Source organism: Archangium violaceum, from assembly GCF_016887565.1.
GTDB classification, from domain to species: Bacteria; Myxococcota; Myxococcia; order Myxococcales; family Myxococcaceae; genus Archangium; species Archangium violaceum_B.
The window spans coordinates 12119441-12176701 of sequence record NZ_CP069396.1; the positions used below are offsets into that span (position 1 = coordinate 12119441).

Consider the following 57261-nt stretch of genomic DNA (forward strand, 5'->3'; position numbering starts at 1 on the left):
CAATGTCACCGGGGCCGCCGGGGCCGCGGGCACCTTCGCGGGCGCCTATGCCGCCTGCCAGGTCATCAAGATTCCGCGCTTCGCCGCCACGTTCGCCCTCACGCCGCTCATCGACCGGCTCATCCGCCGGCTGCGCAACAAGGGCCCGGCCGAGCCGCCCCGCTCCTGAAGTCATGAAGCAGGTGACGGTCCGGTTCTACGGCTCGCTCAACGACTTCCTGGCCCCCGAGCGCCGTGGCGTCGGGTTCCTCCACACCCTGGCCGGGCCGTGTTCGGTGAAGGACCTCATCGAGTCGCTCGGCCCGCCCCACCCCGAGGTGGACGTGGTGCTCGTGGATGGCGAGGCCGTGGACTTCTCCCACCGCGTCGAGCCCGGCCAGCGCCTGGCCGTGTACCCCGTGTTCTCCGCCATCGACGTGGCGCCGCTCGTGCGCGTGGGGCCCCCTGCCCTCCCCGAGCCGCGCTTCCTGCTCGACGTGGGTCTCGGCCGGCTCGCGGGCCTGCTGCGCATGCTCGGGTTCGACACCCTGTGGCGCAACGACTACGCCGATGACGTGCTCGCCCGTGTGTCCCGGGACGAGCAGCGCATCCTGCTCACGCGGGACATCGGTGTGCTCAAGCGCTCCGAGGTGGTTCACGGGTACTTCCCCCGCGAGACGGACCCCTCCCAGCAGCTCGTGGAGGTGGTGCGGCGCTTCCGGCTCACCGCGAGCATGCGTCCGTTCACGCGGTGCCTCGCCTGCAATGGCGCGCTCTCCGAGGCCTCTCACGCGGAGGTCCAGGGCCGAGTACCGGAGCGCGTGCACGCCTCGTTCACCCGCTTCCAGCAGTGCCCCGAGTGCAAGCGCGTGTTCTGGGCCGGCTCGCACCACGCTCGCATGCAGGTCATCATCGACAAGCTGCGCGAGCTGGAAGGACAGTAGGCGTCCTCGGGAGGCGGGCTTCTCGGAGGCTGGCGCCCGCGCGATCCGGCACAATCCTATACGGAGTCCTCCTGGGAGAATTGTGACACTCCCAGGACGGAGAGCCAGGGCACCTCCGGCTGGAACGACAAGCAGAGAATGCCCGAGCGCTCGTGGGGATGAATCGTGCCCGGCTCCAGGTGGATGACCACTCCTCTCGAATGAGAAGCCATCGCTCGCCTCGGAGTTTCCTATGTCACTCCCTCACCTATTGTCCCCCTTCGTCCTCGTCCTATTCGTCCTGACCTCGGCCTGCGCGACCACCAGCGCCGTCCAGCTCGGCGCACTCGCGGATCAACCGCGTCCGGCCGTCGAGCCGGAGAAGGTCGCCGTCTACCGCACGGCAGATCAGGTGCCCGGCAAGTACGAGGAGATCGCCCTGCTCGACTCGAGGAGCGCTCCGTTGGTCACGGGCATGGGGACCATGTTCAATTCGATGCGCAAGAAGGCCGGGAAGCTGGGCGCCAATGCCATCATCCTCGATGCCATGAGCGAGCCAGACACCACCGGCCTGTTGCTCGGAAACCTCTCCGGCGGCATGGAGCGCAAGGGAAAGGCCGTCGCCATCTACGTCTTCCCCAAGAAGTCCTCTTCCAAGAAATCCGCTTCGGCACAGAAGTGACCACGGGGTGAAGACCCTCACCCCGTCCCTCTCCCAGAGGGAGAGGGGTTGTTGGTCGTGGTTGTTGTTGGGACCTCAGCTCAGCGCTTCCTGGCACTTGGCGCAGACTTCCGCGCCAGACTCGACCTTCTCCGAGTACGTCCAGCAGCGCGGGCACTTCGCTCCCTTCGCCGGCAACACCTCCGCCTTCACTTCCTCGCCCAGCACCTGCGCCACATTCAACGCCTGCGCCTTCTCCCCCGCCCCGTCCGCCAGCTCCACCTGGCTCACGATCAGCAGCCCCGGCAGCTCCGCCTCGTTCGCCTTCAGGAACTCCCGCGCCTTGCCGCTCGCGCTCAGCACCACCCGCGCTTCCAGCGACGCGCCGATCATCTTGTCCCGCCGCGCCGCCTCCAGCAGCCCCTGCACCGCACTCCGCACCGCGAAGAGCTTCTCGTAACGCTCCGCCAGCGCCGCGTCCGTCTTCACCGCCGGCTCCGGGAAGTCCGTCAGGTACACGCTCTCCGCCTTCTTCCCCGGCAGGTACTGCCACGCCTCCTCCGCCGTGAAGCTCATCACCGGCGCCAGCAGTTGCAGCAGCACCGTCGCTACCTCGTGCAGCACCGTCTGCGCGCTCCGCCTCGCGTGACCCGTCGCCTTCGTCGTGTACAGCCGGTCCTTCAGGATGTCGAAGTACACCGCCGACAGGTCTCCCGCGCAGAAGTCCACCACCGTCGCGTACACCAGGTGGAACTCGTACGCCTCGTACGCCTTCTTCACCCGCGCCACCACCTCCGCCAACCGGCCCCTCGCCCACGTGTCCAGCGTCAGCAGCTCACCCGCCGGCACCGCGTCCTTCGCCGGATCGAAGTCGTACAGGTTGCTCAGTGCATACCGGATGGTGTTGCGGATCTTCCGGTAGCCCTCGCTCAGGCCCTTGAGGATCTGGTCCGACAGCCGCACGTCGTTGCGGTAGTCGCTCGAGGCCACCCACAGCCGCAGCACCTCGGCTCCGTACTGCTGGATGATCTTCTCCGGCGCCACCACGTTGCCCCGGCTCTTCGACATCTTCTCGCCCGCGCCGTCCACCACGAAGCCGTGCGTCAGGCAGGCCTTGTACGGCGATACGTCCCGCGTCCCCACCGACACCAGGATGGATGAGTGGAACCAGCCCCGGTGCTGATCACTCCCCTCCAGGAACAGGTCCGCCGGAATCCGCTGCCGCCGCTCCGACACCGCGCTGAACGCGCACGCCGAGTCGAACCACACGTCCAGGATGTCCGTCTCGCGGCGGAACTCCGTCTTGCCGCACTTCTGGCACGTGTAGCCCGCGGGGAGGAACTCCTTCACCGGCGTGCGGTACCACACGCCCGCGCCCTCCTTCTCCACCGCCGCCGCCACCTTCTCCATCAGCTCCGCGGAGATGACCGACTCCTCGCACCCCTCGCAGTACGCGATGGGGATGGGCACGCCCCACGTCCTCTGCCGGCTGATGCACCAGTCCGGCCGCGTCTCCAGCATGCCCCGGATCCGGCTGTGCCCCCACGACGGCACCCACTGCACCCGGTCCACCTCGTCCAGCACCTGCTGCCGGAACGTCTTCTCGCCCTTGAGCGGCTTGTCCAGCGGGATGAACCACTGGTACGTCGCGCTGAGGATGACAGGGTTGTGGCACCGCCAGCAGTGCGGATAGCTGTGCTCGACCTTGTCCGACTTGTCGTTGAGCAGCGCGCCCTTCTCGACCAGCGCGTCGATGACGACCGGGTTGGCCTCGAAGACCTTCTTGCCCGCCAGCCACCCGCCCACGCTCTCGTCGTAGCGGCCGTCCTGGCGCACCGGGTTGTAGATGTCGAGCCCGTACTTCAGGCCCACCTCGTAGTCCTCCTGGCCGTGCCCCGGCGCCGTGTGCACCAGGCCCGTACCGGCCTCCAGCGTCACGTGCTCGCCCAGCAGAATCCTTCCCTGACGCTCGTAGAAGACGTGCCGGTAGGTGCAGCCCTCCAGCTCGTCACCGCGCGCGTAGGCGAGGATGCGCTCCGGCTCCACCAGCGCGGCCGCCGACACCTCTTCGCCGGCCACCTTCACGTTCTTCACCGCCAGCTCGTCCGCCTTCACCTCGGCCAGCACCTTGGACAGCAGGTCCTTCGCCACGCAGATGACGCGCTCGCCGAGCGCGTAGAACACGTACTCGTACTCCGCGTTCACCGCGATGGCCAGGTTGGCCGGCAGCGTCCACGGCGTCGTGGTCCAGATGACGAACGAGACGTTCTTCCCCTTCAGCGCCGGCACCCGCTCGGCCACCTCGGGGCCCGCCGGGAAGGCCACGTACACCGACGGGCTCGCGTGGTCCTCGTACTCCACCTCGGCCTCGGCCAGCGCCGTCTGGTCCGTCAGGCAGAAGTACACCGGCTTCTTGCGCCGGTAGAGCATGCCCCGCTTCGCGAACGTGGCCAGCTCGCGGATCTCCTGCGCCTCGTAGGGGAAGTCGAGCGTGCGGTACGGGTGCTCCCAGTCCCCGAGGATGCCCAGGCGCTTGAACTCGGTGCGCTGGATGTCGATGAACTCCAGCGCGTACGCGCGGCACTGCTCCAGGAAGGCCTCCCGGTCCAGCGTCCGCTTGTCGATCTTCTTGTCCTTGAGCCGCTTCTCCACCGCCTGTTCGATCGGCAGACCGTGGGTATCCCAGCCCGGGATGTAGTCGCACCGGCGGCCCGCCAGGTTGCGGTACTTCACGACGATGTCCTTGAGGACCTTGTTGAGCGCGTGGCCCGCGTGGATGTGCCCGTTGGCGTAGGGCGGCCCATCCGTCAGGACGAAGGGCTCGGCCTGCGTGCGCCGCTCGAGAATCTTCCCCCAGATGCCCCGCTCCGCCCACCAGCCGAGCATCCTCGGCTCCAGCTGGGCCAGGTTCCCCTTCATGGGGAAGTCCGTCTTGGGGAGATTGACCGAGTCCTTGTAATCCTTCGGGGGTGCACCGGCGTCGCTCATGACCTCCGGCCGTAACACGAGGCCCGGAGTGCTTCAACCGCATCCCCCTCCGGCCGAGCCCTCCCCTCCCCCGAAGCAGGGGGAGCGGCCCCTAATACTTCGACCGGTTGTTCTGCCCCTGCTGCTTCCGGTGCTTGTTCCGCTGCGGCTTCTCCTTGGGGCAGTCCTTGCTGCACGCGTTGAACTTCTCCTCGAAGTGCTCGGAGCAGCGCCGCGAGCAGTTCTCGAAGCCGCCCTTGTTGCTCTCGGGGTTCGGGCACTTCGCCACGCACTGCTGCATCGTCCCGGAGGCCTTCTCGGTGCAGGCCGCCTCGCACGTGTTGGCCTTCTTCGGGGTGCCCGCCGCGCTCGCCGGCAGCGCCAGCAGCGCTCCGCCCAGCACCAACACGCCCCAGGCCCTTCCCAGTCGCGTCATCGTCCGCATGTGTCGCCCCTCAATCGCAGTCCTTCGGTACGGGGGCCGACTCTGGCAGGCCGAACGAGGCCGGTTCGAGCACGCCCGCCACGTCATGGCAGGAGAGCGTCGCATCGCGGGAGACGGTCCGGTACAGCACGCACGAGGCGCGCTCGATGAAGGGCGCCTGGCGCCGCCAGTAGTCCCCGCCACGGCGGGCCAGCAGCGCCACGGCGTAGCGGTCTCCACCGGGCACCTGCACCACCCCCACCTCGGTGAGCGTGTTGTACACGGCGTCGTCCGAGCAGCAGCCGGGTGGCAGCCACCCCGCCTTGTGCATCAGCGTGACGCGCGCGGGCTCCGGCAGCAGCGCCCCCATCCACCCGCCGCATCCGGTGCGCGGGGTGAGCGTCATCCACTGCCGCAGCGCCTCCGTCTCCGCCCCACCCAGCAGCTCGCCCCGGTCCCACCGCGAGAGCACCTCCACCACGTCCCGGGCGGTGAAGTAGTTGTCCCCGCCCATCTCCCGCGGCGAGTTGGTCGCCTGGCGCGGCTTGCCGTACCGCCACCGGGTGAGCGCGGTGTGCCTCAGCCCCAGCTCGCGGTACCAGTCGTTGACGGCGTCCGGACCGATCAGGTCGATGACCTCGCCCGAGGCCTCGTTGTCCGATGTGCGGAAGATGGGCCCGGCATGGGGAGCCACCTTGTCGGTGCCCACGCGCGCGAGCGCCGCCGCCACCCAGAGCACCTTCGCCGCGCTGGCCGAGACGTGGGGTACCTCGTCCGCCACGCCCGCGTACTCGCCCGTGCGGAGGTTGCGCACGGCGATGGCCACGTCCGTTCCGGGAGACAGCAGGGGAGCCTCGGCGGCCAGCCGCGCCACCGCCTCCTGGAGCGTCGCGGGCAGCGCGGGAGCCACCTTCACGGGCTCGGGACGGGCCTCGCGCGCCACGCATCCCGGCACGGCGAGCAATCCCAGGGCCACGCACGCACCGAGCACCGGACCGCGTGTCATTCGGTGAGGTCCTCGTCATCGCGGGCGAGGTGCCCACCCAGCACGACCACCGACAGCTGGCCCTTCTCCAGGGGACGGGCCAGCACCACCACCCGCTCGCTGCCCTTGCGGTAGGTGCCCGGGCGCTTCTCCTCCCAACCGGCGGCCTTCATGGCATCGCGGTAGAAGGCGGCGAGCTGCTCGGCCGTGGCGGTGATGACGTACGAGAGCGAGCGTCCGGCCTCGACGTCGCTGGTGACGAGCTGCGAGGCTCCCGGATACACGGGCGCGAAGGTGTTGTCGGCCGAGGGATTGCGGATCTGCCCCACGTTGGCGGTGCCCAGCAGCACGCGCGTCGTCTTCCCATCCGGGTTGACCCGCAGGAACACGGTGTACGTGAGGTCCCGGTTCACATCCAGCGCCGTCAGGGACATGGCCCCGTGGACGACCACCTGGTGTGAGGGCGGGGGGATGTAGAACCCCTGCTCCTTGAACTGCGCGGCGAAGTGGCGGAACAGGTCCGTCGGCTTCCACGAGGACGTCACCGCGTGCAGCTTCATGGGGATGCCGAGCGCCACCTGCACGCCCTCCACCTCCACCTGCGACACCATCCCCGGCACGTCCCACTCGAAGCGCTTCTTCTTCTCCGGCTCCGCCGCGCTGGCCGGCAGGAGCGCTCCGAGCACGAGCGCCACCACCAGCCCCGCCCTCACAACCCCAACCATCTGTTACCCCGGTCCTTGTACTTGGAGTTGCGGCTCCCGGTGCGCACGTTGGTCATCCAGTCATTGGGACCGCTGTCGCCATCCCGGAACTCGGGGTCCGGCTTGCCGCTCTGGTAGCTCATCCAGAAGGTGCCATCGAGGCTGCCGGGCGCCGCGTTCACGATGGCCATCGCCATGGCCTGGCCGGCGCCCATGCCCGAGGCACCCGTCTGGCCGTACACGTTGCGCACCAGGCCCGAGAAGGCATCGTTGCCCCCGCTGTGGAGCAGGTGGTCCGTGCTCTCCGCGCCCCCGGACAGCCCCCAGTCATCCAGCATGATGGCGACCCGGCCCTGGCTGCAGTCGCCACCCGAGGCCATTCCCATGGCGCAGAAGGTGAACCACCCCAGGTTCGGGTAGTTCTTCACCTTGAAGAAGCCCTCGCCGCCCTGGTCCAGGAAGGACTTGGGGAAGTTGACGACCCGCAGCTGCGCGCTCCCGTGGCAGGCCATGCCCCCGCTGCCGCCCGGGTAGGCCTGGTAGTTGTTCTGGGACATGTTCGCCACCTGGTCCGACTCACAGGTGACGTTCAGGCCCCTGGCCTCGGTGAACACCAGCTTCACCGTGCTGTCGCCGCTCTTCTTGGACTCGCGCCCATCGAAGCTTGCGAAGCGGCCCGTCGCATCGGAGCCCGCGCTGTTGATGGCCTGCTCGCGGGGCGAGTAGTCATTGGGATGCTGGTGCATCCGCTTCGCCGTGGTGTCCCACAGCGCGTTGGCGGCCGCCTCGTGCACCTTGGGCGCCAGGTAGCCCAGCTCCGCCAGGTGGATGCCCCACACCAGGATGGAGACGAAGACGATCAACCCGAGCGCCGTCTCGACGAGCGACTGTCCGCGCGGCGCGCGGCGGGGGAGCTTGCTCATTGCCAGCCTCCGAACTTCGCGTCGTGGAGCGCCTGATAGGTCTGCTTCGCCACGTCCAGCCCGGCGTTCTCGAGCGTCTTGGCGATGTCGCCCTCGCGGCCCTTGCCCTGCGCGTCGATGTCCGGCGCCACCAGCGTGGCGCGCCAGAAGGGATTCATGAAGTTGGGCGGCTCGGCCCAGTCCCCGCTGCGGTGGTAGTAGGCCAGCCCCGTGGCCAGGGTGGCCTGCTTGCGGATGTCGTACTTGCCTCCGTCCGTGCTCAGCCCCCGGTTGTCGAAGCGGCTCGTGCGGTTGGGGGAGAAGCTGAAGTTGAAGTGACGGATCCACGGCGCCGCCGTCTTCAGGTCCTTGGTCGGCTTGCTGTAGTCGCGCGTGATGAGCGAGTACAGCTTGGGCTGGCCCTGGAGGTCGTCCTTGTTGGACAGCTTGTTCTCGTTGTAGTCGTAGACGATGGGCCAGTTGCCGCCGGCGATGTCGCCGATGAGCGAGTGGGTGGTGTCGTTCTGGTTCTGGCACGTGCCACCACTCCACGTGTGCCTGTCGGCGTTGCTGCTGAGGTTGGCCAACACGTTGGCCTGCACCGACCCCGTCCCGAAGACGGGGCAGCTCGCCATCAGACCCGCCCAGCTCACGTCGCCATGGTCGTCCGACTGGGCCGCGCCCGGGTTGCCCTCCGCGCCGTGCAGGGGTCCATCGAACTGGTCGGACCGGTACGCGGCACCGTCGCCACCGTAGACCGCGGCGCCGGTGAATCCCGCGAAGACGACATTGAGCCGGGCGGTGATCATCCCCGCACCGCCCGCGCGGCCCGTGGTGAAGGCATCGCCGCGGCTGCCCATGTAGATTTCGTACTGGTGGTCGATGCTGTTGCCGCCCTGGGGATTGCTGCTCGGCATCGGATCGCACACGGCCCCGGAGCTGCAGTTCTTGGAGATCTCCCGCAGGTTGATATTGCTGCCCTCCTCGGGCGCTTCCAGGGTCCAGATGCTCGAGCCCTGGGCCTTCTCCACGATGGTCCTCGCCAGGTTCTGGCTGCGGATGAGCCCGTCGAGGGTGTCGTAGTTGGCGGCGAAATCATTCTGGTACATCGCCGCCTGGAGACCATTGAGGCCCCGCACCTGTGCCGAAGCGGCCCGGTCGACCCCGTCCCACACATTCTGGACGCGCTGGATCTCCTGGTTGAGCTTCTGCATCCACTGGGTCATCTTGATTTGCGCGGGAGGGATGCGGTACGGCGGCTGACACAGGGCCAGCTCCGCCTGCATCAGCGGGTACACGGTGCTCCTGAGCACATTGAGCGAACCGCGGTAGGCCGAGGCCCAGCTGATGTAGGCCTGCGTGGCGGTCTGCGCCACCAGCAGACTCCACTCGGTGCGGTTCATCACGGCGATCACATTGAAGGTGCGGGCAGTGGCCACGGCGTCCGAGTAGGCGGCCGCATCCGCGAGCGTCTGCAGCTCCATCTTCTCGCGCACGCGCAGGCCCATGGAGACGGTGAGCAGCACCATCAACGCGAGCAGCATCAAGGTGAGCGAGAAGAGCACCAGCGACTGGCCACGGGAGCGACGGGTCTTCATGGCGTCCTCAGTTGGGTGCGCAGTTCTGCTGCGAGAAGTTCTCCGGCTTGGCCGGAGTCATCATCCGCATGGTGTAGCTGGCCGTGATGGGGAAGACGTAGCTGCCCTTGCCCGGCGCGGTCCTGCTCGAATAGGCGTTGCGGATGAGCGACTCCATCTTCCCCGGCCCGTTCTCCCAGTTGGCGTCCTTGTCCGCCAGGATGAGCGGGTTGGCGCTGTGCAGCTCCGCGATGGCGAAGTGGGCGCGGAACATCCGCGTCAGCACCCAGTCCGCGAACGGGATGCGCAGCGGGTACCAGAAGACCATGCGCACCTCGAGCCGCCTCGGCTCCCCGCCCTGATCGAAGGTGTCCTCCTCCGACGCGGTGACGTTGGTGGGGCTCTCGCGCAGCAGCCACACCACCTCGCCCGAGAAGGGCATGCTCTTGGAGCCGCCCGACAGCTGGCCGTCGTAGCGGTTGTCCTTGAAGCGCTCGTAGGCCTCCGCGAGCCGCTCCGGGCTGTCCGTGCGCGCGAAGGTGGGCAGCAGCGCTCCGATGGCCGCGTCCATCATCCGCTTGCACTCGCCGTGGCTCACGCTGCCGGCGCGCGTGGCGCGGAACACCGCGTACTCCGTCATGATGCGCGCCTGCAACAGCAGGAAGAGCTGCAGCGTGCCCAGGATGAGGAAGATCACCAGCGGAAGCGTCAACGCCGCTTCCACGGATGCCTGGCCGGACTGACGCCCCCGAATCGGGGTCTCCTGGGAACTCATACCTTGTGGTTGTTCCACTCCACCCGGTGCTTTCCCATCCGTCAACTGGACGGTCCCCGCCTGCCTGGACGCTCTCCTGTGCGAAAGATGACGCGGCGCATCAGCGCGGCTTCATGCCCTTGGCATCCAGCTGGTACTTCTTCACCAGACGTTCAATCGACTTGCGGTGCAGGCCGCTCTCCCGGGCGGCGCGGGACAGGTTGCCCTCGCAGCGGGTGAGGACGCTGGTGATGTACTCGCGCTCGAAGTTCTCCAGCAGCTGCTCCTTGGCGTCCTTGAAGGTGAGGTGCTCGTTGAAGGGCAGCGGCCCCTCGCGCGCCTGGCCCCGCACGCGGGGCGGCAGGTGCTCGGGCAGCACCTCCTCTCCGTCACTGAAGGCCAGCACGTGGGAGAGCACGTTCACCAGCTCGCGCACGTTGCCCGGCCACGCATAGGCCATCAGCAGCGACAGGGCCTCGGGGGAGATGTGCTTGCGGCCATGGCGCGCCACCACCTCCGGCTCGGCCAGCGCCCGCTTGAGGATGAGCGGAATGTCCTCGCGGCGCTGGCACAGCGGCGGCAGCTGGATGTTGATGACGGACAGGCGGAAGAAGAGGTCCTCGCGGAAGTTGCCCGCGGCAATCTCCTTCACCAGGTCCCGGTTGGTGGCGGCGATCACGCGGCAGTCCACCTCCATGACGTCGTTGCCGCCCACGCGCCGCACCTCGCGGTTCTCCAGCACGCGCAGCAGCTTGGGCTGCAGGTCCAGCCGCAGCTCACCCAGCTCGTCCAGGAAGATGGTGCCCCCGTGCGCCCGCTCGAAGGCGCCCGGCCGCGCCGTCATCGCCCCCGTGAACGCCCCCTTCTCGTGGCCGAACAGCTCGCTCTCGATGAGGTTGGGCGGAATGGCGCCGCAGTCCAGCACCACCATCGGCCCCTTCTTCCGGCCGCTCAGCTCGTGGATGGCCTGCGCCACCAGCTCCTTCCCCGTCCCCGTCTCTCCATTGATGATGACGGACACGTCCATGGGGGCGATCTTCTTGATGAGGGCGAAGATCTGCCGCATCTGCACGCTCTGTCCCACCATCCCACACAGCTCGCCCTCGCGGTCCGGTTCGACCGTCACCTCCTCGTCGATGGGGGAGAAGGCCAGGGTGGAGGTGCCGGCGCGAATCTGCGAGTTGGCGGAGAGGTAGGCGCGCTCGATGCGCCGGCCATCCAGGAAGGTGCCGTTGGTGGAGTTGAGGTCCACCAGCAGCCAGCCCCGCTCGGTGTTGATGATCTCGAAGTGGTGGCGGCTGGCCGTCCGGTCCTCGGCGAGCACCAGGTCATTGGTGGGGTGGGCCCCGCAGCGCAGACGTTCCTTGTCGGACACCAGGGACTTGCCCTCGTCGGGGCCCGCCGACACCTGCAGCCGGCACTTGCGCAGCTTGAGCGTGGTGCGCGGCGACTCCAGGACCAGCACCTCGGTCCCGGAGCCGGCTCCGCTGTCCGCCGGAGCGACGACGGAGTCGAGACCGTTCTCTCCCGGGTTGGTGAGGATGTCGTCCGGGTGCGGTTCGTTAGCGCTCATCATTATGGTGATTGTAGCAAACACTGGTGACGCCACCCGCGTCCGCCCGTGGTAGGCTCACGCCCCTCCACATGCCCACCAAGAAGGTCTCGACCAAGAAGGCGGCCGGCAAGGTGCGCCCGAAGGCCCCGGCGCACGCGGTCGAACCGCCTCCCCCCGCCCTCCCGACCTCGCCGGCCCCGCGCCGCGCACGAGCGAAGAAGACGGTGGTCATCCTCTCGCGCAAGCGCTCCCTGTACTCCACGAGCCGGCTGGTGGAGGCCGTCAAGCAGCGCGGGCACCGGCCCCTGGTACTGGACACGCTGCGCTGCACCATGGTGCTCGCCCCGGGCAGCCCGCGGATGCTCTACCGCGGGGTGGAAGTCAAAGGCGTGGACGTGGTGATTCCGCGCATCGGCGCCTCCATCACCGGATACGGCCTGGCCGTGGTGAACCACTTCGAGATGATGGGCGTGCCGGTGCTCAACGGCGCCACGGCCATCTCCCACAGCCGGGACAAGCTGCGCGCCCTCCAGTTGCTGTGCCGCGGCGGGCTGGACGTGCCCCGGACGGTGATGGCGCACGACCGCAGCAACGTCCGCAAGCTCGTGGAGGAGGTAGGTGGGCTGCCCCTCATCATCAAGCTGCTGCGCGGCACCCAGGGCGTGGGGGTGATGATCGCCCACACGCTCCAGGAGGTGCAGACCATCCTCAACACCTTCTGGGACCTGGGGCAGGAGGTGGTGCTCCAGGAGTTCGTGGCGGAGAGCAAGGGGCGCGACGTGCGCGCCCTGGTGGTGGGCGACAAGGTGGTGGGGGCCATGCAGCGGCGGGCCAAGAAGGGCGAGTTCCGCTCCAACATCCACCGCGGCGGCGAGGGCCACCCGGTGGAGCTGCCCGCCTCCTATATCGATGTGGCGGTGCGCGCCGCGCGCCTGCTCGGTCTGCAGATAGCGGGCGTGGACATGCTCGAGGGCCGGGCCGGTCCCCGGCTGATGGAGCTCAACTCCAGTCCGGGCTTCGAGGGCCTGGAGCGGGCGACGAAGCAGGACATCGCCGGGGCCATCCTCGACCATGCGCTCGCCCTGGCCGAGGCGCGCGCGGCCGCGGCGAACCCCTTGCTGGTGGTGTGACGCGCGGCTCGTGGAGCAGGCGGGCGGACGAGCCACTTGCTCGGCCCTCGTGGGAATGGGCTCGATTCCAAAATGTCGGAGGGGATTGGCAGTGGGAGTGCGGCCTTCGTAATCTGTGCGCGCTCGCACTCATGAAGCCCCTGCCCAAGCCACTGCAGATCACCGTCTACCAGGATGTGTTGTGCGCCTGGTGCTATCTGGCCGACCTGCGGCTGGAATCCCTCAAACAGGAGTTTGGAGACATCCTCCGCTGGCGCGTGCGTCCGTACCCGCTGCGCCTCCACGACAAGCGTCCCACGGAGAAGGAGTTGAGAGGGCTGACGGAGGAGGTGCGCCGGGCCCAGCAGGAGCCGGAGCCGGTGGCCAGGCTGCTGACGACGGAGCTGTGGCAGGGCGGAGACGCCCCGCGCACCAGCGTCCCGGCCCTGGCGGCGCTGGAGGCGGCGCGGCTGCAGGGCCCGACGGCGAGGGCGTACCTCGCGCGCGCCATGCAGCGCGCGGCGCTGGAGCAGGGCGTGAACGTGACGCGCACGGACGTCATCTTCGAGCTGGCCAGCCGCGTGGGCCTGAACATGGGCCCCTTCTCGGCGGCGTACCACTCGGAGGACACGCGCAAGCTCATCCTCGACGAGCACCAGCTCGCGGCCAGCCGTGGCGTGCGCGGGGTGCCCACCATCGTCATCGGCGGCCGGTGGATGGTGTGCGGCCTGCGCGACGCGGCCGAGTACCGCGAGCACATCCTCACCTGCATCGGCAAGCTGAACGCGCCGCGCTCGGGCTCGTCCGAGCGCATGGTGCACTGAGGGCCGCCGCGCCGCGGCCCCCTGCTCCGGGTACGGCCCTCAGCGGGGCCGTGCCTCGAGCTCCGAGCCCCTGCGCAGCGCGAGGTAGAGGCCTCCCACGAGGAGCTGGCCCAGCGCGAGGCCCGGGATGAGGCCCACGCAGCAGGCCAGCAGGCCCGCCATGGCCAGCAGGCCCCCGACGAAGGCCACGCCGAGCACCGACAGCCGCTCGCCGCGCGCCAGCGCGTAGCAGTCGCGCAGGGCCTGCACCGGGGAGACGTCCTCGTCGAAGGTGAGCACCCCCTGGAGCAGGTAGAGCGGCAGGCCGAAGTAGAGGCCGGGGATGAGCGTGAGGACCCCCGCTCCGAAGAAGACGCCCAGGGCGGCCGGCACGTCCACGTCCGTCGAGCGGAACACCTCGCCCCCGACGATGCTCTCCACGGAGTAGCCCATCGCCACCAGTCCCACGAACGACAGGACGGCGAAGAGGAGCAGCAGGGGGAGGAGCACCGTCACGATCCCGAGGAGCGTCGCCACCACGTAGCGCCCCGCCTTGTGGAACTGGGAGAAGAGCCGGGCGATGTCGGCGCTCCCTCCCTCGAGGACATCGAACACCACCCGCAGCATCCCCATCCCGATCACCCCCTGCGCCACCTGCAAGAAGACGCCGGAGAAAGCGGATGAGAGGAGGAGCAAGAAGGCGTCCTCCGGGCCCACGAGCACCTCCGCGAGCTTGCCGAGGAGGTTGGCCACCACGCTCAGGACCGTGGCCACCAGCATCGCCACCGACAGCATCACCCACTCGCGCTTGAAGGCCGCGAAGCAGTAGTCCCAGAGGGCACTGAAGTTCCAGGTGTCCCGCCACAGGGGAAAGGCCGAGTGCCCGGCGCGCTCGCGGCAACTGGGGCAGAACCGCTGGGCCCCGCGCTCGCCGCACACGTCGCACATGAAGTTGCCGCACCGCTCGCAGGTGCCCGAGGCACTCAGCGCCGGGTGGAGCGCGCAGTGCGCCCCCACCTCCCCGCTCCCGGAATCCATCACGGCCATCGTTTCCGACCTCCCGCGGAGCCCCGGGGCCGGAAGGGCCACCTGGGAGCGCCGCGCCCCACCTCCCTCCTTACCAGGGGGGAGCGGACCCGGAGGAGCCCTCCGAAAGAGACGCACACCCCGTGAGGAGGGGGGCCCTGGAAACAGGGGGGTGAATTTTCCGACAGCCCGCCCGTCTGCTTGGAAGTCATCGCCGTGATGAAATGGGCAGACCGGCCCTCCGCCGGCCCCGGAGAACCTCCATGCGTCGCCTTCTCGTCCTCACCGTACCTGCCGCCCTGATGATGGGAACGGGCTGTGTCGCCCACTACCACCAGCCGGGCTACTACTCGTCGTCGTCCTCCACGACCTACGAGTACCGCTACTCCGGCGCCCACCCCGACCCGTACGGCGAGTGGTGCACCGAGAACTACTCCCACGTCCACGGCTACGCGCCCTCGGACGTGAATACCTACACCTACTCGGACAACGTGTACGTGTACCGGGGCCCCCGAGTGGTCTGGTACATGGACTACCACCCGGTCTCGGGCGGCAGCGTCTGCTACATGCACGGGCGCCACAGCCACGACTACTTCCCGCACTCGTACTCGGGCTCCACGTACCGCTGGGACAACGGGCGCTCGGGGTACGTCTACAACAACTACCGGCCGCCTCCTCCGCCCCCGTCGTGGAACGGCAACTCGCACGACGCCTCGCCCGTGTACGGCGGCCGTCCGGGAGGGGGCTACTCGAATCCTCCGCCTCCTCCGCCCTCCTCGGGCGGTTGGGGCAACTCCAACCAGAACCCGCCTCCTCCGCCGGGAACGAGCTACGGCTCGCGGCCCCCGACGAGCAGCGGCAACTCCGGTGGCTGGGGCAGCCCGCCGCCTCCGCCTCCCACGGGTAACTCCGGCGGCGGCTGGGGCAACCGGCCTCCCCCCTCGAACGGCGGGGGCACCACGCCTCCGCCGCCTCCCCCGGGTAACTCCGGCGGTGGCTGGGGCAACCGGCCTCCTCCCTCCAACGGTGGTGGAAACAACGGCGGTGGCCATCCTCCGCCCAACAACGGCGGCAACCACGGGGGTGGCGGGGGTAACGGCAATGGTGGTGGCAATGGCGGTGGCCACGGCAACGGGGGTGGCAACGGCGGTGGCCACGGCAACGGCGGTGGCCACGGCGGTGGCTGGGGCAACGGCAACGGCGGTGGCCATGGCGGTGGCAACGGGGGTGGCAACAGCCATGGCGGCGGCAATGGCAACGGCGGTGGCTGGGGTAACAATGGCGGCGGAAACAGCGGTGGCGGCAATCCTCCGCCCAACCCCGGTGGTGGCGGTGGCGGTGGCGGTGGCTGGGGTAACGGCAACGGGGGTGGCAACGGCAATGGCGGCGGCAACGGGGGTGGCAACGGCAATGGCGGCGGCAACGGGGGTGGCTGGGGCCGCGGGGGTCGCCGCTAGGACCTGAAGTCCAGCAGTCCGTGATTCGAGGGCCGCTCCCTTCCTCTCCGCGAGGTGGGGGGCGGCCCTCGGTACTTTCCACCTGTGAGCACTCGGGACGTGGGGATTGCGTCACCCAGGGGACGTCTACGGCCCGAGGGTGGATTGCCACCACGCGGGAGCGTGAAGACCTTGGCGCGCAGTCATGATGCGTCCGAGTCACTTCCTCTGCTGCGCTCTCCTTGGCCTCGCCCCGGTGGCCTGTGGCCCTGGCACTTCCGCGGATCAGGATCCCGCCGTCGACCGCAGTGACAGCAAGACGGTGGATCTCGACCACCTGACCATCACCGTCGCCGGTCGCGCCGAGGTCTTCCCCGAGGCCGCTCGCCTGCTCGAGGCCCGGGGTCAACCCGTCCCCACGCTCGACGGCGTCGCCCTCACCATCGAGGAGCCGCTGCGCATCGGGGTGAACGACGCGGACTCCGTCTTCGGCCGGGGCTCCGTTGGCACCGAGGGCGGTTTCGCCGTGCCCGACGTGCCCGTGCGCGACATCAACCTGAGCCTCGCCACCAGCCTCGAGCCCGAGGGCTTCGTGCGCAGCTCCACCGTCGTCTTCGACACCGTCTTCACGCGCACTCGGCCGCGCACCGACATCATCGGGGCACGCGCCTGGGCCCTGCCCAACACCTTCCACGACACCCTCACCCAGGCCGTGGGCGAGTCGTGGATCCGCGCGCACACCGAGGACCGCGCTCGAGCGCTGCGCGAGGCCGGCTTCATCCTCGGCCGCGTCGTGGATGCCTCGGGAGCGCCCGTCGCTGGAGCTCGCGTCGTGCTCGACCGGGGAGAGCTCGCCAACCGCGTCTACTACCCCGCACCGGACTTCCAGAGCGCCACCCAGGACGCCACCAGCGCCACCGGCCTCTTCCTCTACGTGCACTCCGGCGCGGCGGCGGAGAGCTTCACCCTCTCCATCCAGGGCGCTCGGGACTACCTGCCCCGCCACGCGGGAGCCGCTCCCGGCAGGGCACTCGTTCTCACGCTGTACCCGGGCAACACGACGCCGTAAGCGCTGACGGAGGCCCGGCTGGCCGCCAGGCCCCGACGAGAGAATCCCGAGCCGCCACATTCCCCTCTCCCTCCGGGAGAGGGACGGGGTGAGGGTACCGCGTGAACACGGCTTGCCTCTGAGTCACCCCGGAAGCTCAGGGGAGCGCGGACCCCTGCTCCGCCGCTGAGAGCACCCGTGTCTCCAGCGCGGCCAGAAGGCCCCGGACAAAGGCGTCGAAGCTCGCGTCCTTCGCGCGGATCCGCTCGGGGTCGAGAAACCGTGCCATCCGCTTCTGCTCCTTGGGGCCCCAGCCTCCGAGCAGCTCTCCCAGGAGTTCCTCCAGCTGCTCCCGCCCGCGCGGCAACTCTTCCGGCAGGTGGGTCCCACCCGCTTGCCCGATGGCCTCCTCGTCCGCGAGCACCCAGCTCTCGATGGAGGGAACCAGGGGAATCACGCTCACCCTGTCCATCAGCCGCAATCGGACCAGAGGCTCCTGGATCTCGCTGACCATGGACGAGATACGCTGCTTCCTGTTGGAGCCCGTGCCGAAGAGGATGAAGAACCGCTGGTAGTTCTTGGTGAGCATCAACTCCACCACGGAGAAAAGGCCCTCCCGAGGGGTCCCCCCGCATCGAATGGTCGCGAAGCGCGGCTCCGAGGCGGGGCGATGCCGAGCAACCACTGTGCGCGCCAGTGCTTCCACGAGCAGCTTCTCTTTGTCTCCATCGACAAGGAAGGCAATCTTCCGCTGCGCTGACCGCTTCGCCGATTGTCTCCTCATGCGTTCCTCCAATAATCCTTGATGATTCTGTAGGTCACATGGCACTGCCCATAACTCGCCGCGTGCCGGAGTTTCAGGTCGAGCACCTCACGAAACGAGTGCGCGGGCGCCAATGCGTCGTCGAGGTCGTGCTCGTTGAACAGCAGGGTGTTGATGCCCTTGCCCCAGGTCAGCGCCTCAATGGCTCCCTTGCTGAATTCCGCGCCGATATAAAGGAAGACCCCCAGCGTCCCTGCCAGCTTGCCTTCGAGCTTGCCCCGGAAGGCGAATACATCCGCCACCGACACCCGCTCCCTCCACCGGGCTTCCAGCAGGAAGTGTCGCTGCCCGTCGGTGAAGGAGATGTCGATTTCCTCCCCTGGCGGCCGGGTGTTGCGCCAGGGGCGCAGCGACTCGGATTCGAGCAACTCGGATTCGAGCAACTCGTAGGCGATCCCCTCGAGACGGCGGCCCCGTTCCTGCGCCCCCATCCGCCCCTTCTTCAGCTCCTTGTATTCCCTCCGCAGTACGACCTTCCGGCGTCCCATGCCTCCGCCCCTCCGTCCCGGACAGGCCCCACGCCTCTCCATCACTGAACCCGTTCAGTATAGCGGAGGCGTCTGACGTTTCAGGTCAGGTAGTCTGGAGGCTATCGCCAGCCATGGCAAGACCTTCCCGGGGAACTCTGGTGAGCTCCAGACCCGGGTGTCTTTACTGGTAGGGGAACTCGAGAGGATGGATACCCTCACCCCGTCCCTCTCCCAGAGGGAGAGGGGATGTGGGGGAATCAGGGGCTCCCGGTCCCGCCCGCCGCGCGCGGCTCCTTCGGCACGAACCAACGCGGCAACCAGTCCGCTCCCTTCGCGCTCGTCAACTGCGTCTGCCCGCTCCCGTCCGCCCTCATCAGGAACAGCTCCACGTCTCCCGTGCGGTCCGACGCGTACACCAGGTACTTCCCATCCGGACTCCACTCCGGTTGGTCGTTCACGCTCTTCCCGTCCGTCAGCGCCACCGGCTCCCCTCCCGCCACCCCCGCCACCCAGATGCGCGCCTTCCCGTCCTTCTCCGTCTTCTCCCGCGCCACGAACGCCAGCTTCTGCCCGTCCGGACTCCACACCGGCTCCCGCTCCTCGCCCGTCACCGCGCTCCCCGACACCGCCCTCAGCCCCGTCCCGTCCGGCTTCACCACGAACACCCGCGTGCGCCCCTCCCGGTCACTCAAGAAGGAGATCCACTTCCCGTCCGGACTCCACTTCGGCGCCATGTCCTCCTTGTAGAACGCCGTCAGCCGGCGCACCTCCGAGCCGTCCGCCTTCATCACGTAGATTTCCGGATCGCCCTCGCGGCTGGACACGAACGCCACCTGCGTCCCGTCCGGAGACACGCTCGGCTCGAAGTTCCCCTCGCGCGCCGTCGCCAGCCGCGTCACCTCCGCGCCCGCGCGCGGCTCCTGCCGCACCACGTCGCTGAAGCCCTCCGCGTCCGACTCCGCCACGAACCAGCGCCCATCCGGCGACCAGCTCGGGTTGCGCGCCCGACCCCGGGGCTCCGTCACCAGCACCGGCTCGCCTCCCCCCAACGGCACCAGCCGCAGCTGCTCCACGTGCAGCCCCCTCACCTCCGCCGCCGCCACCACCATCACCGCCGCTCCATCCGGAGACGGCGCGATGGGGTACTCGTCCTCGGGACCTCGCGTCAGCTGGCGCTCCTCACCCGTGGGGCGCACCAACCAGACATCCTTCTGCGGGGCCCGCTCGGAGACGAAGGCGATGACTCCCGGCATCGCCTTGCGCTCCTCCGCGGAGAGGGGCCCGGAGCCGGATGCGCTCCCACCACACGTGCCCGCCTTGCATCCAACCCCGAGCAGGGCGAGCACGGCCAGTCGCCGCGCTCCACCCCGCCACGCCTGCTGCTTCGCGAAGTCCCGAGTCATCACGTCACGTCATTACCGCACGCGGATGGCGTCCGCGATGACCTGGTAGCCAGAACCGGTCCAGCGGCTCAGCTGAACCTTGTTCCAGCCGGCCGGGAAGCTCCAGGTACCCAGCGTGTTCCACGCGCCGCCACCGGCCTGCTGGTTCACGTTCACCGTGGCCAGCTTGGTGCCGTTCGCGTCCCAGATGATGAAGGGCGCCGTCGTCGAGCGATCCGTGGCCGAGGTCCACCAGGCGTCGATCGTCTTCGTGCCCGCCGCCGACATGTAGAAGTAGAACGTCGCCGGGTCCGACACCGCCGCCGTGGGGGCCGCGAAGTAGCCCGAGCCGTAGTAGCCCGCCACGTTCGTCGAGGACACCCAGTTGGCCGACACCTCGATGTAGCCCTTGGAGGAGTCGTTGTTGGCGTTGTTGCTGTCGATGATCAGCGCAGTGGTGGTGCCGCAGTAGCTCTGCACCTTGCTGATGTACGAGGACCACGGCCAGTTGGGACCCGGATCCGTGCGGCTGGCCGGCTGCAGACGCCCGTGCGCCACGATGTGGTAGCTGTCACGCACGATGGCCTGACCCTTGGTGATGTCGCACGTCAGCTTCGCCGACGCGTCGATCTGCCCGGCCGGGAAGGACGTCTGGCTGGCATAGCCGCCGTGCTCGATGCCCACCGAGAAGTGGTTCACCGACACGCCCTGCAGGCCGCACATCACGCCACCGTTGAGGTTGCAGTCGTAGGTGGCGCCCACGTGCCAGCCACGGTCCGCCTCACGCACCAGCTGCGAAATCTCCGAGCCGCTCTCGTTCACCACGTAGTGCGCGCTCACGCCCGAGGCGGTGTTGGTCAGCCAGCTCCAACAGCTCGAATACGTGCCCTCACAGGTGTGGATGACCACGATCTGCACGTCGCCCGTGGCGTCCGTGGGACGCGCGTTGTAGTTGGGCGAGGGGCGCCAGATGGAGGCGGCGTAGTCCGGGCCAGCGGCCATCGCGTGCACGCTGGGCGAGGCGAACTGCGCGCGCGCCTGCGTGGGCATGAGCGAGACGGCCACGTCACCCGCGGGCGTCTGGGCCACCGCGCCCTGGCGCAGCACCCCGTACACCTCGTTGTGGATGAACTCGGCCTGCGCGTCGGTGCTGGTGATGCCGCTGAGCTTCGCCACGGCCGGAGCCCAGGCGCCCAGGTCCGAGCGGTCCACCTTCAGCTCGTCCGCGGTGGCCGACAACAGCGCCGCGTAGGCCCGGATGTTGGCCTCGGGCTGGGTGCGCACGGCCTCCTCGGACACGCCGGCCAGGCGCGCGCCCTCGGCGACCTTCGCGCCGCGCAGGGCCATGAGGCCGTAGGCCGCGGGCATGCCCTCGAACTCCACCTCGCCCTTCACCATGTCCCACCGGGTCTCGGTGTAGGACACAGCCTTGAGCAGGTCGGCGGGAACGCGGAAGTCCGTGGCCGCCTGGGCGAAGAAGCCATCCAGCTGGTACGGGGTGCGCTCGGCCTCGCGCTGCGCGGGCGTGCGCGAGTCCTCGACAGAGGCAGGTGCGGGGGGGGTGGGCTCCTGAGGACCACAGGCAGCCAGGGAGAGCGCGGCGGCGGCTGCCACCAGCGGCTTACGGAACGGGTGCATGGATGCACTCCTTGGGGGGAAGAAACGAAGCGACGGCACCATCCCCTCCTACTACTAAAGGGGGTGGCTGGCTGGATAAGATGCCCTTTCCTGTTCCCCAAGGGAAGCCCGGTTTTCTTGAAACCCTATTCTGTAGGAATTTTGCCTTGCAACGATCGGCCGGGTGGTCGGGGAGTGGCCTGGGGGGCGATACGAGGGGCGACGAGGGGAGCGGGCTGGGTTAGGACAGGGTCATGCGTCTCTTCGCCATCGGGGACACCCATCTGCCCTCCACGCGCAACAAGGACATGCACCGCTTCGGGTGGACGGATCATCCGTTGCCGCTGCAGCGCGCCTGGGACGAGAAGGTGCGGCCCGAGGACGTGGTGCTGGTGGTGGGGGACATCTCGTGGGCGACGCGGCCCACCGAGGTGATGGACGACCTGAAGTGGCTGGACGAGCGGCCGGGGCGCAAGGTGCTGGTGCGTGGCAACCACGACTACTGGTGGGGCGACTCGGCGTCGAAGCTGCGCAAGCTGCTGGAGCCGTACAAGACGCTGGAGGGCTTCCTGCACAACAGCTCGGTGGTCATCGGGCGGTGGGTGATCGCCGGCACGCGGCTGTGGACGGCGCCCGAGGCTCCGCCGATGCCGGGCGGGGAGATGGGTGACGAGCACGGGGACGCGGGGTACGTGGAGCGGGAGACGCGGCGGCTGGCGGCGTCCATCGCGGACGCGGAGAAGAAGGAGAAGGAGAGCGCCGAGCCGCTGACGCGCGTGGTGGCGGTGCACTTCCCGCCGATGTACGCCAACGAGAAGCCGACGGCGTTCCTCGGCCCCATCGAGGCCTTCAAGCCCAAGGTCTGCGTGTACGGGCACCTGCACGCGGGAGGAATCCCGGCGGGCTTCACGGGAGAGCGCGCCGGGGTGCGCTACGTGCTGGCCTCGTGTGACGCGGCGGGCTTCTCGCCGATGCTGCTGGACGAATGACCGTCCCCCTCCGCTCGGAGAGGGACGGGGTGGGCGAAGCCCGGGTGAGGCGCGACGCGGCCCTCACTCCGCCACGGAGATGTGCTTCCAGTCGAACGCACCGCCCATCGGGCGGCACGAGCGCCACTTCTCACCACTGTCGACCACGGGGGCACCGCTCCGAGTCACCGGCACACCCACCGGACACAGGCCACGGGTGACGTTGCCGGACGTGTCGCGCACCTCGAAGTGGAGCGAGTACGCGCGGCCATCCCCGTTGGCCAGCCGGTCCGCGCGGACCTTCACCGTGGTGGCGTCCACGAAGACGACATCCGGCTCGCCCTCGCCCTGGGCCTCGTCGGAGGAGACGCAGGAGATGGTGGCCGAGGCCCCCGTCTCCGTGAGCCCGCCGCTGCACTGGTCATGCACCACGATGCAGTCCTCGAGACGGATGGTGCGGTAGAGCTGGTCCGCGGGCCACAGCGCCGCGGGCGGCGTCACGGTGACCGCGGGCGGCGTCTGGTCGACCACCTGGACGGTGGTGGTGCACGAGGCCTCGTTGCCCGCGCTGTCCCGCGCGGTGTAGCGCACGACGTTGGTGCCGAGCGCGTACCAGTCCGGCATGGGGCCGGCGACCTGGGACTCGGTGCAGACATCGAAAGCGGTGGCCACCCCGGGCACGACATGGGCGGAGTTGCGGCCGGTGCACTCGGCGACGATGGGCTCGGGGCACACGAGCAGGGGCGCCGTCGTGTCCACCACCGTCACGGTGGGAGCACAGGTGGCGGTGTTGCCGAAGGAGTCCATCGCGGAGTAGCCGAGCGTGTGCGCGCCGAGCGGCAGGGTGGCGGGCTCGGGCTGGGTGAGGCTCGCGGAGCCGCAGTTGTCGGTGGCGGTGGCCTGGGGAGGCGTCACGAGCGCCTGGCCCTGGCCGGAGCACTCCACGCGGAAGTCTCCGGGGCAGGCGAGCGCCGGGGCCTCGCAGTCGCGCACCGTCACCTTGGACCAGCAGGAGTCCTGCGCCTTGCCATCCGTGGCGGTCATACAGACACCGTGCACGCCCGGGGCATACGGGCCCAGCGGGTGCGCGTCCCACGAGAGGGAGTCCCCATCCGGGTCCACGGCGGCGGCCATGTCGGTGACGGTGGCGATGCACACGCCCGGGTCCGTGCACACGGAGACGTCATGGCAGGTGGCCTCGGGCGCGCGGTTCTCCTTCTGGCACGTCGCACCGCAACCATCCCCACCCGTCTGGTTGCCGTCGTCACACGCCTCGCCCGGGTCGACGCGGCCGTTGCCGCACACGTGGCAGTCCGTGTCCTGTCCATCCACCGCGCCGTCTCCGTCATTGTCGCGCCCGTCCGCGCAGTCCTCGGCGGTGAGGATGACGGCGGAGCCACCGAGCATCACCGGCTTGCCGGCGTGCGGGTTGTACGCCTCGTTGTTGTAGGCGAGCACGTGCAGGCCCGAGTAGCCGCTCGGCCCGGTGAAGACGTTGTGGAAGGACTTGTGGCTGAGCTCGAAGGCGCTGATGGTGGGCGCGAACTCGTGCAGCTCCGAAGTGGGCTCGGCGACATCGAAGGGGATGTCCTCCATCTGCAGCGGCATGGGGAGGAAGCCCCACCCGCCGGGAACCTCGGCCTGGGTGAGCGCGATGAGCGAGCCGCCCCGCACGTTCACGAAGTGGGCGATGTCCGGCTGGCGCGCGTTGAGCGCGAGAATCTGCTGCTCGGTGAGGCCACCCAGGGTGTGCCGCTCCGCCGAGGGCAGGAAGAGGAAGGCGAAGCGGTTGAAGTCCACCCGGGCGATGTCCTGGACGGAGCGCACGTGGGTGACGCGCGCGCCCGGGCCGCCATGGCCCGTATTGTTCCAACTGTTGAAGGCGGCGAGGGCCTGGCCCCCGTTGACGCCGATGGCGAGGATGCCGGTGCCGCCCGACTTGGAGCGGGAGAGCGCGGAGCGGAAGAGCGAGGGGTAGAGACCCCCGCAGCGGCTCTCCTCGCAGTGCCACAGGTCATCGGCGTCATCGCCCGTCACGATGACGAAGCCACCCCGGGGAGGACCGGAAGGAGGCGGCGGTGGGGCCGCGGGAAGGTCCTCGGCGGACGGGGTCGCGGTCTCCAGCACGGGCGACATGCCGTGCGAGCCATCGGACTCGTCGTAGTAACCACCACAGCCGGACCCGAAACCGACGAGCAGCAGGACGGACAACGGCACGCCAAGTCCCGCGAGGACGCCCGGCGAGCGAGCAGGCGGACATGTATCGAGCATGGAAATTCCCCAGCGTGGGAAAGGGGATACCCACGCATGGGAACATCAGTAGTGATGCGACTCCCCGCGCGAGGAGCGTGCCGGGCGCGCAATGTCCAGCGGAACAGCACCGCGCGTCCGCTCTCCGACGAATGCGAGGGGGCATTCGTCCACCAGTGACGTTCATCCCTTTGCCAGCCGGGCCCACCGGCTCCCTGTATTCCCTGTTTTCCAGGGTGGGTTCATCCTGACCCGGACCCATCCGGGCCGCCATGCGTCCGGAATCCATCGTTCCCCTGGCCGAGGTCTTGGGTTGTCCAACCTGCTGGATTCTCTCGGCTCTTCGTTTCTGCTCACATGCGCCGACGGGCAGGTGGGAGACCGCATGGTGGCTGCAGGAGCGAGAGAGGCGAGCGCGCGAGACTCCGGGACACCGGATGCCCAGCGGCTGGCGCTGCTCGTGGACGCGTCCCAACGGCTCGCCGATGCCGGCCTGGAACCGACCGCGGTGCTCGAACGCCTGTGTGCGCTGATGGTTCCCCGGCTGAGTCAGGCCTGCTCCGTGCGCCTGCTGTCCAAGGACGGCAGGTGGCTGCACTCGGTGGCCTCGGCGTACACGAGCCCGGAGGCGCGCCCCCTCATGGAGCACCTGGCCTCCATCCCACAGCCCTCGGACCGGGGCGTCCACTCCGAGGTGCTGCTCACCGGCCACGCCATCCATTACTCCCCGTCGCAGTTGACCGAGCTGCAGGGCCAGCTGCGGGCCCTGTACCCGCGCCACATGCCGGCCGAGAGCCCGCCGGTGTCCTTGAGCATCGCCCACCTGCTGGTGCTGCCGCTGCGCGCACGCCAACGCATGATGGGCACGCTCGCCGTCTACCGCGGACCAGAAGACCCTCCCTTCGAGCTCACCGAGCAGCTGCTGATGCAGGAGCTGGTGGACCGCGCGGGGCTGGCGCTGGACCTGGCGCGCGCCCACGAGGCCGAGCGCCGGGCCCGGCACGAGGCGGAGGTGGCCGCCGAGCGGCTCGCGCGCCTGCAACGCGTCACCGTCGCCCTCAGCGAGGCCATCACCTCCGCGGACGTGGCCCGCGTCGTCGTCGAGGAGATGATCGCCGCCATCGGCGCGGACCGGGCCGTGATGGCCACCCGGCTGGAGGCGGAGCCCGAACAGCTGGAGGTGGTGAGCCACCGGGGGGTCTCGCTCGCGGCCCTGGAGAGCATGCCCCGCATCCCCCTCACCGCGCCGCTGCCCGTGACGATGGCGTACCGCACGGGCGAGCCGGTGTGGCTGGAGTCGCGCGAGGTGCTCGCCCAGTCCTTCCCGAGCTCCCTCATCGCGGAGCCGGACCGGACCCGGGCCGTGGTCGCCCTGCCGCTGCGGCTCCGGGGGCGGGCGCTGGGGGTCATCGGTTTCGGCTTCGACTCGCACCGCACGTTCAACCCGGACGAGCGGGGCCTGCTGCTGGACCTGGCCCGGCAGAGCGCCCAGGCGCTGGAGCGCGCGTGGCTCTACGAGTCCGCGCAGCAGGCCCGCACCCGCGCCGAGCGCGTCGCCGCGCGCACCGCCCGCCTGCAGACGCTCAACTCGGCCCTCTCCCAGGTGCTCACCGCCCCGCGCGTGGCGGAGGTGGTCTTCGACCAGGGCCTGGCGGCCATCGGCGCCCAGATGGCGTGCCTCTGGCTCGCGGACGCGTCCGGCACCCAGGTCCGGTTGCTGCGCAGCGTGGGGTTGACGCCGGAAATGACCCGTGTGGCGGGCCACGCGTCACTGGGGCAGGGCAACATCCTGGATGACATCATCCGGCGAGGCGAGCCGGTGTGGCTCGAGTCGCGCGAGGAGCTCGCCCGGCGCTATCCCGGTTCGGAGGCGCGGCTGCGTGAAACCCCCATGTCCGAGGCCTCCCTCGCCGGGGCGTGCCTGCCGCTGATGGTGGACGGGCGCAGCCTGGGCGGGATCGCCTTCGGGTTCCGCGGGGTGCATCACTTCGACGACGACGAGCGCGTCTTCCTCTCGCTGCTGGCCCACCACGCCGCCCAGGCCCTCGAGCGCGCCCGGCTCTTCGAGCAGGAGCGCCTGGCCCGTGAGGCGCTGCGCGACGCCCACCACACGCTGCGGGCCATCATCGAATCCTCGCCCATGGCCATCATCCTGCTGGAGCTGGATGGGAAGGTGCGCCTGTGGAACCCCGCCGCCGAGCACATCTTCGGCTGGACGGCCGAGGAGGCGCTCGGCCGCCGCTCCCCCATCGTTCCCGAGGACAAGCTGGGGGAGCTGCAAGAGAACCTCGCGCGCGTCGCTCGCGGCGAGTCCATCCTCGGCCGGGAGCTGCGCCGCCAGCGGCGCGATGGCTCCCTGCTCGACGTGGCCATGTGGAGCACCTCGGTGCAGGTAGCGGGCGATCAGCGGCTGTGCCTGTCCATCCTGGCGGACATCACCGAGCGCAAGCGCGCCGAGGAGGCGCTGCGCTTTCTCGCGGAGGCCAGCACGCTGCTGGCCAGCTCGCTGGACCACGAGGTGACACTGGAGCGGGTGGCGCACCTGGCCGTCCCCACCTATGCCGACGGCTGCCACGTGTACCTGCTCGGCGAAGGGGGCAGGGTGAGCTGCGTGGCCACCGCCAGCGCGGCGGACCAGCGGGAGCCGCCGCGCGAGCTGGGGCCGCTGGAGCCCGGTGGGTCCGCCGTCTCGCGCGTCATCCTCTCGGGGCGACCGGAGCTGTGCATGGACCGCGCGGCCCGCCGGACTCCGCCCCGCGAGCAATCCCCGCTGCCGTGCGAGCTGGCCACGAACTCCTACCTGTGCGTGCCCCTGCTGGTGCGAGGCCAGACCCTGGGCGCGCTGTCCTTCGTGTCCTCGCACCACGACTATGACGCGCAGGACCTGGAGATGGCGCAGGAGCTCGCCCGGCGTGCCGCCCTGGCGCTCGACAACGCGCGCCTCTACCGCGACGCACGCGAGGCCATCCGGGTGCGGGAGGAGTTCCTCTCCATCGCCAGCCACGAGCTGCGCACGCCCATCACCTCCCTCCAGCTCCAGGTGCAGGGCCTGCTGGGTGCGCTCACCCGCGGCCCCGACGGCCTCCCCCCCGAGCGACTGCGCCGGGGCCTGGAGGTGATGGACCGGCAGGTGAAGCGGCAGATGCACCTGGTCAGCGACCTGTTGGACGTGTCCCGGCTGGACGAGGGCCGGCTGGTGCTGAGGCCGGAGTCGCTGGACCTGGCCACCCTGACGCGCGAGGTGGCGGAGCGCTTCGAGCAGGAGCTGGTGCGCACCGGCTCGCGCCTCACGCTGAGTGCCCCGGAGCCCGTCTCCGGCCAGTGGGACCGGCTGCGGCTGGAGCAGGTGGTGACGAACCTCATCTCCAACGCGGTGAAATACGGGCAGGGCAACCCCATCGAGCTCACCGTGGATGTCGAGGGTGGGAGCGCCCGCCTGGTGGTGCGGGACTCGGGCATTGGCATCGCGCCGGAGCACCTGGATCGCGTCTTCGGCCGTTTCGAGCGCGCGGTGTCCGAGCGCCACTACGGAGGCTTCGGGCTGGGGCTGTGGATCGCCCGGCAGATCATCGAGGCCATGGGGGGCCACATCTCCGTGAGGAGCCAACTGGGCCAGGGCTCCACGTTCTGCGTGCAATTGCCCCGCGAGGTGGGATGAGCCGGCGAGCGGGTGATGGCCGTCCATGCCGGTGAGCGGAGGACCCGGCGAGCCATCCCCGAGGTGGGTCCACAGACTGGAGAGGAATTCCTTCCTCGAAAGGACGAGCCATGGTCACGAAGACCCACCTTGGCAGCAGTACCTTCAACAAGCTGCTCGCCGTGCTGGTCATCCTGGGAGCCATCAACTGGGGCCTCATCGGCTTCTTCAAATGGAACCTGGTGACGGCCATCTTTGGCGGTGACGTACGGCCAGGGGAGGCGAGCAGCCTCAGCCAGGTCATCTACATCGTGGTGGGCCTAGCCGGGCTGGCGCTCGCCTTCACCTTCCCCTGGAGCAGCAGGAGGGTCACACCGGGAGAGGCGGACCGGAGGATCGACACGCGCCGGGAAGTCCATCCATAGGACCAAACACCCCTCTCCCTCTGGGAGAGGGACGGGGTGAGGGTATCCATCCCCGTCCTCTCCACCGTGGGACCTACTTGCCGGAGCCGGAGCTGGAGCCACTGGCCGCGCTGGAGGGCGAGCCCAGGTGCTTCTCCAGGAAGAGGAAGGTGGCCATGGTGATGGTGTCCTTGTTGGACTTCTTGCCGAAGCCATGGCCCTCGTCGAGGGCGAGCATGTACCAGACGTCCGCGCCGCGATTGCGGACGGCCTTGACGATCTGCTCGGCCTCGGACTGGGGAACGCGCGGGTCGTTGGCGCCCTGCTGCACGAAGAGGGCGGCCTTGATGCGCTCCACGGCGTTGAGGGGAGAGATGCGCTCCTGCACCTTGCGAACCTCGGCATCGCGCTCGTCGCCGTACTCGGCGCGGCGCAGGTCCCTGCGGTAGGCCTGGGTGTTCTGCAGGAAGGTGGGCAGAGAGGAGATGCCCACCACGTCCACGGCGGCCCGGATGCGCTCGGGGAAGAAGGCCACCGAGGCCAGCACCATGTAGCCGCCATAGGAGCCGCCGTAGACGCCGACACGGGAGGCATCCAGCTCCGGGCGCGAGGCGATGTAGTCCAGCGTGGCGCCGATGTCCGCGAGGCTCTGCTCGCGCTTCACCCCGTCATCCATGGCGCGGTACGCCTTGCCGTAGCCATCCGAGCCGCGCACGTTGGGCACCAGCACGGCCATGCCCAGCTCCACCACGACGTACTGAATGAAGGTGCTCAGGTTGGGTCGGCTCTGCCCCTCGGGGCCGCCGTGCCAGATGACGACCACGGGCACCTTCCCCTGGGCCCCACGGGGCATGTAGAGGAACGAGGGGACCTTCACGCCGTCGGTGGAGGGGTAGCGCACCAGCTCGGGCTCCACGAAGGTGTCCGTGTCCAGGCCGCCCACCTCCGAGCGCGTCCAGCGGGTACTCTTCTTCGTGCGCAGGTCGAGCAGGTAGACGTCCGAGGGAGACTTCGACGAGGACAGGGCGTAGGCGAGCACGTCCGAGCGCCCGCGAGGGAAGCCCAGGCCTCCCATCACGCCCTGGGGAATCTCCACCGGAGAGAGCGCGCCGCTCTTCGTGTCCAGGAGGTACAGCCGGCTGTAGCCGTCCTCGTTCGTCTTCACCGCGAGCTTCTTGCCGTCCGGGGAGAGCGCGATGGCATCCACGTTCCAGCGGATGGACTTCGTGAGGGACGGGGGCGGGCTGGTGGGGGGCGCCTTGTCGACGTCCAGCTTGTAGAGCTCGGCGAAGTCGCTGTAGCGGTCGGTGACGAGGTAGACGCTCCGGCCATCCGGGGTGAGGGCCGCACTGTCGACGCTGCCCTTGCCCTCCCTGGGCGTGAGCTGGCGGCGCTCGCCGGTCTTCACATCCACCACGTGCAGGTCGCTGTCGTCCGCCGCGCGGAACTGGGTGACGAGCAGCTTCGAGCCATCGTGCGAGAAGCCGGCCGGCAACCAGGAGCCCTCGGCCTCGGTGAGACGGCGGGCCTGCTTGGGATTGTCCGTGGGCGCCACGTAGACATCGGTGTCCTTGCCGTTGCGGCCGGTGCCCCCGTAGGCGAGCCACTTGCCATCATCGGAGATGTCGAGCTGCTCGTGGCGGCTCTTGCCATCGGTGAGCAGCTCGGAGCGGCCATTGCGCCGGTCGAGGCGGAACACCTGGTAGAACTCGCCGCCGCCCACGTCCTGCAGGAAGAAGACGACGCGCGGGTCGGTGGGGAGGAACTGCGCGTTGTTGATGGGCTCGGGCGTGAAGGTGAGCTGGAAGCGGGCGCCCAGGGGCTGCTCGACGAGGTGGAGCTGGTTGGTGTCGGCGAAGCGGGTGGAGATGAGCACCTGCTTGCCATCCTGGCTCACGTCCAGCAGGGTCGCCGCGCGCGACTCGAGGTACTGGAGGACACGGCGGCGCAGCTCGGGAGGAATGGCGGGCACCCCGCTGGCCAGCAGGTTGGGCTGTCCGGGCAGGGGGGCGATGCCGGGCACCGAGGACGGAGCCGGAGCCTGGGCGGTCGCGGGCTTCTGCGTGGCTTGCGCGGGCGTCGCCGCGGCTGGAGTACCCGACAGCAGCGAGACGAGCAGTGGAGTGAGGGATCCGAGATTCATGGTGCGCGAACCCTAACAGCCAGCGGGCGCGCGCGCGCTCCCTCTCCCCCTGGGAGAGGGCCGGGGTGAGGGTCTACTGCTGAACGGAGACCGTGGACGCGATGCGCCACGCGCGCCACCGCACGAGCGCGCACCCGAGGGTGAGCCCGACGAGCGCCCCCGTCACCGTGGGCCAGAAGGCCCACCAGAGCTGCGCCTCCAGCGCGCCCATGTCCTGGTAGCGCGACAGCCGCAACCCGAGTCCCACGCAGGCCCCGGCGACGGTGGGCAACAGCACGCGGAGGAAGTCGGCCACGGAGCCCCCTGGCACGGGGGCCAGGCGTGGATAGCGGCGTGCCATGTACCCGAGCACGAGGAGCGAGCCCACCAGGGACGAGGCGTGTTGCAGGACGCGGGCGAGCGGCAGCTCCCTGCTCCCGGCTGGCACGCGGATGTCCGGATAGAGGACCTCGGCGGGCCACATGGTGTGGTGGGTGAAGCCGTCCCAGAGGATGTGCGTGGCGGCGCCGAGCACGAGCGCCACGACGACGAGAAGACAGGCGAGCGGCGTACGCGGCAGGCCCTCGGTGCGCGCGAAGCGGCCCCACTGGATGCCAGCGACCTCGGGCAGCGCGAGGCGCAACGCGGGAAGGACGAGCGCCTCCAGCCACAGCAGGACCACCAGCCCCACGGGCACACAGAAGGAGATGAAACCCGGGACGGTGTGCGCGAAGTCGCCGAGCTCTCGCAACGCGTACAGGTAGGAGAGATCGGGCGCGCAGGCCCCGATGATGAGCGCGGTGGGTGTCAGCCCCCAGCGGGAGAGCCGGAAGAAGGGCAGGACCGCGGCGGCATGGGCGGGAAGGGTGACGGGCACGGGAGTCTCCGCAATCCGTAGTCACTCCGGTGCCCGCGGCAAAGCCCCCGGGTGTCAGGGCCGCCAGGGCGAGTGGCGAACAAAGGACACGAGATACCCTCACCCCGACCCTCTCCCGAAGGGAGAGGGAGGTCAGGCTGCGTCCACGCCCTTCCGGGCCTTCGAGGGGCTTGCGCTCTCGGGTCTCCAGGGCCACGCCAGCGGGGCCATTCGCGCGTAGAGCAGGAACAGGGCTTCTCCGTCGGCGTGCGCTCGGCAGACCCGGCTGGCCTCGCTCAGCAACAGGCCCGGTGACAGCACCCGGCCGGACTTGCGCAACGCGAGCCTCAGTTCCTCTGGCACCGCATCGAGGATGCCCTCCTTGTTGAGCCGCTCGTCGTTGGCCTCCGCGCACAGCTCCAGGTGGCGCACCAGCTCGGACTTCAGCCGCGCGTCGTGCCCGAAGACGTAGGAGCACATCTGGAACAGCTCCGAGCCCGCCTCCGTCATCAGGTCCGACTGCTCGCGCGCGAAGCCCGGCTCGCCCGCGGCCCGCCACAGGCAGTCCCACCGCGGCTCCGCGGCGTGGCGCGCGTACAGCGCCCGGGCCGTGAGGTAGCTCTGCATCGAGTCGTGGAAGAAGCGCACGTGCGTGGGCACCGGACCGGGCCTCGCGTCCGCCGGCACCAGCAGGCCCGCGTCCAGCAGCACGCGCAGCTTCGGCTCGTCCGGGCTGTCCCGGTAGACGATGAGCCGGCTCCGGTGCTCCCAGTAGCTGCCCAGGCACAGCGCCTCCGCGAAGGCCAGCAGCTCCGAGGTGGCCGCGTCCTCCGGGTCCTTCTTCAGCAGCCCCGCGAAGACGGCGCGGTAGAGGTTGATGACGCTGTCCACGTCGCCGCCGCCGAAGCGCAGCGCCAGCCTCACGAGGATGGGCACGTACGTCCCGTCCGCCGCGCGTCCCCGGCAGATGCGCTCGAGGGACCCGGAGAGCGGCACCGGCTTCCCATCCGCGCCCGGGTACGCGGCCTGGAAGCGCACCAGCCCCGCCCCATCCAACCGCTTCGGCTCCACCCCCATCCACCGCAGCGAGTGCGCCATCGCCGTCCGGTACGCCTCGTTGGGCCGCGCCGACAGCAGCACCGGCGCGTGCAGCCCCATCTCGCGCTCCAGGTAGCGGCGCAGCGCCTCCGGCTCCAGCTTCGACTCGGTGAGGCCATCCAGCACGAGGAAGAAGTCCCCCGACTCCAGCAGCGCGTCCCGCAGCGCCTCCGGCAGCCCCAGGTCCCCCAGCGCGTCCTTCGCGGCCGTCTCGAGGTCCTCCGCCGCCGGGTCGATGAAGACGGGCAGCGGCGAGGAGGGCCGCTTCTCGAAGCGCTCCAGCGACAGCCGGACGAGCTGCCGCAACAGGGCGCTCTTCCCCCGGCCTCCCGCGCACTGGATGAGCAGGTGCGCGCGCTCGCGCGTGAGCAGCGTGGCCAGCTCCTCGGCCGTGCGCTCCGAGGCCGAGGGCGGCATCCCGGGTCCGGCGTGCTCGGTGACGTGCGAGGACAGCTCCACGTACACCTCGCCATTGGCGTGGGCCGAGGCCACCTCCACCCGGCGGCGCACCTGCCGGACATAGGAGGCGAAGAAGCGGCGCCGGAAGACGGGCCAGCGCAACAACGGCGCGGCGGCCCAGGAGAACGGGTGCGTGAAGACGAGCCGGCGGAACACGGCCGGCGACAGCAGCCCCAGGCCCGCGCACAGCACCAGCTCGGCGCACACCACGGCCAGCACGGTGGGCACGTGGATGCGCAGTCCGCCCAGCACCCCGAGCAGCTCGCCACCGCCCGCCCCCACCACGGAGGCGATGTAGCCGAACAGCGGCAGCCACCGGCGGGACGCGGCCGAGGGGCGCAGCAACAGCATGGGCAGCAGGAGCAACAGCGTCACCGCGAGGCACGCCAGCGCGGTGCGCACCCAGACGCGGTCGAGCAGTGGCACGCCGAAGGGCACGTGCCGGAAGGTGGTGGTGAGCCGGGTGCCGTTCTCCACCTCGTGCGCCACCACGACCCGGTAGAGGTGCTCCGCGTTCCCCGGAGGCTCCGTCCATTGGAAGAGCACGCCAGACGGTCCCCCGAGGCGCCGGACTCCCTGCCCCGCCAGCTCGCCGTCCCCCTCCTCCGCGCGCAACTCGAGCCGCAGCGAGCGCCCGACCTCCGTGGCGTGCGCGAGCCCGGGCCAGTCGAGCTCCAGCGACTCCAGCGGCATGCCCGCTTCGAGCTGACCCTCCACCCGCACCCTTCCACTCGCGTCGCGCTCCAGGCGAACGCCCCCCGCGAATCCCACGACCGTGCGCCCCACATCCGAGGCCGGCCCGTGGATGTAGCCGCGCGGGACGCCGGCGATCCACACCCGGCCAGTGCCTGGAATGGGGAGCACGTCGCTCATTCCCACGCCCTCGAGCACCTGCGTGGCTCCGAGCCCCTCCGCACCGAGCGAGAGCCTGTGGAGCCGGGTCCCATCGTCCGAGAGCAGCCAGCCGCCTCGCGCGTCCCAGGCCCTCGGCGACGGGGAGCGCAGCCCCGTGTCCAGCGAGGCGCTCACGAGGATGTCCCTGCCCTTCACGAGCAGCAGGCGGACGACGCCATCGGGCGTCACCACCCAGGCGCGCTCCGCCGAAATGGGAACGAGCCGGGCCCTGACGAGCCACTCCGCGTCCGCGCCGCGCGCCACCTCGTCGCCGTTGCTCGCCAGGACATAGACGCGCTTCTCATCGACGGCCCACACGGACCCGTCCGGCGACTTGTCCAGGGACCTCACCACGCCCTCCACTCCCACCACCCCCGTGCCCACGCCCTTCCCGTCGGACCCCATGAGCTTCAGTGACCGGCCCGCGGCTTCCGTGACACCGGGGTTCGCGTCCACCACCATGAAGAGGTCGCCACCGCCCAGGCCGAGGAACTGCCGTATCTCCCTGCTCATCGGAGCCGACGTGGTCTTCGCCCCATCCCGGCCCACGAAGAGGAAATCCATACCGCCGGCATCCTCCGGCGCGGCGGTCCTCTCCCGAACGAAGCCCGCGCCTCCAGGGTCGGAGAGCACCGAGCTGGCCGCCCCGTACGAGAGCACCCAGGCACGTTGGGGCTGCGCGGTGGGCACCAGGGCCGAGACATCACGCATCCGCAGCGGACGCGGGTTGAGCTGGGGACGCGCCCGCAGGTCCACCTGGTAAAGGCTGTGGTCCAGCACGAGCCAGCCCTGCACACCCTCCCCGACGGGCGACACCTCCTGCACGGTGGTGCCCGACAGGGACAGGTCCACCTTGTCCACCACGGTGCCCGCGGTGTCGATGACCCAGAGCTGCTTCTTGAGCCCGAACACGACCCAGAGCCGCTCGTGGCCCGCGGACGGCTTCCACTCCAACTCCTGGGCGAGCGCCAGGAGTTGCTGGACCGAGCCCTGGTGGTCCACCAGGAGCACCGCACTGCCCCGACCCACGGGCAATGGCAGCCGCACGTGGACCCAGGCCCGCTCGGGGTCGGCCGTGGGAATCACCTCCACCACCTCCCAGTCCTTGCCCTTGAAGCGTGCATCCTTGTCGCTGAAGAGCTCGGGGAAGAGCGGGTCGCCGGACTCGTTCACGAGCCAGAGCCCGGCCTGGTCCGGCGTCCATCCCCAGGCGTGGGAGCCATGCCCGCACGGCACCATCTGACTGCCTCGCGGGATGGGCTTCAGCCAATACCCCTCGACCTCGGCGTCGATGGGAGGTGGCGGCTCCTCGCTCCGGGCACGGGCGGCCACGCTCGCGAGCAGCAGGAGCACGGCGCTCGCGAGGAGCGGTCCCTTCGGAAACAGGCTCCGCCGAAAGGACCAGGCAAGGGGTGGAGTCGTCATGCGGAGCCCGCATTCTGGCACAGGTCGCACCACCTCCGGGGCTCGCCCGCCCGCCGCAACGCCTGCCCGCCCCCTCATGTCTGGAAGACCCGGGAGCCAACACTCCGAGGCCGTTGATGCACGCCACCCGACACGCCACGGCCCCACGGGACGAGGAAGCGACGGGAAGCGAACGATGCATCCGGGCACCAGCCGACCCATCTTCCCCTCTCGGTACGTCCAGGAGACCTGTGTATGCGGCTAGTCGTATCCCTGCTGTGTCTCGGCCTGATGTCCGCGAGTGGCGTGGCGCGGGCGCAACAACCGGCCTATCCGCCTCCGGCGCCCAGCACCCCGCCGAGGCCCGCCCCAGTGGCACAACCGCCTCCGGCGTCGCCGACGGCGCCCACGGCCCAACCGGCCATGCCTCCGCCGCCTCCTCCGGCACAAACCACCACGCCGCCGCCTCCGGCGCCCGCGGCGCAGCCTCCCGCGCCTCCGCCGGCCAACGTCTCGGAGCCGGCGCCTCCACCGCCTCCGGCGCCCGCGGCGCAGCCTCCCGCGCCTCCGCCCGTGACGACCGAGTCCCAGGGCCCCGCGGAGACGCCGTCGGAACGAGCGATGCGCTACAGCCGCTTCTCCTCGGGTTCGGGCGGCATGATGCTCGTCTTCACGGAGATCCTCAGCGGCCTGGTGACGGGAGGACTCATCGGCAACACGCTCGAGTCGAGGAACGGGACCTACGTGGGGGCGGTGCTCGGAGGCCTGTCGCTCGGCACCGCCGCGGCCCTGTACCAGTACTACGTCCCGGTGGAGCGTACGGAGTCACTGCTGGCGGTGAGTGGAGCGGCATTGGGCTTCCTGGCCGGTTTCGGCTACGGCACCGAGCACGGGCTGAGCGACCGGGACCGGGCGCTCACCACGCTGCTCACGACGCAGATCGGCATCATCGGAGTGCTGGCGGCGACGGCCGGACCCGGAGACGTGAGCGAGGGGGACGCGGCCCTGGTGGGGATGACGGCCATCTACGCCTTCGTGCTCACCGGGCTCATCCAGTCGACGGTGGCGCTCGGGCACGAGGGGGACGACGATCCGGACCTCTCGCCGACGCTGGTGGCACCGGCGCTCGGCATGGCGCTGGGAGGACTGCTGGCGGTGCCGTTCGAGATTTCACCGGAGCGGGCCTTCAAGCTCACGGCGCTGCCGCTGGGAGTGGGGGCGGTGCTGCTGTTGGCGGGCACGGCGCTGGCGGAGGGCCCAGCGGTTCCGCTGTCTGCGATGGGAGGAATCGCGGCGACCTTCGTCATCACGCTGCTGGCGACGCAGGAGCCGCCACCGGATGCGGCGCCCACGATGTATCAGCGGTCGCGCCAGTCGGATGCCGTCCAGGTGATGCCGGTGCCGATGGTGATGAGCGCGGGCCGGAAAGGCGAGTCATTGGGAGCGGGCCCTGGAGTGCTGCTGCGCTTCTAACCAGCAGCACCCCACTACCAACACCAACACCAACAACAACCCCTCTCCCTCCGGGAGAGGGACGGGGTGAGGGAACCCGGACCTCGGGTTCCCCCCCGGCTCAGCCCTCGACGTTGCGCAGGAAGTCGGCCACGTCGCCGAAGCGCTGGTCGAGGAAGCGGCGCACGCCGCCCGTCACCCCGCGGGCATCCATCGCGCGCTGCATGCTGCGCAACCAGGCGTCGCGCATGGCGACATCCACGGGGACATGACCATGGCGCATGCGCAGGCGCGGGTGGCCATGCTTCTCGATGTACTGCTGGGGTCCGCCCAGCCAGCCGATGAGGAAGAGACCAAAGCGCTCGCGCATGCCACGCGAGACCTTGCCATCCTCCAGCTCATGCAGGCGGGCGAGCGCTGGCTCGTGAGCATCCATGGCGTCGTAGAAGGCCTCTGCCAGGGCGCGCACGCCCTCCTCGCCGCCGAGGCGGTGGAAGGGCATGTCCTCCATGGAGGGGACCCAGTCATCGTCGGTGCCAGGAATCTTCAGCCCGATGGGCTTCATCTCGGTGGACATGGCGTGTTCAACCCACTGGCCATGTGCGCCATTTCTGGGCGCCATGCAACCGCCGAGTGGGCCGGAAAAGCTCAGGCGGCATCCGGAGCCCAGCGCTTGGGGCGAGTCTTCAGGGTGGTGAGCCCCAGCGAGTCGCACAGGGCCAGGAAGCGCGCGCGGGGAACACCGGCCCAGGCCAGGTCCTCGAGGGACTCGGCCAGGGGCGCGTCCGTGACGAGGGTGGCGAGCTTGCGATACAGCAGCGCATCCTCGCGGTGCTCGCGCAGGGTGGCGGCGAGCTTCTCCGCGCCTCTGGGGCGCACGGTCCACGAGGCCGCGTCGGCGGGAATCGCATCCAGATGGCCGTACGCGCAGAGCAGAGCCGACGCACCCTTCTCTCCGAAGCCGGGCAGGCCAGGAATACCATCCGCGTCATCACCCACGAGCGCCAGCAGGTCCGGAACGCTCGCCGGGGGCACCCCCAACTTCGCCCGCACCGCGTCCTCGTCCAGTTCCTTCTGCTGCTTGCGGTCCACCTGGACCACCTTGCGACCCCGCACGCACTGCCCCAGGTCCTTGTCCGGGGTGAGCAACCGCACCTGCTCCACCCGACCGGCCCAGCGAGCGGAGGCGGTGGCCAGTGCATCATCCGCCTCGAAGTCCTTCATGGACCACACGGTGAGCCCGAGCGCCCGAGCGGCCTCCTCGGCGAGGTCGAACTGCGCGTGCAACTCGGGGGGAACGCCCTCGTCGGACTTGTAACCGGCGAAGAGGTCATTGCGGAACGAGCGAATGGGGTTGTCGAAGGCGAGGGCCACATGGGTCACCGCCTCCCCGGAGTCATGCAGCAACGCGAGCATCGAGGAGACGAGCCCCACGGTGGCCTTCACGTCCTGGCCATCGGGCGAGGAGTGCCCGGGCCGAGGCGAGAAGTGGGCACGGTAGAGCTCATAGGTACCGTCGACGAGGTGCAGGCGCATGGATGGCTCTCTAATCCAATCCGGGCCTCAGCGCAGGGGCAGTTCGCGGATGGATACCTCTTCGAAGCCGAGTCGGCGGATGGCCTTCACGAGGTGCTCACTGGCCACGATGACGGTGGTGAAGTTGGCCAGCCGGAACAGGTCCAGGTGCTCGGGCAGCGAGGCCCTGTCGAGGAGGGGTTTCCCGGGCAGGCTGAAATCGTACCGACCACACTTCGCGCAGGGCTCGGCCTTGCCCGGAGGGATGCAATCCCGGTGCAGCAGACCATGCGGTTCGATCTGCAGTTCCAGCAGCTCTGGCGCCTGCTTCTGCCGGAAGCGCAGCTGCGTGCGGAAGGCGTTAAGACCGCGAATGCCCTCCGCTCGCAACTGCTCCAACGCCTCACGGCGGATGAGCAGATCATCGTGAATCATGAAGAGTTGCGCGAAGGTGCCTCGGGCGGAGCCCACGAGTGGGCCGAACTTCGACCCCGGCTCCAGTAGCGCCCCCACCGGTACCAGGGGCCGCACCAGCTCGCGAAGACGCTCGAACTCCGCGAAATCCTCCTCCAGATAAGCCTCTTCGAGCTTCTTCGCCTCTGGCAATCCCGACAGGTCCGCACCCGGGTAGGCGGGCCCTCCGCCCCAGATGGCCCGGCATGCAGGGCAATTCACGCCGGGCAGCTTCCACTTGTGGAAGGCGGTGTACACCCCCGTGTAGGGCCACGCATCCGGCTTCGAGGGGCCCTGGCCGCGAAATCTTTCCGGGAGTTCCAACCCGTAGAATTTCATCCTTGCCTCAATACCGGATGGGGGGAGGGAGCCGGATAGGACTGTAGTACGGCTGGATGGCCCCATAGATGCCGAAGCGCACGCACAATTCCCAGGCGAACTTCCAGATTTCCTCCCTCGTCGCTTTCTGATGCGTCTGGATGTACTGCCGCCATGCGGCGTTCCATTCGCCGCCGTTCGCACCCCGGTGGATGCGCTTGTGCAACAGCTCCTCGATGAGGAGCGTGTACTGGTGGATGTCGATGCCCTTGAACTTGAACCAGTCGATGAACTCGCGCGGAAAGATGTGGTGCTTCTCGTGAGGCCGGCGCATCCGTAGCTCGATCTCTTCGAGGAGCTGCTTCTGACTGGGCAGCAGGCCGCGCAGGTGGTGGTTTCGCCAGGGGATGACGAAGACGGGCTCGCGATCCTCTGGCAGTCTCAGCGGCCAACCCCGGTACCGCATGGGCGTGACAGGAGAGGGCAGCGTGATGGCCACCGGCGAACCTCCGCGCGCCAGCACCACGCTTCCGGGCTGCCCATCCGCCTCGTGTGCCTCCTCGCTCGTGGCCACCACCACGTCCTCGCAGAAGAAGAAGCCGCACACCTCCTCGTCGCACGCGAGGACGAGGCACGAGTCCTCCTCCTGGCAGGTCGTATCGAGCGGAACCTCCTCCTCGCGAGAGGAAGGGCCCGAGGCCGCGCACCCCGCCAGCAACACCCCCAGCAGCAGTCCCCAGAGTCTCATCTTGTCGTGCATCGACTCGCCACCTCAGCGCCGGCGGTAACGAACCACGGTCACGTCGATGTCGGCGTCACTCGCCTCCAGCGCGGACACCATCACCTCCAGGGCGCGCGCCTCGTCGAAGCCGCCACTGCCCGAGCCGATGACCGGAAACGCCACGGAGCGGAAACCGTGCTCCCTCGCCCGCGCGAGCGCGTTGGCCACCGAGTCCCGGATGGCCCGCTCCGACGAGCGCCAGAGCATGTCGATGCCGGTGACATGGATGATGCCCCGGTAGGGCAGGCGGCCCGCGGAGGTGACCACCGCCGAACCGAGCGGCATCGGCCCCACGCGCGCCAGCTCGCGGAAGGGCCCCACCCCACCCCGCTTCTTGATGGCCCCCGACACTCCCTGCGGCAGCAGCAACCACCAGGGGATGATGTTCCGGTTCCAGGCGTTGACGATGGCGTCGACCCGCTGCTCCAGCAGGTCTCCCTCGACGATGCGCGGCGTCATGTTGGCTCCAACCTCCACCAGTCAACGCGAGCCCCCGCCGCCTGTCGAGCCTCCCCTCACGGCGCACACACGCACGTCCCGGTCCGCGCTACCCTCTGGATGCGCTCATGCCCCTGGACAACCCGCCCGTCCTGCTCACCACCCGACGTCTGAACCTGGCCGTGCTGCCACCAGACGCCGCCGCGCGCGTGCTGGCCTACCACGAGGCCAACCGCGAGCACCTCGGCCCCGTCTCGCCCGCGCGCCCCGACAACTTCTTCACCCATACCTGGTGGCGCTCACGGCTGGCCCAGGACGCCGAGGACTGGCGGCGGGGGCTCGCCCTGCGCCTCTTCATCCTGTCGCGCGAGGCACCCCTCACCGCCGCGCCCGTCCTCGGCAGCGTGTCCCTCACCGACATCCGCCGCGGGCCCCTCCAGTCCTGCGAGATGGGCTTCGGGCTCGACCACGCACACCAGGGCCAGGGGTTGATGACCGAGGCCGTGCGCGCCGTGTGCGACTACGCCTTCGGGCCCATGGGCCTGCACCGCATCCAGGCCAACCACCTGCCGGAGAACCACCGCAGCGCCGCCGTGCTGCACCGCCTCGGCTTCACCGTCGAGGGGCTGGCACGCGAGCTCGTCCTCATCCAGGACCGCTGGCGCGACCACGTCCTCACGGCGCTGTTGGCGCCTCGTACACCGGCAGGGTGAAGGAGAAGGTGCTGCCCCGGCCCGGCTGGCTCTCCACCTGGATGCGCCCGCCGTGGGCCTCGACGATGCCCTTGGCGATGGGCAGCCCCAGTCCCGCCCCCTCCCGTGCCCCTTTCGCCTGCCAGTAGCGGTCGAAGAGGTGGGGCAGGCTCTCCGGTGCGATGCCCCTTCCCGTGTCGCTGACGCGGAAGCGCACCACGAGCCCCTCGCGCCGGGCCCCCAGGATGATGTGCCCGCCCTCGGGCGTGTAGCGCAGCGCATTGCCGATGAGGTTGGAGAACACCTGCAACACCCGGCTCCGGTCCACCAGCACCAGCGGGAGCGCCCCCTCCACCTCGCGCTCCAGCCGCAGTCCCCGCGTCTCCGCCAGGGGCCGGTGCAGCTCGATGACCTCGTCCATCAACCGGCCCGCGTCCTCCGGGTTGCGCTCCACCACCAGGCGTCCCGCTTCGATCTTCGCCACCTCCAGCAGATCCTGGATGAGGCGCACGGCCCGGTCCGCCGAGCGCCGCATGAGCTCCGCCTGCTTGCGCCACGAGTTTCCTTCCGCGCCGGAGGGCAGGTGCTTGAGCAGGTAGGTGGCGCCCAGGGAGATGACGTTGAGAGGGTTGCGCAGGTCGTGCGAGACGACGGCGAGCACGTCGTCACGGGCGTGAGTGGCCTGCTGGGACTCCATGTAGAGCCGGGCGTTGTCGATGGTGAGGGCGGCGCGCCCGGCCAGCCCCTCGGCGAGCGCGAGGTCCACCGGGCCGTAGCGCCGCCCCGACGCCGCGGTGGTGGCGAAGGTGATGGCGCCCAGCGTCCGCCCGCGCGCCACCAGGGGGACGATCATCAACGAGCGCGGCGCCAGCTCGCGCTGGGTGGCGAAGTCCTCCTCGTCCTCGGCGGAGGCCCGCAGCCAGACCTCCGTCACCTCGGGGACGAGCTCCGGCTCACCGGTGCGCAGCACGCTCTGCACGCCCACCACGGTGTGGCACCGGGGCCGCACGCACCCGAGCCGGCGCAGCAGCGCCTCCTGCTCGGACTCCCTGTGCGCCATGGCCACCCGGTGCACCTCGTCGCCCTCCAACGTTCCCACCACGCAGTAGTCCGCCAGCCGAGGCACCACCAGCCGGGCCAGGCTGCGCAGCGTGGCCTCGTACTCCAGCGCCGCCACCAGGACCCGGCTGCTCTCGGAGAGGAACTGCTGCGACTCCTCGGCGCGCTTGCGGTCCGAGATGTCGCGAATGATGGTGGAGAACATCTCCAGCCCGCCCCCCGGCTCGCGGTGGGCGAGCAGTACCTGGGAGACGGGCAGCTCCCGCCCATCCGGGGAGAGCAGCGCCGTCTCTCCCCGCCACATGCCCTCGCGCAGCGCGGTGGGCACGCCCTCGCTCAACAGGCGCCGCGCGGCCCAGGTGGGCTGGGCCGAGGCGAGGCGCCAGGCGCTGGCGTCCTGCTCGTCCGCCATTCCCACCATGCGCCGGCCGGCGCGGTTGAGGTAGAGCCCCTGCCCCTGCGCGTCCGTGCTGCCCACGAAGTCCGGAGTGGCCTCGATGATGGAGCTGAGCCGGCGGCGCGCCTCCTCCGCCCGCTTGCGAGCCGTCACCTCGCGCAGGTACACGGAGACGCCCTCGCTGGAGGGGCTGGCGTGGCACTCGAACCAGGCCTCGAGCGAGGCGAGGTACATCTCGCACTCGGAGGCACCCTGGCCCTCCAGCACCCGTTCCACCCCGTGCAGCAGACCGCGCGCGCCCTCCTCCGGAAGCACCTCCTCCAGGTGCTGGCCCAGGAGCTGCTCACGTGGCCGCCGCAGCACCTCGGACGCCCGGCGGTTGACGAAGGTGACGCGCCGCTCGCGGTCCAGGGCGACGAAGGCATCGGTGATGCTCTCCAGCAGATCCTCGATGCGCGCGCGCGCCGCCTCGGCCACGGTCCGCGCCGCCTCCTCGCGGGCGAGCCGCAGCGCCGCCTCCTCCGCTCGCTTGCGCTCCGTCACCTCGCGCATCACGGCCACCCAGTGCGTCAGCAACCCCTCCTCCTCCATCACCGGCACCAGGGCACTCTCCGACCAGAAGGTGGAGCCGTCCTTGCGGTAGATGAGCAGCTCCTCGCGGAAGGGCTCCTGCCGTTTCATTGATTCGAAGATGCGCTCGAGGACGGCCGGGTCCGTCTCCGGCCCCACCAGCCGTATCGTCTCCAGCCGCTGGAACTCCTCGAGGCCGTACCCCGTCATCCGGGAGAAGGCATCGTTGGCATAGACGATGTTCCAGGGACTGCCCTCCACCTCCCGTGCCGGAGCGAGGATGATCACGCCGTCATGGGCGTTCACCACCATGGACTCGAAGAGGCGCAGCCGCTGCTCCGTGCGTTTGCGCTCGGTGATGTCCCGGAAGTAGATGGCGAGCCCCTCCTCCGAGGGGTAGGCGTGGATCTCCACCCAGGTGTTGCGGGGCGGATCATGCTCCTCGAAGCGGACGGCGCGTCCCTCGGTGAGGGCGGTGCGGTACTCCCGCTCGGCGCGCGAGCCGATGAAACGCGGGAACACCTCCAGGATGGTGCGCCCGAGCATCTCCTCGCGTGAGCGATGCGACAGCTCCTCGGCGCGGTGGTTGACGTAGGTGAAGCGCCAGGCCCGGTCCAGGGCGACGAAGGCATCGGTGATGCTCTCCAGCATCTGGCGCACCCGCCGCTCCGCCGCCTCCGCCTCGGCGCGGGCGGCCTGCTCGCGGATGAGCTGGCGCTCGCGCGCCTCATGGCGCACGCGGGCGGAGATATCGGTGAAGGTGATGACCGCCCCGATGATGCGCCCGCCCCGCAGGACGGGGCTGCTGCGGTACTCCACCGGGAAGGCGACGCGGTCGCACCGCCAGAACACCTCGTCCACCACGTGGTGGGTCTGGCCATCGCGGAGGGCGGCGTGGAGCCTGCACTCGGGCTCGGGGAGGGGCGTGCCGTCCTGGCGCGAGTGGTGGATGAGCGCGTGCAGGGACTTGCCGATGAGCTCCTCGGGTTTCCAGCCCAGCATGCGCGTCGCGGCGGGATTGACGAAGGTGGTGCGGCCCTCGGTATCCAGGCCACAGATGCCCTCGTCCACGGACTCGAGGATGCGCTCGCCCAGGTCGCGCAGCAGTTGGAGCGCGCCCTGCTCCTCGGCGGGCCGCAGGGAGCAGGCGAACCCGGCCAGCCCGCCGCTCGCGTCATACAGGGCGGTGAGCACCTGCTGCGCGAGGAAGCGGGTGCCGTCGCGCCGCACGCGCCAGCCCTCGACCTCGCCGCGGCCTTCCAACCCGGCCTGACGCAGGTCCCTCACCGCCAGGTCCCGCTCCTCGGGCGGATAGAGGGCGGAGAGGGGCTCGCCCAGGAGATCGGCCTTCGAGTGACCCGTGAGCCGCTCCGCGCCCGGGCTCCACAGGGCGATGCGGCCCTTCAGGTCGAGACCGACGAGCGCGTAATCCCCCGCCTGCTCCAACATCAGCAGTGCCAGCCCTCCACGGGGTCCGAGCGCCTCCTCCGAATGCGGCTCGTCCCTCGGCTCCTCAAACTCACCGGGAGCACCATGCGTGGTGGGCGGCAACCGTTCGTCCCTCCTCTCGGTCAGCCGTGTCCCGCTCTCCCGCGCGCGGAAGGGAAGGTACGGGTTTCCAAGGATCTGGACGCGATCGCCCCGGCTGCAACGAGGGCCCAGCCAGACGGTACCCGGCCAGCGTGTCGGAACAGGAGCCTTGGGAGCGGCTGGAGACATCCAGACCTGGATGGTCGTCAGTCCTTTCGCACGCGATGCACCCGCGGCCGGGAATGAACAGCTTCCCGCGAAACCAGGGATGGGAGGGGGACATGGCAGGTGCTCGACGATCGGAAATGCCCGGATGGGTCTTGGGTCTCGTCCTCGCGGTGTCGGTGGCCACGAGTGCCGAGGCCAGGGAGGTGCAGCGGGACTACGGGGATGTGCTCGCGTACATCTCCCAGGGTTGGGACGTGCTGACGCGTTCGCAGAGCTCGTGTGAAGTGGTGAAGGATCCCAAGCTCGAGCCCGGTGAGCACTCCGTGCTCTACCTGCCGATGAACCTGCCCGAGCCCGCGTCGGTCCAGGCCCTGCGCCAGAAGTGCCCCGAGGTACAGGTGCAACGTCTGCCCCAGGTCATCACCGGACCGGGGCAGGTGGACGTGAGGAAGCTGCGGGCCCAGGGGTTGCTCTACCTGGAGCATCCGTATGTGGTGCCTGGCGGCCGGTTCAACGAGATGTATGGCTGGGACAGCTACTTCATTCTTCGTGGGCTGCTGCGCGCGGGCCGGTGGGAGCTGGCCCGGGGCATGGTGCGCAACTTCCTCTTCGAGGTCCAACACTACGGGGCGGTGCTCAATGCCAACCGCACGTATTACCTCACCCGCTCGCAACCGCCCTTCCTGTCCTCGATGGTGATGGCCGTGTACCACGAGGGGAAGCTGGGCGAGGCGGAGCGGCGCGCGTGGTTGGAGGAAGCCCTGCCCTACATGGTCCGCGACTACGAGATGTGGACGAAGGGCGAACACCTGGCGGGCGACACGGGGCTGTCGCGCTACTTCGATTACGGAGAGGGTCCCGTGCCGGAGATCGCCGATGACAACCGCCACTACCGGGACGTGGTGGGGTACTTCCTGCGGCACCCGGAAGACAGCAAGGGCTACATGACCGAGGTGCCCGTGAAGAGCCAGGCGACCAGCGAGGTGAACCCCATGTTCACCGTGCAGGTGTGTGAGCAGACACCGGGAACGACCGCCTGCACGCCCCAGGAGGCCCACACGCTCTCCGAGGAGTTCTACAAGGGAGACCGGGCCATGCGAGAGTCCGGGTACGACGTCTCGTTCCGCTTCGGGGCCTACGGCGCGGGGACGCACCACTACGCGGCGGTGGACCTGAACAGCCTGCTCTACAAGACGGAGACGGACCTCGAGCACATCAGCACGCTGCTGGGCCGCGACGCCGACGCGCGCACCTGGAAGGAGCGAGCGGCCCAACGCAGGGAACGGATGAACCGGTACATGTGGGACGCGAAGCGCGGGATGTACTTCGACTACGACGTCAAGACGGGCCAGCGCTCGACGTACGAATACGCGACGACCTTCTATCCACTCTGGGCGGGGCTGGCCTCGCCCGAGCAGGCCCGGGCGCTGGCGAAGAATCTCTCCCACTTCGAGCAGCCCTGCGGTCTGGCGATGGGCCAGCAGAAGACGGGGGCCCAGTGGGACTTCCCCTTTGGATGGGCGCCCGCGCACCTGCTCTCCATCGAGGGCCTGCGCCGCTACGGCCGCCACGAGGACGCCGACCGGCTCTCGTACAAGTACCTCGACCTGGTGGCCGGAGACTTCCGCCGCATCAAGAAGCTGTCCCCGGAGAAGAAGGGGGCCATCCTGGAGAAGTACGACGTGGTGGCCTGCACCTCGGATGTGAATGTGACGAAGGGATACTTCGTGAACGTCATTGGCTTCGGGTGGACCAACGGCGTCTTCCTGGAGCTGCTGCACGGGCTCCAGCAAGAGCCCGAGCGCCGACGCGAGGCAAGGCCCGGGAAACCGCTGCCGAGGCCCTCCCCGAGGAAGGGCCCCTGAGCCGCCCGGCCCTCTCCGGCCCGGCGTGCCGGAGAGGGCGGACCCGACGCTGGCGCGGCCTCGAGCCGCGGCAGTTGCAACTTCCCGCTCGCGTCGAAGATGACACAGAAGTTTGACTCTCGAGGGTCGGGAGAGCATCCGCATCACGACAAAGGCGCTCACGTCCCGTGGCGAGGAGAGCACGTCACCCATTACGCCATGAGCCCATGGACACACCCAAGACAGCCGCGGTGGTGGGAGCAGGCCCGGGACTGGGGGCGGCGCTGGCGCGTCGCTTCGCCCGGGAGGGATATGCGGTGGGCCTGTTCGCCCGGAGCGAGTCGAGCCTGCTCCCGGTGCGACAGGAGCTCGAGAAGACAGGAGGACGCGCGGGCGTCTACGTGGCGGACGCGGCGGACGAGGCCTCGCTGCGGTCCGCCTTCGCCAGGATGCGCGCGGAGCTCGGCGCGCCGGAGGTCTGCATCTACAACGCGGGGACGTACGCGATGGCGGGGCTCCTGGAGCTGACGCCGGAGCAGTTCGAGTCCTCGTGGAAGATAGGCTGCATGGGCGGCTTCCTCACGGCACGTGAGGTGGTGCCGGCGATGCTGGAGCGCGGGAGGGGCACGCTGCTGTTCACGGGGGCCACGGCCTCGCTGCGAGGCGCGGCGCGGTTCTCGGCGTTCGCGGTGGGGAAGTTCGGACTGAGGGCACTGGCCCAATCGCTGGCGCGCGAGCTCGGGCCCAAGGGCATCCACGTGGCCCACGTCGTCATCGACGGGATGATCGACACGCAGCGTGTACGGAACATGATGCCGGGCCGCGAGGCGTCGACGATGCTGTCACCGGACGCCATCGCGGAGACGTACTGGCAGCTGCACCGCCAGGACCCCTCCGCGTGGACGCAGGAGCTGGACGTGCGCCCCGCGGCGGAGAAGTTCTAGCGCTTCGTCATGTCGAAGAGCGCGCGGGCCTGGGGGCCGAGGAAGCCATCGAAGCCGGGAGCGCGCTGGGCGATCTCGAAGTACGCATAGGGCCAGCCGCGCGTGCTCCCATCCTTGAGCCGGATGGAGACGGAGGCGGCGCGGGTGGCCGTCTGGCGGAGGGCGCTGCCCGGCTCGCCCTCGATGTCGCTCTTCATGGGCACACCGGCCTCGCGCATGCGCCGCTGCCACACGTCCACGTCGTCCACGGAGCCGGTGAAGTGGTTCACCTTGCGGCCGAAGGCGAGCAGCCACGCGCCGTACTGGGACTCCTTCTCCAGGGCGAGCAGCGCCGACTCGTCGGGCGGGGGCGGAGCGGAGAACCAGTCGGCGAGCGCCTCGATGGAGTCGGGCGGCGGCGGGTCGACGAGGAGCGAGGAGAGGATGCGCTGGGCCTCGGGCGAGAGCTTGTCGGCATGGAGCTCGGAGATGAAGACGCGGGGCAGCCCCTCCGGGTGGGACATATGGATGGCGGAGAGGTGCGTATCGGGGAAGGTGTACTGACCCGCGGGCTTCCAGCCGAAGCGCTCGAAGACCCGGGAGAAGAGCGCGATGCCACCACCGGGCCGGGCGAGGGAGCGGAGCGCGACGTGGTCGTTGCGGAAGCTGCCCCCGGAGAGCTGGACGAAGGTGCGCGCGTAGGGCACCTCCGCGGCGTAGCGTTCCCACAGCAAGTCCAGGAGACGGGTGGCGTCGGAGCTCATGCGCGCAGTCATAGCCGGAAGCCGGGCCGGTGTGCAGCGCGGAACCTACCAGCCCAGCGCCTCGGGGGCCTCGCGGAAGAGGTTCCGCAGCTCGGGGTGTTGCCGGTGCTGCCGCTGCATCTCCCTCCACACGGTGGGGTGCGCGGCCCTCTGGATGGAATGGATGCGACGCGCCAACGCTGTCTGGGGAGCACCCTGCTCTCGCAGAGAGACGTACTCGGAGAGACGGGCTCGATAGCCACTGAAGGCCTCCGCACGCGCGACGGGGAGGAACTCACGGGCATTGAGCCGCAGGATGTTCAGGGTGTACTCGGCCCGCGCGTGGTCCTTCGAGCCCTTCGCCGCGATGGGCATGAAGAGGAAGGTCTCCTTCAGGTCGAGCATCAAGAAGGTCAGCGGATCCTCATGGCGCGGATCGATGAGGGCGGGAGTGCCCTGACGAGGTGGTTTGATGGGCGCATCCGCCCGCCGCCCGACCTCCACCGGCTTTCGCGCGCCACGGGGGAAGAGCGCGAACCGGTTGTTCTTGGGTCCGTTACAAGGACCGCAGGCGTAGAGGTAGTTGCTCCAGGCGAAAACCAGCTCGGGGTAGAGATCCTTGGGCCAGATGTGCTCGACCTCGTCAGCCGCCGAGTCCTCGCAGTAGCCACAACGCCGGGAGCCCGTGCACATCACCGTCAACGCGCGATGGACCTCCGCGAAGGTCTTGTTCTTCGCCTTGTTCCGCAGGGAGAAGTGCCGCTTCGCGGCTTCGACGCGCTCGGGATAGCTCGCGAGTGCATCCACCCCGTCCTGCCAGCGTTCGAGCTGATGTAACGCCGTGGCGGAGAGAGGAACGTCAGGCAGCCGGATCACTCCGGGCTCCCGATATCCGCGTCATGAACGGTCATCGCGGCGGTGGGCTGACTCGCGCGCAGGGCCGCCAGTTCCTTGCGCTCGGCGGCGCTCAGACCCTTGCGCAGCTCCTTCAGGTTCAACTCGGCCAGCCGCTGCAACCGCCGCTTCGCACTCTCCGAGCGCGCGATGCCCTCACCGAACAGTCCCGTGCCATAGGCGTCGAGCACATTGCCGAAGATGAGCCGGTCGAGCTCCACGCCCGTCACCTGCCTCGCCTCTTCGTCCGTGCCGGGCCTGGGGAGCCGCCACACCGTGCCCACCTCCGCTGCCTGACAGACGAGGGGGCTGTGGGTCGTGACGATGAACTGCATCTTGGGGAAGTGCTCACGGAACCAGAGCCCCACCTTGCGCTGCCAGGTTGGATGCAGGTGCGCGTCCACCTCGTCGATGAGCACCACGCCCGGCACATCCACCTTCGTGGGATCCTCCGGGTGGAAAACGCGCTTCGGCCCGTAGGTGGCCGTGAGCTGGCGGATGAGCTCGAAGGTCATGCTCAGGATGGAGCGGTAACCATCGCTCAGTTCCTCCACGGGAACGCGGTAACCATTACCGTCCACGAAGAGCACCTCACGGGAGGAGATCTTCTCCAGGCGTGCTTGATGCGGCAGGAACCCCGGCTGATTGATGAACCTCTTCAGCGGCTCGAGCAGCGCCCCGTCCGGATCCCCTTCGAGATTCTTGAATTGCAACTGCTGAAGCCACCGCAGGCCTTCGGTCAGCGCCACTCCCTCATCGAAGACGGAGAGGTGCCGGGCAAGCCGTGGATTGGAATCGAAGAGCTTCTCGTAATCCTCGTCCCCTCCCGTAAACCGCCGGAACGGCCCATAAGAGGCGGAGAACCAACCCCACGCATTGCCTCCCCATACAGGGGACTCCTCGGGCAACCATCCTAGATCTACCTCTTCGTCCTCGTTCTCCAACAGACTCACGGAGATCCACAGCTCCTGGGTCTTGCTCCGCGCCTTCCTGTCGCCCGATTTGTCGAGCTTCGGGTTCGAAGCCAGGAACAGGTCGATCAATCCCTGCGTCGCGTGACGTTGCCACCGTCTCCAGTCCTGCCGGAGCGCCGCCGCGCCGTCGGGTCCTACAAGCCCCAGCGCAAGGGAACGCAGCACCGAGGATTTTCCCGAGCCGTTGTCCCCCAGGATGACGTGCCATCCCGGCGCGCGCTGGAGGGGGACCTGCCACTCCATCCGCTGAATGGACCGGATGTTCTCGATGACGAATCGCGTCAGGTACATGGCTCGGACACCACCGTAACCGCATCCGCCCGCCGCACCAACGAGACTCCGTCTCGGCCCGCCTTCACTTCCCGCGCCGCTGCGCGAAGAGCCAGGTGCTCACGGCCTCGTCGAGGTACACCGTGTCGAAGATGTCGTGCCCCAGGCCGGACAGCTCGGTGTAGCGCACGGTGGAGCTGCCCGCGCTCTTCAACAGCTCCACCAGCGTGCGGCTCTCGGAGACGGAGGACACGGTGTCCGCCTCTCCGTGCCACATCCACAAAGGCAGCCCCTTGAGCCGCGCCACCACCGAGCGATCCGTGTACCGCCCGGACACGGCCACCACCGCCGCGAAGCGCTCCGGATACCTCGCCGCCAGTTGCACCGCGCCCCGAGCCCCCATCGACTGGCCGGTGAGGTACACCCGCTTCCGGTCACCGCTGTACTCAACGAGGGTGTTCTCCAGCGCCTGGAGGGCGAAGTCGGCCACCTCTCCGCTCCAGTCACGATCCGGTGGGCACTGGGGCAGCACCAGCACGGCCGGGTAGCGCTCCGGGTGCACCCGCGCCGCCTCCGCCAGGCTCTGCGTCCTCGGCCTCAACCCGTCCGTCCCGCGCGAGCCCGTCCCGTGCAACGCGAGGATGACCGGCCACGACTGCCCCGGGCGATACCCCGGTGGCAGATACACCGAATAAGGGAGCGTCTCGCCGCGCACGGTGAGCATCTTCGCCACGAACGTGCCGGGCGTCCCACCCGCGGCCTGCGGTACAGCCGCCTCCGGCACCCCCGCCAACAGCCACGCCACCAGAGCCATCGTCACCGTGCCCATGGGCCACCTCGCATCCCGCTCAGGTCCTGTCGTGGGACAGGGAAAGCCCCTAGGCTAGCCATGCCTCACTGGAGGCGGGACGTGCTCGGCGAGTGGTGGGTCTCCAAGGGTTGCGTTTCCATCACCCGGCGAGAAACTCCGCCCACTCAGGTGGGAAACCAAGGCTGCGCACGTCCCCGGGGTTGGACCTTGGAGGGGTTTCACTTCCCGAGGACGCGCGCAGTCTTCAGCCAGCCCGTGCCGTGGCTTGCCTTGGAGGGGTTCCCCAGCGAGCACGGGCTGTATGGGTGGAACACGCGGTGTCCACCCGAAATTCGCGCGCGGCGAATACGGAAAAATCGGACGGAACGCCAGACCCTGGCTCTCAAAGCCATCAGTCCCACTTGGGGGTGGCCATGAGTTCGCCTGATTCCAGCTGGGCGGCGCGTTCAGCCTACACCCTGGAAGGGTGTGTGCCTATCAAATTGTGGTGGGGCCTCCACCAGGGATTGAGAGGACGCGCGTCCGCGCCGCTACCGCCGGTCCGACATCATCCGACCCAGCATCAGCAGCACGATGGCGCCGATGACGGAGCCGATGAAGGTGGTGGGCCTCAGCACGCGCCAGTTGCCGCCCCAGACGATCGAGGCGAGGAAGCCCCCCATGAACGACCCGGCGATGCCCAACAGCGTGGTCGAGATGAAGCCCATCGCCTGCCGGCCAGGCATGACGGCGCGGGCGATCAGCCCCGCCAGGAAACCGCAGACAATCGTCGTACACAGGCTGATCACTTCATCCTCCACTCATGCTGGGTGTGGCGCCAGTCTGCATGAACTACGCGCCCTGGCGAACTCCATTGCGCTGAATGGCCAGGAGTGCCGAGAACGAGCCCGGAACCCCGGCGCTGTGAAGCCGTTCACACCTTTGGCGTGAAATCGTTCGTACTCCGCACCAGGGGGGACATGGTCGTCTCGGGGACCGAAAGTCCCGAGAACGTCGCCATGTCAGAGCCCTTCATTGGCGAGGTCCGCATGTTCGCCGGCAGCTTCGCGCCCCGCGGTTGGGCGCTGTGTGATGGCCGGCTCTTGTCGATCTCGCAGCACTCCGCCCTCTTCTCCGTCCTGGGAACCGCCTACGGAGGTGATGGAATGACCACCTTCGCGCTGCCGGACCTCCGAGGCCGCGTGCCGCTCCACCCCGGCTCGGGACCCGGCCTGACGCTGCAGGGCTCCGCCCTCACCGACTGGGACCAGCGGGCCCGCGACACCGCGAAGGACCGCCGGACGAACGAGCTGCAGCCTTATACGCCGGTGAACTTCATCATCGCGCTCGAAGGGTCCTTCCCCGCTCGCGGCTAGCGTCTCCGTGCTAGAGAGCCGGCTCGCATGGGCACCCGATCCAACCGCACGCTCTCCTCCGTCCTCCTGGCGCGCACCGCGTCCCTGTCGATGGCCCTGGCCCTCGTCGCCTGCTCGGACAAACCGGCGGACAAGACGCCTCCACCCCCGAGCGCGGCCTCCGTCTTCAAGGACGAGCCCTCTCGGCCCGAGTCGCCCTCCGTCCCCGCGCCTCCGTCCACGGGCACCGCCGCCGCGCCCCAGGGCAACCCGCCCCCGGCCAACACCGCCCGGACTCCCGAGCAGCTCTTCGCCAACCTGGGTTGCAAGGCCTGCCATGGTCCGGGCAGCGCCTTCTCCTCCGCCCTCCCCAATGCGCGCACCAAGGAACCCGAGGTGATCGCCATGTGGATCCTCGACCCCCAGAAGGTCCGCCCGGGGACGGTGATGCCCAGCTTCACCGGCCGCATCAGCACCGAGGAGGCGCTCTCGCTGGCCAGGTGGATCAAGGCCGGCAACCCGGTGCCCGCCGCGCAGTAGTACGGCCCGCGGCCGGGCCTACCCGGCCGCCACCTCGCGCAGGCTCGCCTCCACTCCGGCGAGCAGCTCGTCCAGCGCGGCGTCCGGGATGTTGAGCGCGGGCGCCACGTAGACCGTGTCCCCCAGCGGGCGCAGGTACAGCCCGCGCCGCCGCGCCGCCTCGTACACGCGCCAGCCTCCTCGCGCCAGGTAGCCGCCCCCTCCCAGGTCCACCGCCCCCACCATGCCGAGGGCCCGGGGGTTCTTCACCCCGGGAATCGTCCCCGCCATGCGCTCGAAGGCCGCCTTCACCTTCGGCGCCTTGCGCGTCACCTGCCCCAGCACGTCCTCGTCCCGGTACACCGCCAGCACCTCGCGCGCCACCGCCGCCCCCAGCGGGTTCCCGCAGTACGAGTGCCCGTAGTACAGCGCCCGCTCGCTCCCTCCGCCGAAGCCCGCGAACACCCGCTCGGAGGCCAGCGTCACCGCGAAGGGCATCAGCCCTCCGGAGAGGGCCTTCGCCAGGCACAACAGGTCTGGCACCACCCCGGCCAGGTCACACGCGAAGCGCGCCCCCGTGCGCCCCAGGCCCGTGAAGACCTCGTCGGCGATGAGGAAGGTGTCCACCGCCCGCGTGGCCTCGCGCACCGCGCGCACGAACTCGGGCGAATACACGAGCATGCCCGCCGCGCCTTGAATCACCGGCTCGAGGATGACGGCGGCGATCTCCTCCGGGTGCTCGCGCAGCGTCGCCTCCACCTGGGCGAAGGCGCGCTCCCAGCCCGCCGGCTCCGCCGGGGACGGCACGTGCACCACGTCGAAGAGCAGCGGCCCGAAGACGTCGCGGAACACCTGCACCCCGCCCACGCTGGTGGCGCCGATCGTCTCGCCGTGGAAGGCCCCCGAGAGCGTGATGAAGCGCGTGCGCCGGGGACGGCCATTCTGCGCCCAGTACTGCGCCGCCATCTTGATGGCCACCTCCACCGCCGTGCTCCCGTTGTCCGAGAAGAAGACCCGCGAGAGCCGCTGTTGCGCCGCGAGGTCCGCGCGCCCTGCGCCCGGGGCCAGCGCGACCAGCTCTCGCGCCAGCAGCGCCGCCGGCTCGTGCGTCACACCCGCGAGCGAGGTGTGCGGGAAGGTGCCGGCCTGCTCGGTGAGGGCCTTCACCAATCGCGGGTGCCGGTGCCCCAGCGTGGACACCCACCACGAGCCGTTGGCGTCCAGGTAGCGCGTGCCGTCCGCGTCGTGGAGATAGGGCCCCTCCGCTCGCACCACCACCAACGGGTCCGTCTTCGCGATGTACTCGTCCATCGCGGTGTACGGGTGCCACACGTGCCGCTTGTCCCACGCGACGATGTCCTGGCGATCCATTCCGGTTGCTCCTCCCGATGCGCGGCCCTCCCTACCACGTCGCACCGAGACTCCGCTCGGGCTCATCTCGCGCCGCGTCACGACACCTGGAATCCGCATGACGCGGTGGGTCGGACGCCCGGTGTGCAGCCGTCGGCTTCCTTCGTGCGGGGCCGTGACAATCTCATGATGGAGCCGCGTGTAGACCCCAGCTGTCCATTCCCCTCCCCCGAGGACACATGGTCTACGCCTTCTTCATCTCGCACTGGCTGCTCTGCGTCTTCTTCCAGAGCTTCTTCCAGCACCGCTACGCCGCGCACCGCATGTACACCATGGGCCCGCGCACCGAGCGCGTCATGCACCTGCTCACCTACCTCGTGCAGGGCTCCTCGTACCTGTCGCCCCGCGCGTACGCCATCCTCCACCGCCAACACCACGCGTACTCGGACACCGAGAAGGATCCGCACTCTCCGCACTACTACCGTGACGTGCTGCGGATGATGCTCTTCACCAAGACGCGCTACGAGGCCTACGTCCACGAGCGCGAGCAGCCCGAGCCCCGCTTCCTCGGTGGCTACCCCGAGTGGAACCTCGTCGACCGTACCCTCGCCCGGTCCTGGCCGATGACCTTCGTGTGGATCGGCCTCTACACCGCCTTCTACGTGGCCTTCGCCACCGCGTGGTGGCAGTTCCTGCTGCTGCCCATCCACTTCCTCATGGGCCCCGTCCACGGCGCCATCGTCAACTGGTGCGGACACAAGTACGGCTACCGCAACTTCCCCAGCAGCGACCGCTCGCGCAACACGCTCCCGCTCGAGTTCCTCACCATGGGCGAGCTGTTCCAGAACAACCACCACCGCTTCTGCATGAGCCCCAACTTCGCCGCCCGCCGCTGGGAGGTGGACCCCACGTGGCAGGTGATGCGCGTGCTCGCCTGGCTCGGCGTCATCCAGATCGCCACCCCGCAGCGCGCCGTGTACCCGGACCCCCGGCCCCAGCACGCCGGAGAGCCCACCCACGTCGAGGGCCAGACGGCCTGACCCGGGCAGCGGGGTGCTAGGGTAGGAGCCCCATGAGGCTCATGCTCCTCGGGGGCTCGACGATCACCCCGGCCCTCGTCCTGCTCTGGTACATCTACTCGCGCGACCAGTTCCCCGAGCCGCGTGCACTGCGGCTCAAGACGTTCCTGCTCGGCCTGTTCTGCTGCTTCCCCGCGCTCGTCGTGCGAGCGACCGTCGAGCAGTCGTTCCCGGAGCTGACGACCCCGGGAGCGTTGAGCACGGCCTGGTGGAGGGCCCTCTTCTCGCTGGCCATTCCCCAGGAGCTCCTCAAGTTCCTCCTGCTGTACCTCTATGCGCGGCGCAACCCCGCCTTCAACGAGCCCCTGGACGGTGTCATCTACGGCGCCACCATCTCGCTCGGCTTCGCCACGCTGGAGAACATGACCTACGTGGGCGAGTTCAACATGGACATCGCGGTGGTGCGCGCCCTGCTCGCCGTACCGGTGCAGGCCGCCACTGGAGTGGTGATGGGCGCCTACGTGGGCCGCGAGCACTTCACCGAGGATCCGTTCCAGAGCCTCTCCTTCCTGGCCAGGGGACTGGGCGGTGCCATCCTCCTGAACGCCCTCTTCAATGCCTCGTTGCTCACGCACCAGGTCTCGTTCGCCTCGCTGGCGATCGCCGTGAACGCCCTCGGCCTGTGTTGGGCCTGGAGGCTCTTCAAGGCACTCCGGGAGGAGCAGGACCGGCTCTTCCATGTGCTGAAGCTCCGGGAGGAGAGGCAGGCCGCGGATGACAGGGACGGCCCGCCCTCCGCACCGGAGCCGGAGATCGCCTGGGCCGCGGTCCCACGCGAGCCACCTCGCGAGCTCTCCTGGTGGGCCCTGACCAAGCTCGTCCTGGGAGGAGTGGGGCTCAGCATCTGCGGGCTGTTGTGGCTCGGTACGCTCCAGCTCTTCTGCGAGGAATTCCAGCGAAACGGCCTCGGCGGCGCGCTCCTATCGGCGCTCTTTGGCGTGCTCTTCGTCGACCTGGTTCCCACCTGGCTGTTCTGGTCGCTGTTCCGCTCGGGGCTGCGCGGCCCCTTCGTGCCCTCGACCGTGTCGTGAACAGGAAGCCCCGGGGAAATTCCCCAGGGCTTCCAGGTGCTTACGGCCCCCGCCCCTGCCCGCCCGGCAAGGGAGGAGGGACGGACGGCGAGCGTGCGGAACCCGCGTTAAGAAGCTTCTCCGTGGCCGCCGACTCTCCCCTCCGCCTCCGCATGCTCGAGTCCATCACCGACGTCCCCGCTTCCGCCTGGGACGCCCTCGTGGGACCCGATGCGCCTCCCTTCATCCGCCATGCGTGGCTCTCCGCCATGGAGGAGAGCGGCAGCGCCCAGCCGGAGACGGGCTGGGAGCCCCAGCACCTGACGCTCTGGCGCGGGAAGAACCTCGTCGCCGCCTCGCCCGCCTATCGCAAGAACCACAGCATGGGCGAGTACATCTATGACTTCTCCTGGGCCAGCGCCGCCGAGCGGCTCGGCATCGAGTACTACCCCAAGCTCGTCGTCGGCGCCCCGCTCTCCCCCGCCACCAGCCCGCGCTTCCTCATCGCCCCTGGTGAGGATGTTTCCGCCCTCCGCCTCGCGCTGATCCAGGCCGCCCTCGAGAGCGCCCGCGAGGGGGGTTGTTCCTCCGTCCACTTCCTCTATCCCCAAGAGGACGAGGCGGAGTTGCTCGAGCAGCAGGGACTCGCCCGCCGCATCACCCTCCAGTTCCACTGGAAGAACCCGGGCTATCGCGGCTACGACGACTACCTGGCCCGCTTCGACTCCAAGCGCCGCTCCCAGCTCAAGCGCGAGCGCGGTGCCGCCGCCACCCAGGGCATCGTCATCCGCACCGTGCGCGGCCAGGAGCTGGGCCCCGAGCACGCCCAGCGCGCCTTCCGCTTCTACGAGGCCACCTGCGAGAGCCGCGGGCCCTGGGGCCAGGTGCAGCTCACCGAGG

The 57261-nt window shown here is 69.5% G+C and carries 48 protein-coding genes (2 of these 48 only partly in view); 19 read left to right on the plus strand and 29 right to left on the minus strand.

Annotation, left to right across the window (positions count from 1 at the left end):
• The 3 genes from JRI60_RS48370 to JRI60_RS48380 all read left to right on the plus strand — a co-directional run.
• Positions 1 to 169: the 3' portion of a hypothetical protein gene (locus tag JRI60_RS48370; RefSeq protein ID WP_239470178.1), read on the plus strand. 137 nt of this gene lie to the left of the window's left edge; the window shows 169 of its 306 coding nt (coding positions 138-306); its start codon lies beyond the left edge, outside the window; it ends in the stop codon at positions 167 to 169.
• Between the two features lie 4 nt (positions 170 to 173).
• Positions 174 to 923: a Mut7-C RNAse domain-containing protein gene (locus JRI60_RS48375; RefSeq protein WP_204222849.1), complete on the plus strand. Its 750-nt coding sequence runs from the start codon at positions 174 to 176 to the stop codon at positions 921 to 923.
• A gap of 232 nt (positions 924 to 1155) precedes the next feature.
• Positions 1156 to 1584, plus strand: a complete 429-nt coding sequence (locus JRI60_RS48380) for a hypothetical protein (RefSeq protein ID WP_204222850.1) — start codon at positions 1156 to 1158, stop codon at positions 1582 to 1584.
• Positions 1585 to 1659: 75 nt separating this feature from the next.
• Here JRI60_RS48380 and ileS read toward each other — a convergent pair whose 3' ends face one another.
• From ileS to JRI60_RS48420, 8 genes are all read right to left on the minus strand, one after another.
• On the minus strand, positions 1660 to 4551 hold the full coding sequence (gene ileS / locus JRI60_RS48385) for an isoleucine--tRNA ligase (RefSeq protein WP_204222851.1): 2892 nt from the start codon (positions 4549 to 4551) through the stop codon (positions 1660 to 1662).
• Positions 4552 to 4642: 91 nt separating this feature from the next.
• Positions 4643 to 4975, minus strand: coding sequence for a hypothetical protein (locus JRI60_RS48390; protein ID WP_204222852.1), 333 nt, complete (start codon positions 4973 to 4975; stop codon positions 4643 to 4645).
• Between the two features lie 10 nt (positions 4976 to 4985).
• Positions 4986 to 5960: a serine hydrolase gene (locus tag JRI60_RS48395; protein WP_204222853.1), complete on the minus strand. Its 975-nt coding sequence runs from the start codon at positions 5958 to 5960 to the stop codon at positions 4986 to 4988.
• A complete protein-coding gene (locus tag JRI60_RS48400; RefSeq protein ID WP_204222854.1) occupies positions 5957 to 6664 on the minus strand; it encodes a hypothetical protein in 708 nt (235 codons plus the stop codon). Before JRI60_RS48400 ends, JRI60_RS48395 begins: the two co-directional genes overlap by 4 nt.
• The gene (locus JRI60_RS48405) at positions 6649 to 7566 is read right to left on the minus strand and encodes a hypothetical protein (protein ID WP_204222855.1); all 918 of its coding nucleotides are present in this window, start codon (positions 7564 to 7566) and stop codon (positions 6649 to 6651) included. The genes JRI60_RS48400 and JRI60_RS48405 overlap by 16 nt, the downstream gene beginning before the upstream one ends.
• Complete coding sequence (locus tag JRI60_RS48410; protein ID WP_204222856.1) at positions 7563 to 9143, minus strand: pilus assembly protein TadG-related protein; 1581 nt, start codon at positions 9141 to 9143, stop codon at positions 7563 to 7565. Before JRI60_RS48410 ends, JRI60_RS48405 begins: the two co-directional genes overlap by 4 nt.
• 7 nt (positions 9144 to 9150) lie before the next feature.
• The gene (locus tag JRI60_RS48415) at positions 9151 to 9834 is read right to left on the minus strand and encodes a pilus assembly protein (protein ID WP_239470179.1); all 684 of its coding nucleotides are present in this window, start codon (positions 9832 to 9834) and stop codon (positions 9151 to 9153) included.
• A 163-nt stretch (positions 9835 to 9997) separates the two neighbouring features.
• Positions 9998 to 11449, minus strand: a complete 1452-nt coding sequence (locus JRI60_RS48420; protein WP_204222858.1) for a sigma 54-interacting transcriptional regulator — start codon at positions 11447 to 11449, stop codon at positions 9998 to 10000.
• 71 nt (positions 11450 to 11520) lie between these two features.
• Here JRI60_RS48420 and JRI60_RS48425 point away from each other — a divergent pair, with 71 nt between their 5' ends.
• Together JRI60_RS48425 and JRI60_RS48430 are read left to right on the plus strand one after the other, a co-directional pair.
• The gene (locus JRI60_RS48425; RefSeq protein ID WP_204222859.1) at positions 11521 to 12561 is read left to right on the plus strand and encodes an ATP-grasp domain-containing protein; all 1041 of its coding nucleotides are present in this window, start codon (positions 11521 to 11523) and stop codon (positions 12559 to 12561) included.
• A 131-nt stretch (positions 12562 to 12692) separates the two neighbouring features.
• The gene (locus JRI60_RS48430) at positions 12693 to 13364 is read left to right on the plus strand and encodes a DsbA family oxidoreductase (protein WP_204222860.1); all 672 of its coding nucleotides are present in this window, start codon (positions 12693 to 12695) and stop codon (positions 13362 to 13364) included.
• Positions 13365 to 13403: 39 nt separating this feature from the next.
• Here the strand turns inward: JRI60_RS48430 and JRI60_RS48435 are convergent, their stop codons facing one another.
• Positions 13404 to 14390 (minus strand): hypothetical protein, encoded by a 987-nt coding sequence (locus JRI60_RS48435; RefSeq protein ID WP_204222861.1) that lies wholly within the window; start codon positions 14388 to 14390, stop codon positions 13404 to 13406.
• A gap of 242 nt (positions 14391 to 14632) precedes the next feature.
• Between JRI60_RS48435 and JRI60_RS48440 the strand changes: the two genes are divergently transcribed.
• Positions 14633 to 15826 (plus strand): hypothetical protein, encoded by a 1194-nt coding sequence (locus JRI60_RS48440; RefSeq protein ID WP_204222862.1) that lies wholly within the window; start codon positions 14633 to 14635, stop codon positions 15824 to 15826.
• A 184-nt stretch (positions 15827 to 16010) separates the two neighbouring features.
• Positions 16011 to 16874 (plus strand): carboxypeptidase-like regulatory domain-containing protein, encoded by an 864-nt coding sequence (locus JRI60_RS48445; protein WP_204222863.1) that lies wholly within the window; start codon positions 16011 to 16013, stop codon positions 16872 to 16874.
• Between the two features lie 136 nt (positions 16875 to 17010).
• Here the strand turns inward: JRI60_RS48445 and JRI60_RS48450 are convergent, their stop codons facing one another.
• The 4 genes from JRI60_RS48450 to JRI60_RS48465 form a co-directional block, all read right to left on the minus strand.
• Positions 17011 to 17442, minus strand: a complete 432-nt coding sequence (locus JRI60_RS48450) for a hypothetical protein (RefSeq protein ID WP_204222864.1) — start codon at positions 17440 to 17442, stop codon at positions 17011 to 17013.
• A gap of 191 nt (positions 17443 to 17633) precedes the next feature.
• Positions 17634 to 18164 (minus strand): hypothetical protein, encoded by a 531-nt coding sequence (locus tag JRI60_RS48455; RefSeq protein WP_204222865.1) that lies wholly within the window; start codon positions 18162 to 18164, stop codon positions 17634 to 17636.
• Positions 18165 to 18403: 239 nt separating this feature from the next.
• On the minus strand, positions 18404 to 19549 hold the full coding sequence (locus JRI60_RS48460; protein ID WP_204222866.1) for an LpqB family beta-propeller domain-containing protein: 1146 nt from the start codon (positions 19547 to 19549) through the stop codon (positions 18404 to 18406).
• A 12-nt stretch (positions 19550 to 19561) separates the two neighbouring features.
• Positions 19562 to 21166 (minus strand): N-acetylmuramoyl-L-alanine amidase, encoded by a 1605-nt coding sequence (locus JRI60_RS48465; protein WP_204222867.1) that lies wholly within the window; start codon positions 21164 to 21166, stop codon positions 19562 to 19564.
• Between the two features lie 233 nt (positions 21167 to 21399).
• Between JRI60_RS48465 and JRI60_RS48470 the strand changes: the two genes are divergently transcribed.
• Positions 21400 to 22134 (plus strand): metallophosphoesterase, encoded by a 735-nt coding sequence (locus JRI60_RS48470; protein ID WP_204222868.1) that lies wholly within the window; start codon positions 21400 to 21402, stop codon positions 22132 to 22134.
• A gap of 63 nt (positions 22135 to 22197) precedes the next feature.
• On the opposite strand, the gene JRI60_RS48475 is transcribed toward JRI60_RS48470, so the two are convergent.
• Entirely contained in the window at positions 22198 to 24384 is a 2187-nt protein-coding gene (locus tag JRI60_RS48475; protein ID WP_204222869.1) for an HYR domain-containing protein, read from the minus strand.
• Between the two features lie 364 nt (positions 24385 to 24748).
• Here JRI60_RS48475 and JRI60_RS48480 point away from each other — a divergent pair, with 364 nt between their 5' ends.
• Positions 24749 to 28021: a GAF domain-containing protein gene (locus JRI60_RS48480; protein WP_204222870.1), complete on the plus strand. Its 3273-nt coding sequence runs from the start codon at positions 24749 to 24751 to the stop codon at positions 28019 to 28021.
• A gap of 110 nt (positions 28022 to 28131) precedes the next feature.
• Positions 28132 to 28425, plus strand: coding sequence for a DUF378 domain-containing protein (locus JRI60_RS48485; protein WP_204222871.1), 294 nt, complete (start codon positions 28132 to 28134; stop codon positions 28423 to 28425).
• Positions 28426 to 28498: 73 nt separating this feature from the next.
• Here JRI60_RS48485 and JRI60_RS48490 read toward each other — a convergent pair whose 3' ends face one another.
• The 3 genes from JRI60_RS48490 to JRI60_RS48500 all read right to left on the minus strand — a co-directional run bounded on the left by JRI60_RS48490 (position 28499) and on the right by JRI60_RS48500 (position 35258).
• A complete protein-coding gene (locus tag JRI60_RS48490; protein WP_204222872.1) occupies positions 28499 to 30547 on the minus strand; it encodes a S9 family peptidase in 2049 nt (682 codons plus the stop codon).
• Between the two features lie 73 nt (positions 30548 to 30620).
• Positions 30621 to 31403, minus strand: a complete 783-nt coding sequence (locus JRI60_RS48495; RefSeq protein WP_204222873.1) for a DUF4184 family protein — start codon at positions 31401 to 31403, stop codon at positions 30621 to 30623.
• 132 nt (positions 31404 to 31535) lie between these two features.
• A complete protein-coding gene (locus JRI60_RS48500) occupies positions 31536 to 35258 on the minus strand; it encodes a hypothetical protein (protein WP_204222874.1) in 3723 nt (1240 codons plus the stop codon).
• A 234-nt stretch (positions 35259 to 35492) separates the two neighbouring features.
• On the opposite strand from JRI60_RS48500, the gene JRI60_RS48505 reads away from it, so the two are divergent.
• Positions 35493 to 36710 carry a hypothetical protein gene (locus JRI60_RS48505; RefSeq protein WP_204222875.1) on the plus strand — a complete coding sequence of 406 codons (1218 nt, stop codon included), beginning with the start codon at positions 35493 to 35495 and terminating at the stop codon, positions 36708 to 36710.
• Positions 36711 to 36810: 100 nt separating this feature from the next.
• Here the strand turns inward: JRI60_RS48505 and JRI60_RS48510 are convergent, their stop codons facing one another.
• From JRI60_RS48510 to JRI60_RS48530, 5 genes are all read right to left on the minus strand, one after another.
• The gene (locus tag JRI60_RS48510) at positions 36811 to 37266 is read right to left on the minus strand and encodes a group II truncated hemoglobin (RefSeq protein ID WP_204222876.1); all 456 of its coding nucleotides are present in this window, start codon (positions 37264 to 37266) and stop codon (positions 36811 to 36813) included.
• A gap of 71 nt (positions 37267 to 37337) precedes the next feature.
• Positions 37338 to 38225 (minus strand): 5'-3' exonuclease, encoded by an 888-nt coding sequence (locus JRI60_RS48515; RefSeq protein WP_204222877.1) that lies wholly within the window; start codon positions 38223 to 38225, stop codon positions 37338 to 37340.
• A gap of 27 nt (positions 38226 to 38252) precedes the next feature.
• Positions 38253 to 38996 (minus strand): SitI6 family double-CXXCG motif immunity protein, encoded by a 744-nt coding sequence (sitI6, locus tag JRI60_RS48520; protein WP_204222878.1) that lies wholly within the window; start codon positions 38994 to 38996, stop codon positions 38253 to 38255.
• Between the two features lie 7 nt (positions 38997 to 39003).
• Complete coding sequence (sitA6, locus tag JRI60_RS48525) at positions 39004 to 39735, minus strand: SitA6 family polymorphic toxin lipoprotein (protein ID WP_204222879.1); 732 nt, start codon at positions 39733 to 39735, stop codon at positions 39004 to 39006.
• Positions 39736 to 39747: 12 nt separating this feature from the next.
• Entirely contained in the window at positions 39748 to 40215 is a 468-nt protein-coding gene (locus JRI60_RS48530; protein WP_204222880.1) for a macro domain-containing protein, read from the minus strand.
• A gap of 107 nt (positions 40216 to 40322) precedes the next feature.
• Here JRI60_RS48530 and JRI60_RS48535 point away from each other — a divergent pair, with 107 nt between their 5' ends.
• Positions 40323 to 40907, plus strand: coding sequence for a GNAT family N-acetyltransferase (locus tag JRI60_RS48535; RefSeq protein WP_204222881.1), 585 nt, complete (start codon positions 40323 to 40325; stop codon positions 40905 to 40907).
• On the opposite strand, the gene JRI60_RS48540 is transcribed toward JRI60_RS48535, so the two are convergent.
• Positions 40870 to 44463 carry a PAS domain S-box protein gene (locus JRI60_RS48540; RefSeq protein ID WP_204222882.1) on the minus strand — a complete coding sequence of 1198 codons (3594 nt, stop codon included), beginning with the start codon at positions 44461 to 44463 and terminating at the stop codon, positions 40870 to 40872. The genes JRI60_RS48535 and JRI60_RS48540 overlap by 38 nt on opposite strands.
• A 299-nt stretch (positions 44464 to 44762) precedes the next feature.
• On the opposite strand from JRI60_RS48540, the gene JRI60_RS48545 reads away from it, so the two are divergent.
• Both JRI60_RS48545 and JRI60_RS48550 read left to right on the plus strand, forming a co-directional pair.
• Complete coding sequence (locus JRI60_RS48545; RefSeq protein WP_204222883.1) at positions 44763 to 46475, plus strand: trehalase family glycosidase; 1713 nt, start codon at positions 44763 to 44765, stop codon at positions 46473 to 46475.
• Between the two features lie 206 nt (positions 46476 to 46681).
• A complete protein-coding gene (locus JRI60_RS48550; RefSeq protein ID WP_204222884.1) occupies positions 46682 to 47398 on the plus strand; it encodes an SDR family NAD(P)-dependent oxidoreductase in 717 nt (238 codons plus the stop codon).
• Here JRI60_RS48550 and JRI60_RS48555 read toward each other — a convergent pair.
• The 5 genes from JRI60_RS48555 to JRI60_RS48575 all read right to left on the minus strand — a co-directional run bounded on the left by JRI60_RS48555 (position 47395) and on the right by JRI60_RS48575 (position 51794).
• Positions 47395 to 48141: a DUF1338 domain-containing protein gene (locus tag JRI60_RS48555; RefSeq protein ID WP_204222885.1), complete on the minus strand. Its 747-nt coding sequence runs from the start codon at positions 48139 to 48141 to the stop codon at positions 47395 to 47397. The two genes, JRI60_RS48550 and JRI60_RS48555, sit on opposite strands and share 4 nt — an antisense overlap.
• 45 nt (positions 48142 to 48186) lie before the next feature.
• On the minus strand, positions 48187 to 48996 hold the full coding sequence (locus tag JRI60_RS48560; RefSeq protein ID WP_204222886.1) for a hypothetical protein: 810 nt from the start codon (positions 48994 to 48996) through the stop codon (positions 48187 to 48189).
• On the minus strand, positions 48993 to 50279 hold the full coding sequence (locus JRI60_RS48565; RefSeq protein ID WP_204222887.1) for an AAA family ATPase: 1287 nt from the start codon (positions 50277 to 50279) through the stop codon (positions 48993 to 48995). The genes JRI60_RS48560 and JRI60_RS48565 overlap by 4 nt, the downstream gene beginning before the upstream one ends.
• A 64-nt stretch (positions 50280 to 50343) precedes the next feature.
• Positions 50344 to 51087 (minus strand): alpha/beta fold hydrolase, encoded by a 744-nt coding sequence (locus JRI60_RS48570; RefSeq protein ID WP_204222888.1) that lies wholly within the window; start codon positions 51085 to 51087, stop codon positions 50344 to 50346.
• A 512-nt stretch (positions 51088 to 51599) separates the two neighbouring features.
• A complete protein-coding gene (locus JRI60_RS48575) occupies positions 51600 to 51794 on the minus strand; it encodes a GlsB/YeaQ/YmgE family stress response membrane protein (protein ID WP_204229428.1) in 195 nt (64 codons plus the stop codon).
• Between the two features lie 273 nt (positions 51795 to 52067).
• On the opposite strand from JRI60_RS48575, the gene JRI60_RS54890 reads away from it, so the two are divergent.
• Both JRI60_RS54890 and JRI60_RS48585 read left to right on the plus strand, forming a co-directional pair.
• Positions 52068 to 52424: a phage tail protein gene (locus JRI60_RS54890; protein ID WP_204222889.1), complete on the plus strand. Its 357-nt coding sequence runs from the start codon at positions 52068 to 52070 to the stop codon at positions 52422 to 52424.
• A gap of 27 nt (positions 52425 to 52451) precedes the next feature.
• On the plus strand, positions 52452 to 52943 hold the full coding sequence (locus JRI60_RS48585; RefSeq protein ID WP_204222890.1) for a c-type cytochrome: 492 nt from the start codon (positions 52452 to 52454) through the stop codon (positions 52941 to 52943).
• An 18-nt stretch (positions 52944 to 52961) separates the two neighbouring features.
• On the opposite strand, the gene bioA is transcribed toward JRI60_RS48585, so the two are convergent.
• Entirely contained in the window at positions 52962 to 54293 is a 1332-nt protein-coding gene (gene bioA / locus JRI60_RS48590) for an adenosylmethionine--8-amino-7-oxononanoate transaminase (RefSeq protein WP_204222891.1), read from the minus strand.
• A gap of 218 nt (positions 54294 to 54511) precedes the next feature.
• Between bioA and JRI60_RS48595 the strand changes: the two genes are divergently transcribed.
• From JRI60_RS48595 to JRI60_RS48605, 3 genes are all read left to right on the plus strand, one after another.
• Complete coding sequence (locus JRI60_RS48595; protein WP_204222892.1) at positions 54512 to 55312, plus strand: acyl-CoA desaturase; 801 nt, start codon at positions 54512 to 54514, stop codon at positions 55310 to 55312.
• A 32-nt stretch (positions 55313 to 55344) separates the two neighbouring features.
• Positions 55345 to 56382, plus strand: a complete 1038-nt coding sequence (locus JRI60_RS48600) for a PrsW family intramembrane metalloprotease (RefSeq protein WP_204222893.1) — start codon at positions 55345 to 55347, stop codon at positions 56380 to 56382.
• A gap of 122 nt (positions 56383 to 56504) precedes the next feature.
• Positions 56505 to 57261: the 5' portion of a GNAT family N-acetyltransferase gene (locus JRI60_RS48605; RefSeq protein WP_204222894.1), read on the plus strand. It continues 434 nt past the right edge of the window; the window shows 757 of its 1191 coding nt (coding positions 1-757); it begins with the start codon at positions 56505 to 56507; its stop codon lies beyond the right edge, outside the window.

Coding starts and splice junctions, on each gene's coding strand:
- JRI60_RS48455 (WP_204222865.1), bottom strand. CDS start 18,164: ATGGGACGCCGGAAGGTCGTACTGCGGAGGGAATACAAGGAGCTGAAG.
- JRI60_RS48460 (WP_204222866.1), bottom strand. CDS start 19,549: ATGACTCGGGACTTCGCGAAGCAGCAGGCGTGGCGGGGTGGAGCGCGG.
- JRI60_RS48475 (WP_204222869.1), bottom strand. CDS start 24,384: ATGCTCGATACATGTCCGCCTGCTCGCTCGCCGGGCGTCCTCGCGGGA.
- JRI60_RS48430 (WP_204222860.1), top strand. CDS start 12,693: ATGAAGCCCCTGCCCAAGCCACTGCAGATCACCGTCTACCAGGATGTG.
- JRI60_RS48555 (WP_204222885.1), bottom strand. CDS start 48,141: ATGAGCTCCGACGCCACCCGTCTCCTGGACTTGCTGTGGGAACGCTAC.
- JRI60_RS48565 (WP_204222887.1), bottom strand. CDS start 50,279: ATGTACCTGACGCGATTCGTCATCGAGAACATCCGGTCCATTCAGCGG.
- JRI60_RS48465 (WP_204222867.1), bottom strand. CDS start 21,166: ATGCACCCGTTCCGTAAGCCGCTGGTGGCAGCCGCCGCCGCGCTCTCC.
- JRI60_RS54890 (WP_204222889.1), top strand. CDS start 52,068: ATGTCAGAGCCCTTCATTGGCGAGGTCCGCATGTTCGCCGGCAGCTTC.
- sitA6 (WP_204222879.1), bottom strand. CDS start 39,735: ATGCACGACAAGATGAGACTCTGGGGACTGCTGCTGGGGGTGTTGCTG.
- JRI60_RS48425 (WP_204222859.1), top strand. CDS start 11,521: ATGCCCACCAAGAAGGTCTCGACCAAGAAGGCGGCCGGCAAGGTGCGC.
- JRI60_RS48470 (WP_204222868.1), top strand. CDS start 21,400: ATGCGTCTCTTCGCCATCGGGGACACCCATCTGCCCTCCACGCGCAAC.
- JRI60_RS48530 (WP_204222880.1), bottom strand. CDS start 40,215: ATGACGCCGCGCATCGTCGAGGGAGACCTGCTGGAGCAGCGGGTCGAC.
- JRI60_RS48575 (WP_204229428.1), bottom strand. CDS start 51,794: ATGCCTGGCCGGCAGGCGATGGGCTTCATCTCGACCACGCTGTTGGGC.
- JRI60_RS48600 (WP_204222893.1), top strand. CDS start 55,345: ATGAGGCTCATGCTCCTCGGGGGCTCGACGATCACCCCGGCCCTCGTC.
- JRI60_RS48380 (WP_204222850.1), top strand. CDS start 1,156: ATGTCACTCCCTCACCTATTGTCCCCCTTCGTCCTCGTCCTATTCGTC.
- JRI60_RS48390 (WP_204222852.1), bottom strand. CDS start 4,975: ATGCGGACGATGACGCGACTGGGAAGGGCCTGGGGCGTGTTGGTGCTG.
- JRI60_RS48405 (WP_204222855.1), bottom strand. CDS start 7,566: ATGAGCAAGCTCCCCCGCCGCGCGCCGCGCGGACAGTCGCTCGTCGAG.
- JRI60_RS48395 (WP_204222853.1), bottom strand. CDS start 5,960: ATGACACGCGGTCCGGTGCTCGGTGCGTGCGTGGCCCTGGGATTGCTC.
- ileS (WP_204222851.1), bottom strand. CDS start 4,551: ATGAGCGACGCCGGTGCACCCCCGAAGGATTACAAGGACTCGGTCAAT.
- JRI60_RS48490 (WP_204222872.1), bottom strand. CDS start 30,547: ATGAATCTCGGATCCCTCACTCCACTGCTCGTCTCGCTGCTGTCGGGT.
- JRI60_RS48375 (WP_204222849.1), top strand. CDS start 174: ATGAAGCAGGTGACGGTCCGGTTCTACGGCTCGCTCAACGACTTCCTG.
- JRI60_RS48595 (WP_204222892.1), top strand. CDS start 54,512: ATGGTCTACGCCTTCTTCATCTCGCACTGGCTGCTCTGCGTCTTCTTC.
- JRI60_RS48585 (WP_204222890.1), top strand. CDS start 52,452: ATGGGCACCCGATCCAACCGCACGCTCTCCTCCGTCCTCCTGGCGCGC.
- JRI60_RS48510 (WP_204222876.1), bottom strand. CDS start 37,266: ATGTCCACCGAGATGAAGCCCATCGGGCTGAAGATTCCTGGCACCGAC.
- JRI60_RS48450 (WP_204222864.1), bottom strand. CDS start 17,442: ATGCTCACCAAGAACTACCAGCGGTTCTTCATCCTCTTCGGCACGGGC.
- JRI60_RS48500 (WP_204222874.1), bottom strand. CDS start 35,258: ATGACGACTCCACCCCTTGCCTGGTCCTTTCGGCGGAGCCTGTTTCCG.
- JRI60_RS48420 (WP_204222858.1), bottom strand. CDS start 11,449: ATGAGCGCTAACGAACCGCACCCGGACGACATCCTCACCAACCCGGGA.
- JRI60_RS48400 (WP_204222854.1), bottom strand. CDS start 6,664: ATGGTTGGGGTTGTGAGGGCGGGGCTGGTGGTGGCGCTCGTGCTCGGA.
- JRI60_RS48550 (WP_204222884.1), top strand. CDS start 46,682: ATGGACACACCCAAGACAGCCGCGGTGGTGGGAGCAGGCCCGGGACTG.
- JRI60_RS48515 (WP_204222877.1), bottom strand. CDS start 38,225: ATGCGCCTGCACCTCGTCGACGGTACCTATGAGCTCTACCGTGCCCAC.
- JRI60_RS48435 (WP_204222861.1), bottom strand. CDS start 14,390: ATGGCCGTGATGGATTCCGGGAGCGGGGAGGTGGGGGCGCACTGCGCG.
- bioA (WP_204222891.1), bottom strand. CDS start 54,293: ATGGATCGCCAGGACATCGTCGCGTGGGACAAGCGGCACGTGTGGCAC.
- JRI60_RS48505 (WP_204222875.1), top strand. CDS start 35,493: ATGCGGCTAGTCGTATCCCTGCTGTGTCTCGGCCTGATGTCCGCGAGT.
- JRI60_RS48535 (WP_204222881.1), top strand. CDS start 40,323: ATGCCCCTGGACAACCCGCCCGTCCTGCTCACCACCCGACGTCTGAAC.
- sitI6 (WP_204222878.1), bottom strand. CDS start 38,996: ATGAAATTCTACGGGTTGGAACTCCCGGAAAGATTTCGCGGCCAGGGC.
- JRI60_RS48445 (WP_204222863.1), top strand. CDS start 16,011: ATGATGCGTCCGAGTCACTTCCTCTGCTGCGCTCTCCTTGGCCTCGCC.
- JRI60_RS48440 (WP_204222862.1), top strand. CDS start 14,633: ATGCGTCGCCTTCTCGTCCTCACCGTACCTGCCGCCCTGATGATGGGA.
- JRI60_RS48485 (WP_204222871.1), top strand. CDS start 28,132: ATGGTCACGAAGACCCACCTTGGCAGCAGTACCTTCAACAAGCTGCTC.
- JRI60_RS48480 (WP_204222870.1), top strand. CDS start 24,749: ATGGTGGCTGCAGGAGCGAGAGAGGCGAGCGCGCGAGACTCCGGGACA.
- JRI60_RS48570 (WP_204222888.1), bottom strand. CDS start 51,087: ATGGGCACGGTGACGATGGCTCTGGTGGCGTGGCTGTTGGCGGGGGTG.
- JRI60_RS48410 (WP_204222856.1), bottom strand. CDS start 9,143: ATGAAGACCCGTCGCTCCCGTGGCCAGTCGCTGGTGCTCTTCTCGCTC.